The 57,671-nt window shown below is 43.3% G+C and carries 51 protein-coding genes, 1 other RNA gene, 8 pseudogenes and 1 riboswitch (2 of these 61 cut by a window edge); of the genes and pseudogenes, 46 read left to right on the forward strand and 14 right to left on the reverse strand.

The window, feature by feature from the left end; all coding sequences use genetic code 11:
• The 14 genes and pseudogenes from JCM14108_RS01200 to JCM14108_RS01260 all read left to right on the forward strand — a co-directional run.
• Window positions 1–957: the 3' portion of a CCA tRNA nucleotidyltransferase gene (locus tag JCM14108_RS01200; RefSeq protein ID WP_035177640.1), read on the forward strand. The gene continues 261 nt to the left of window position 1, outside the view; the window shows 957 of its 1,218 coding nt (coding positions 262–1,218); its start codon lies off the left edge, out of view; it ends in the stop codon at window positions 955–957.
• 7 nt (window positions 958–964) lie between these two features.
• On the forward strand, window positions 965–2,884 hold the full coding sequence (locus tag JCM14108_RS01205) for an ABC-F family ATP-binding cassette domain-containing protein (RefSeq protein WP_035177642.1): 1,920 nt from the start codon (window positions 965–967) through the stop codon (window positions 2,882–2,884).
• Window positions 2,885–2,907: 23 nt separating this feature from the next.
• Window positions 2,908–3,858, forward strand: coding sequence for a thymidylate synthase (locus JCM14108_RS01210; RefSeq protein WP_035177643.1), 951 nt, complete (start codon window positions 2,908–2,910; stop codon window positions 3,856–3,858).
• Window positions 3,859–3,888: 30 nt separating this feature from the next.
• Window positions 3,889–4,377, forward strand: coding sequence for a dihydrofolate reductase (locus JCM14108_RS01215; RefSeq protein ID WP_035177645.1), 489 nt, complete (start codon window positions 3,889–3,891; stop codon window positions 4,375–4,377).
• Window positions 4,378–4,485: 108 nt separating this feature from the next.
• Window positions 4,486–5,334 (forward strand): DegV family protein, encoded by an 849-nt coding sequence (locus JCM14108_RS01220; protein ID WP_035177646.1) that lies wholly within the window; start codon window positions 4,486–4,488, stop codon window positions 5,332–5,334.
• A 91-nt stretch (window positions 5,335–5,425) separates the two neighbouring features.
• Entirely contained in the window at window positions 5,426–6,349 is a 924-nt protein-coding gene (locus tag JCM14108_RS01225) for a GDSL-type esterase/lipase family protein (RefSeq protein ID WP_237745683.1), read from the forward strand.
• A gap of 6 nt (window positions 6,350–6,355) precedes the next feature.
• Window positions 6,356–6,985, forward strand: coding sequence for a YpmS family protein (locus JCM14108_RS01230; protein WP_035177649.1), 630 nt, complete (start codon window positions 6,356–6,358; stop codon window positions 6,983–6,985).
• A 2-nt stretch (window positions 6,986–6,987) separates the two neighbouring features.
• Window positions 6,988–7,206, forward strand: coding sequence for a YozE family protein (locus JCM14108_RS01235; RefSeq protein ID WP_035177651.1), 219 nt, complete (start codon window positions 6,988–6,990; stop codon window positions 7,204–7,206).
• 13 nt (window positions 7,207–7,219) lie between these two features.
• Window positions 7,220–8,092 (forward strand): ribosome biogenesis GTPase YlqF, encoded by an 873-nt coding sequence (ylqF, locus tag JCM14108_RS01240; protein ID WP_035177654.1) that lies wholly within the window; start codon window positions 7,220–7,222, stop codon window positions 8,090–8,092.
• Complete coding sequence (rnhB, locus tag JCM14108_RS01245) at window positions 8,073–8,846, forward strand: ribonuclease HII (RefSeq protein ID WP_035177656.1); 774 nt, start codon at window positions 8,073–8,075, stop codon at window positions 8,844–8,846. The genes ylqF and rnhB overlap by 20 nt, the downstream gene beginning before the upstream one ends.
• A gap of 44 nt (window positions 8,847–8,890) precedes the next feature.
• The gene (dprA, locus tag JCM14108_RS01250; RefSeq protein ID WP_035177658.1) at window positions 8,891–9,763 is read left to right on the forward strand and encodes a DNA-processing protein DprA; all 873 of its coding nucleotides are present in this window, start codon (window positions 8,891–8,893) and stop codon (window positions 9,761–9,763) included.
• Window positions 9,764–9,862: 99 nt separating this feature from the next.
• Window positions 9,863–11,496: pseudogene (topA, locus tag JCM14108_RS01255) on the forward strand (type I DNA topoisomerase); the annotation flags it as partial.
• Window positions 11,497–11,682: 186 nt separating this feature from the next.
• Complete coding sequence (locus tag JCM14108_RS14975; protein ID WP_237745684.1) at window positions 11,683–11,991, forward strand: DNA topoisomerase family protein; 309 nt, start codon at window positions 11,683–11,685, stop codon at window positions 11,989–11,991.
• A gap of 151 nt (window positions 11,992–12,142) precedes the next feature.
• Window positions 12,143–13,564: a C69 family dipeptidase gene (locus JCM14108_RS01260; RefSeq protein WP_035177660.1), complete on the forward strand. Its 1,422-nt coding sequence runs from the start codon at window positions 12,143–12,145 to the stop codon at window positions 13,562–13,564.
• A 77-nt stretch (window positions 13,565–13,641) separates the two neighbouring features.
• Here the strand turns inward: JCM14108_RS01260 and JCM14108_RS01265 are convergent, their stop codons facing one another.
• On the reverse strand, window positions 13,642–15,081 hold the full coding sequence (locus JCM14108_RS01265) for a C69 family dipeptidase (protein WP_035177661.1): 1,440 nt from the start codon (window positions 15,079–15,081) through the stop codon (window positions 13,642–13,644).
• 161 nt (window positions 15,082–15,242) lie between these two features.
• Between JCM14108_RS01265 and thmT the strand changes: the two genes are divergently transcribed.
• Window positions 15,243–15,431: a 2-hydroxymuconate tautomerase gene (gene thmT / locus JCM14108_RS01270; protein ID WP_035177664.1), complete on the forward strand. Its 189-nt coding sequence runs from the start codon at window positions 15,243–15,245 to the stop codon at window positions 15,429–15,431.
• A gap of 235 nt (window positions 15,432–15,666) precedes the next feature.
• Window positions 15,667–17,177 (forward strand): annotated as a pseudogene (gene glpK / locus JCM14108_RS01275) (glycerol kinase GlpK).
• Window positions 17,178–17,381: 204 nt separating this feature from the next.
• Here the strand turns inward: glpK and JCM14108_RS01285 are convergent.
• Window positions 17,382–18,212: a Cof-type HAD-IIB family hydrolase gene (locus tag JCM14108_RS01285; RefSeq protein WP_035177671.1), complete on the reverse strand. Its 831-nt coding sequence runs from the start codon at window positions 18,210–18,212 to the stop codon at window positions 17,382–17,384.
• 168 nt (window positions 18,213–18,380) lie between these two features.
• On the opposite strand from JCM14108_RS01285, the pseudogene JCM14108_RS01290 reads away from it, so the two are divergent.
• Window positions 18,381–19,765, forward strand: a pseudogene (locus JCM14108_RS01290) (RsmB/NOP family class I SAM-dependent RNA methyltransferase).
• A gap of 75 nt (window positions 19,766–19,840) precedes the next feature.
• Here the strand turns inward: JCM14108_RS01290 and yaaA are convergent.
• The 6 genes from yaaA to JCM14108_RS14985 all read right to left on the reverse strand — a co-directional run bounded on the left by yaaA (window position 19,841) and on the right by JCM14108_RS14985 (window position 24,800).
• Window positions 19,841–20,599 (reverse strand): peroxide stress protein YaaA, encoded by a 759-nt coding sequence (gene yaaA, locus JCM14108_RS01295; protein WP_035177853.1) that lies wholly within the window; start codon window positions 20,597–20,599, stop codon window positions 19,841–19,843.
• A gap of 115 nt (window positions 20,600–20,714) precedes the next feature.
• Window positions 20,715–21,746, reverse strand: coding sequence for a type 2 isopentenyl-diphosphate Delta-isomerase (gene fni / locus JCM14108_RS01300; RefSeq protein WP_035177673.1), 1,032 nt, complete (start codon window positions 21,744–21,746; stop codon window positions 20,715–20,717).
• Window positions 21,743–22,837, reverse strand: a complete 1,095-nt coding sequence (locus JCM14108_RS01305; protein WP_035177676.1) for a phosphomevalonate kinase — start codon at window positions 22,835–22,837, stop codon at window positions 21,743–21,745. Before JCM14108_RS01305 ends, fni begins: the two co-directional genes overlap by 4 nt.
• A gap of 20 nt (window positions 22,838–22,857) precedes the next feature.
• A complete protein-coding gene (gene mvaD, locus JCM14108_RS01310; protein WP_035177678.1) occupies window positions 22,858–23,844 on the reverse strand; it encodes a diphosphomevalonate decarboxylase in 987 nt (328 codons plus the stop codon).
• The gene (locus JCM14108_RS14980; RefSeq protein WP_237745672.1) at window positions 23,825–24,166 is read right to left on the reverse strand and encodes a mevalonate kinase family protein; all 342 of its coding nucleotides are present in this window, start codon (window positions 24,164–24,166) and stop codon (window positions 23,825–23,827) included. The genes mvaD and JCM14108_RS14980 overlap by 20 nt, the downstream gene beginning before the upstream one ends.
• A 4-nt stretch (window positions 24,167–24,170) precedes the next feature.
• Window positions 24,171–24,800: a mevalonate kinase family protein gene (locus JCM14108_RS14985; protein WP_237745673.1), complete on the reverse strand. Its 630-nt coding sequence runs from the start codon at window positions 24,798–24,800 to the stop codon at window positions 24,171–24,173.
• Window positions 24,801–25,306: 506 nt separating this feature from the next.
• Here JCM14108_RS14985 and JCM14108_RS14990 point away from each other — a divergent pair.
• The 6 genes from JCM14108_RS14990 (at window position 25,307) to JCM14108_RS01340 (ending at window position 32,113) form a co-directional block, all read left to right on the forward strand.
• Window positions 25,307–26,875 carry an exonuclease domain-containing protein gene (locus JCM14108_RS14990; RefSeq protein ID WP_237745674.1) on the forward strand — a complete coding sequence of 523 codons (1,569 nt, stop codon included), beginning with the start codon at window positions 25,307–25,309 and terminating at the stop codon, window positions 26,873–26,875.
• Complete coding sequence (locus tag JCM14108_RS14995) at window positions 26,829–28,142, forward strand: ATP-dependent DNA helicase (protein WP_237745675.1); 1,314 nt, start codon at window positions 26,829–26,831, stop codon at window positions 28,140–28,142. The genes JCM14108_RS14990 and JCM14108_RS14995 overlap by 47 nt, the downstream gene beginning before the upstream one ends.
• Window positions 28,143–28,271: 129 nt before the next feature.
• On the forward strand, window positions 28,272–28,778 hold the full coding sequence (locus JCM14108_RS01325) for a cell wall elongation regulator TseB-like domain-containing protein (RefSeq protein ID WP_035177681.1): 507 nt from the start codon (window positions 28,272–28,274) through the stop codon (window positions 28,776–28,778).
• Window positions 28,779–28,803: 25 nt separating this feature from the next.
• Entirely contained in the window at window positions 28,804–30,024 is a 1,221-nt protein-coding gene (locus JCM14108_RS01330) for a pyridoxal phosphate-dependent aminotransferase (RefSeq protein ID WP_035177683.1), read from the forward strand.
• 1 nt (window position 30,025) lies between these two features.
• Window positions 30,026–31,306, forward strand: a complete 1,281-nt coding sequence (gene asnS, locus JCM14108_RS01335) for an asparagine--tRNA ligase (protein WP_035177856.1) — start codon at window positions 30,026–30,028, stop codon at window positions 31,304–31,306.
• A gap of 27 nt (window positions 31,307–31,333) precedes the next feature.
• Window positions 31,334–32,113, forward strand: coding sequence for a DnaD domain-containing protein (locus tag JCM14108_RS01340; RefSeq protein WP_051995951.1), 780 nt, complete (start codon window positions 31,334–31,336; stop codon window positions 32,111–32,113).
• Between the two features lie 26 nt (window positions 32,114–32,139).
• On the opposite strand, the pseudogene JCM14108_RS01345 reads toward JCM14108_RS01340, so the two are convergent.
• Together JCM14108_RS01345 and recU are read right to left on the reverse strand one after the other, a co-directional pair.
• Window positions 32,140–34,490, reverse strand: a pseudogene (locus tag JCM14108_RS01345) (PBP1A family penicillin-binding protein).
• 17 nt (window positions 34,491–34,507) lie between these two features.
• Complete coding sequence (gene recU / locus JCM14108_RS01350; protein WP_035177686.1) at window positions 34,508–35,107, reverse strand: Holliday junction resolvase RecU; 600 nt, start codon at window positions 35,105–35,107, stop codon at window positions 34,508–34,510.
• 124 nt (window positions 35,108–35,231) lie between these two features.
• Here recU and JCM14108_RS01355 point away from each other — a divergent pair, with 124 nt between their 5' ends.
• From JCM14108_RS01355 to JCM14108_RS01370, 5 genes and pseudogenes are all read left to right on the forward strand, one after another.
• Window positions 35,232–35,804, forward strand: a complete 573-nt coding sequence (locus tag JCM14108_RS01355; protein ID WP_191978518.1) for an SLOG family protein — start codon at window positions 35,232–35,234, stop codon at window positions 35,802–35,804.
• A 58-nt stretch (window positions 35,805–35,862) separates the two neighbouring features.
• Entirely contained in the window at window positions 35,863–36,249 is a 387-nt protein-coding gene (gene gpsB, locus JCM14108_RS01360) for a cell division regulator GpsB (protein WP_035177693.1), read from the forward strand.
• Between the two features lie 29 nt (window positions 36,250–36,278).
• An RNA gene (gene rnpB / locus JCM14108_RS14210) (RNase P RNA component class B) lies at window positions 36,279–36,655 on the forward strand.
• A 333-nt stretch (window positions 36,656–36,988) separates the two neighbouring features.
• A pseudogene (locus JCM14108_RS01365) lies at window positions 36,989–38,148 on the forward strand (THUMP domain-containing class I SAM-dependent RNA methyltransferase).
• A 50-nt stretch (window positions 38,149–38,198) separates the two neighbouring features.
• Window positions 38,199–39,310 (forward strand): annotated as a pseudogene (locus JCM14108_RS01370) (NAD(P)/FAD-dependent oxidoreductase).
• Here JCM14108_RS01370 and JCM14108_RS01375 read toward each other — a convergent pair.
• The gene (locus tag JCM14108_RS01375; protein ID WP_035177695.1) at window positions 39,303–39,692 is read right to left on the reverse strand and encodes a ribonuclease HI family protein; all 390 of its coding nucleotides are present in this window, start codon (window positions 39,690–39,692) and stop codon (window positions 39,303–39,305) included. The pseudogene JCM14108_RS01370 and the gene JCM14108_RS01375 overlap by 8 nt on opposite strands.
• A gap of 37 nt (window positions 39,693–39,729) precedes the next feature.
• Between JCM14108_RS01375 and JCM14108_RS01380 the strand changes: the two genes are divergently transcribed.
• The 8 genes and pseudogenes from JCM14108_RS01380 (at window position 39,730) to JCM14108_RS01410 (ending at window position 47,438) form a co-directional block, all read left to right on the forward strand.
• On the forward strand, window positions 39,730–40,116 hold the full coding sequence (locus tag JCM14108_RS01380) for an EbsA family protein (RefSeq protein ID WP_035177697.1): 387 nt from the start codon (window positions 39,730–39,732) through the stop codon (window positions 40,114–40,116).
• Between the two features lie 38 nt (window positions 40,117–40,154).
• A pseudogene (locus tag JCM14108_RS01385) lies at window positions 40,155–41,815 on the forward strand (formate--tetrahydrofolate ligase).
• A gap of 14 nt (window positions 41,816–41,829) precedes the next feature.
• Entirely contained in the window at window positions 41,830–42,270 is a 441-nt protein-coding gene (gene lspA, locus JCM14108_RS01390) for a signal peptidase II (protein WP_035177700.1), read from the forward strand.
• 16 nt (window positions 42,271–42,286) lie between these two features.
• Complete coding sequence (locus JCM14108_RS01395; RefSeq protein ID WP_369385509.1) at window positions 42,287–42,883, forward strand: pseudouridine synthase; 597 nt, start codon at window positions 42,287–42,289, stop codon at window positions 42,881–42,883.
• Window positions 42,781–43,197, forward strand: a complete 417-nt coding sequence (locus JCM14108_RS16055; protein ID WP_369385512.1) for an RluA family pseudouridine synthase — start codon at window positions 42,781–42,783, stop codon at window positions 43,195–43,197. The genes JCM14108_RS01395 and JCM14108_RS16055 overlap by 103 nt, the downstream gene beginning before the upstream one ends.
• Before the next feature lie 91 nt (window positions 43,198–43,288).
• Window positions 43,289–43,822: a bifunctional pyr operon transcriptional regulator/uracil phosphoribosyltransferase PyrR gene (pyrR, locus tag JCM14108_RS01400; RefSeq protein WP_035177702.1), complete on the forward strand. Its 534-nt coding sequence runs from the start codon at window positions 43,289–43,291 to the stop codon at window positions 43,820–43,822.
• A 27-nt stretch (window positions 43,823–43,849) separates the two neighbouring features.
• On the forward strand, window positions 43,850–44,941 hold the full coding sequence (locus tag JCM14108_RS01405) for a carbamoyl phosphate synthase small subunit (RefSeq protein ID WP_035177705.1): 1,092 nt from the start codon (window positions 43,850–43,852) through the stop codon (window positions 44,939–44,941).
• Window positions 44,925–47,438, forward strand: coding sequence for a carbamoyl phosphate synthase preATP-grasp domain-containing protein (locus JCM14108_RS01410; RefSeq protein WP_035177706.1), 2,514 nt, complete (start codon window positions 44,925–44,927; stop codon window positions 47,436–47,438). The genes JCM14108_RS01405 and JCM14108_RS01410 overlap by 17 nt, the downstream gene beginning before the upstream one ends.
• A 78-nt stretch (window positions 47,439–47,516) precedes the next feature.
• Here the strand turns inward: JCM14108_RS01410 and JCM14108_RS16060 are convergent, their stop codons facing one another.
• Together JCM14108_RS16060 and JCM14108_RS01415 are read right to left on the reverse strand one after the other, a co-directional pair.
• A complete protein-coding gene (locus JCM14108_RS16060) occupies window positions 47,517–47,966 on the reverse strand; it encodes an NFACT RNA binding domain-containing protein (protein WP_369385513.1) in 450 nt (149 codons plus the stop codon).
• Window positions 47,967–47,969: 3 nt separating this feature from the next.
• A pseudogene (locus tag JCM14108_RS01415) lies at window positions 47,970–49,234 on the reverse strand (NFACT family protein); the annotation flags it as partial.
• A gap of 195 nt (window positions 49,235–49,429) precedes the next feature.
• Between JCM14108_RS01415 and JCM14108_RS01420 the strand changes: the two are divergent.
• The 10 genes from JCM14108_RS01420 (at window position 49,430) to JCM14108_RS01465 (ending at window position 57,299) form a co-directional block, all read left to right on the forward strand.
• Window positions 49,430–49,843 (forward strand): MarR family winged helix-turn-helix transcriptional regulator, encoded by a 414-nt coding sequence (locus JCM14108_RS01420; protein ID WP_035177708.1) that lies wholly within the window; start codon window positions 49,430–49,432, stop codon window positions 49,841–49,843.
• 17 nt (window positions 49,844–49,860) lie between these two features.
• On the forward strand, window positions 49,861–50,733 hold the full coding sequence (locus tag JCM14108_RS01425) for a DegV family protein (protein ID WP_035177711.1): 873 nt from the start codon (window positions 49,861–49,863) through the stop codon (window positions 50,731–50,733).
• Between the two features lie 113 nt (window positions 50,734–50,846).
• A riboswitch (THF riboswitch) is annotated at window positions 50,847–50,961 on the forward strand.
• 58 nt (window positions 50,962–51,019) lie between these two features.
• Window positions 51,020–51,550 carry a folate family ECF transporter S component gene (locus tag JCM14108_RS01430; protein ID WP_035177714.1) on the forward strand — a complete coding sequence of 177 codons (531 nt, stop codon included), beginning with the start codon at window positions 51,020–51,022 and terminating at the stop codon, window positions 51,548–51,550.
• 79 nt (window positions 51,551–51,629) lie between these two features.
• Window positions 51,630–51,980 carry a dihydroneopterin aldolase gene (folB, locus tag JCM14108_RS01435; RefSeq protein ID WP_035177717.1) on the forward strand — a complete coding sequence of 117 codons (351 nt, stop codon included), beginning with the start codon at window positions 51,630–51,632 and terminating at the stop codon, window positions 51,978–51,980.
• Window positions 51,977–53,050, forward strand: a complete 1,074-nt coding sequence (gene folE, locus JCM14108_RS01440; RefSeq protein ID WP_035177719.1) for a GTP cyclohydrolase I FolE — start codon at window positions 51,977–51,979, stop codon at window positions 53,048–53,050. Before folB ends, folE begins: the two co-directional genes overlap by 4 nt.
• Window positions 53,034–54,371 (forward strand): bifunctional folylpolyglutamate synthase/dihydrofolate synthase, encoded by a 1,338-nt coding sequence (locus tag JCM14108_RS01445; protein WP_035177722.1) that lies wholly within the window; start codon window positions 53,034–53,036, stop codon window positions 54,369–54,371. The genes folE and JCM14108_RS01445 overlap by 17 nt, the downstream gene beginning before the upstream one ends.
• A complete protein-coding gene (gene folP / locus JCM14108_RS01450) occupies window positions 54,361–55,452 on the forward strand; it encodes a dihydropteroate synthase (RefSeq protein ID WP_035177724.1) in 1,092 nt (363 codons plus the stop codon). The genes JCM14108_RS01445 and folP overlap by 11 nt, the downstream gene beginning before the upstream one ends.
• Window positions 55,453–55,463: 11 nt before the next feature.
• Window positions 55,464–56,000, forward strand: a complete 537-nt coding sequence (locus tag JCM14108_RS01455) for an NUDIX domain-containing protein (RefSeq protein WP_003622249.1) — start codon at window positions 55,464–55,466, stop codon at window positions 55,998–56,000.
• A 3-nt stretch (window positions 56,001–56,003) separates the two neighbouring features.
• Window positions 56,004–56,807 (forward strand): N-formylglutamate amidohydrolase, encoded by an 804-nt coding sequence (locus JCM14108_RS01460; protein ID WP_035177726.1) that lies wholly within the window; start codon window positions 56,004–56,006, stop codon window positions 56,805–56,807.
• A 42-nt stretch (window positions 56,808–56,849) separates the two neighbouring features.
• The gene (locus tag JCM14108_RS01465; RefSeq protein WP_035177862.1) at window positions 56,850–57,299 is read left to right on the forward strand and encodes a GNAT family N-acetyltransferase; all 450 of its coding nucleotides are present in this window, start codon (window positions 56,850–56,852) and stop codon (window positions 57,297–57,299) included.
• 278 nt (window positions 57,300–57,577) lie between these two features.
• On the opposite strand, the gene JCM14108_RS01470 is transcribed toward JCM14108_RS01465, so the two are convergent.
• On the reverse strand, window positions 57,578–57,671 hold the final stretch of the coding sequence (locus tag JCM14108_RS01470) for a LicD family protein (protein ID WP_035177729.1). The gene runs 773 nt beyond the window's last position; only the last 94 of its 867 coding nucleotides appear in the window; the start codon falls outside the window, past its right edge — the gene reads right to left on this strand; the stop codon is at window positions 57,578–57,580.

Consider the following 57,671-nt stretch of genomic DNA (forward strand, 5'->3'; position numbering starts at 1 on the left):
TATGAAGTGACGACTTTTCGAACGGAATCCGGGTACCAGGATTATCGGCGGCCGGATAAAGTAACGTTTGTCCGCTCCTTAAGGGAAGATTTAAAACGCCGTGATTTTACGATTAATGCACTGGCACTCAGTGAAAATGGCCAGGTAACCGATCTGTTTGGCGGCTTGGTTGATATGAAGGCCCGGGTTATTCGTGCCGTCGGTGATCCCGAAGAGCGTTTTAATGAAGATGCCTTAAGGATGATGCGGGCTGTCCGCTTTGCCAGCCAATTGGATTTTCGAATTGACGATCAAACACTAAAAGGAATTTATGATCATAGTAATCTTTTAAAAAAAATTGCAGTCGAACGGATCCACACTGAATTTATTAAAATGATGATGGGTCAGGATGCCGGAAACGGCTTATCATTAATGCTTAAAACTCGGCTTTACCGGTATATTCCGGAGTTTGGGGATCATTTTGAGACGCTGGTGGAACTTGTAAAAACACCAATCAGGTTAATCAATGAAGTCCAAGTTTGGTCGCTGTTTGCGGCCAGCTTCCAGTTTCAACGGTCCCAAATTGAAACTTTTTTAAAAAAGTGGAAGACTGCCAATAAAATAATTAATGATGTTATACTTACAACTGATTTGATTTTTCGAATTCAGGCTCAAACGGTCAACAACCTGGATTTATACCATGCCGGGCGGCAGAACGTTCAAAATGCCGTGGCGGTTGCCGAAAATTACCTGAATGAATCGCTTCCCGACTTAATTAAGGCTTATGACAACCTGCCGATTACCAGCAGGAAACAGCTTGAAATAACTGGCGGTGAACTGATTAAGCAGGGGATTTTAAAGCCGGGTCCGCAACTTGGCAAAACGCTGACCGATTTGGAAAAAGCTGTGGTAATTGGAAAAGTAAGGAATCGGCGTTCGGAATTAATGACCGAAGCAATTTCACTAAATAAGGAATGATGAATGAATGGAAACAATGCGGGTTGAAGGATTAACGAAGACTTATGGTGAAAAAACGCTCTTTGATCATCTTAACTTCCTAATCAACGAACAGGATCGAATTGGGTTGATCGGTACGAATGGAACCGGAAAGACATCGTTGTTGAATGCCGTTTCAGAGAGGGACCATGATGCCACCGGTAATATCGTGACGTCAAAGTCTTATACAATCGGCTACCTGACCCAAGATCCTAAACTGGATGATCAGTTGTCCATTATGGACGCAGTTTTCTCAGGCTCCCAAAAAGTCTATCAAACTATTCGCAATTATGAAGCCGCTTTGGACCAATATTCAAAGCATCCTGAGGATCAAGCAGCGTTAAACAGGTTTACCAAAGCCGAAGCCAAAATGAATGAAGATGATGCTTGGAATGCCCAAAGTGATGTTGAAACAATTCTAAGCCAGTTAAAAATTACGGATTATCAGCAAAAAATAGCTGAATTATCCGGCGGTCAGCGTCGTCGGGTTGGTTTGGCTCAGGTCCTGATTCAATCGCCGGATCTATTATTGTTGGATGAACCAACCAATCATTTGGACTTCGAGTCAATTGAATGGCTGGAAAAATACTTGGCAGCGTATAAGGGTGCCCTGATTGTCGTTACGCATGACCGCTATTTTCTTGATCGGGTCGCCAACAAAATTTGGGAGCTGTCGTTCGGTAAACTGTATCAATACGAAGGCAACTATCAAGACTATGTTGCTCAAAAAGCAACCCGGGTTCAAAGTGCAATTGAATCGCAGCATAAAACCCAACAGTTGTACAAGTCGGAATTGGCTTGGATGAAAGCCGGTGCGAAAGCCCGTTCAACCAAGCAGCAGGCCCGAATCAACCGATTTAATGACTTGAAGAAGCACGTTAATACGCTTCAAGTGGATCAAGACGTTGACATTTCGTTGGGGCAGTCCCGACTTGGCAAGGAAGTTATCAACATAAAGGATGCCAATTTGGCAATTGATGGGCAACCCATTTTAAAAGACTTTAATTTACTGGTTCAGCCAAATGAACGGATCGGTATTAGTGGCGAAAACGGTGCCGGCAAGACAACCCTGTTAAACGTCATTGCCGGTCGAAAGAAGCTGGATTCGGGCATTATTAAAATTGGTGAAACCGTTAAATTGGGGTACTATACGCAGCTAACCGAGCCGATTCCCGAAGATAAACGGATGATTAATTATTTGAGTGAGATTGGTCAGCAGGTTACAGATAAGAATGGCCAAAAGATCAGCGTGGCTGAACTGTTGGAACAATTTCTTTTTCCAAGGTTTATGCACGGTACGCTGATTCGAAAATTGTCCGGTGGTGAAAAACGGCGGCTGTATTTGCTGAAATTGTTAATGCAGCAGCCGAATGTTTTACTGTTGGATGAGCCGACCAATGATTTGGATATTGCGACCTTAACGGTTTTGGAAGATTATATTTCAAAATTCAAGGGAACAGTCATAACCGTCTCTCATGACCGCTATTTTCTGGACAAAGTGGCTGATCGGCTGTTGATTTTTAAAGGTGCCGGGGTCATTGAAGAACATCGGGGCCGCTTTACCGATTATTTAAAAGCTGCCGAAAAACAGTCGGCTGATGCAGCCAGTGAAAAGAAGCAAGCTGCCGGCAGAAAATTAGCCGAACCAAAGCGGTCAACCGAATCAGCAAAATCGGCTGAAAAGCCAAAAAAGAAGAAATTAACGTATGCTGAAGAGATTGAATACGCGCATTTGGAAGATGACATTGATCAGCTGGAATCACAGAAGGCATCGATTAATGACCAAATGCAACATAACGGGGATGACTATGATAAATTAGCAGACCTGCAACAGAAAAAGGATGAGTTGGATTCCCAAATTGATCAAAAGATGAAGCGGTGGGAGTACTTGAGTGAATATGCTGACTAACAGCATAAAGGAGGAATTGGGTTATGTTGGAAGATGCCTACCTGAATTTGGAAAAATACGTATTGGAAAATGGTCACCAAAAACCGGACCGCACACACACCGGGACAATCAGCACGTTTGGCTATCAAATGCGGTTTGATTTATCGAAAGGCTTTCCCTTACTGACAACCAAAAAGGTGCCGTTTGGCCTGATTAAAAGTGAATTACTGTGGTTCTTACGCGGTGATACCAATATTCAATTTTTATTGAAACATAAAAATCATATCTGGGACGAATGGGCTTTTGAAAAGTATGTCAAATCCGATGACTATAAAGGTCCGGATATGACTGATTTTTCGCATCGATCTCAGACTGACGCAGCGTTTAATAAGGTTTATCAAGCACAGAAAAAGCAATTCTGTCAAATGGTTCTCGATGATGATGAATTTGCTAAAAAATATGGCGATCTTGGTTTGGTTTATGGCAGTCAGTGGCGGGCTTGGAAAACTTCGACCGGCGAGACGATCGATCAAATTAAAAACGTGATCGAAACCATTAAAACCCACCCGGATTCCCGGCGCATGATTGTTTCTGCCTGGAATCCAGAAGATATTCCAACAATGGCACTGCCACCCTGCCACACAATGTTTCAGTTTTATGTTAACGACGGAAAGTTGAGCTGTCAGCTGTATCAACGCTCCGGTGATATCTTCCTTGGGGTGCCGTTTAACATTGCCAGTTATTCACTGTTAACATCCCTGATCGCCCGAGAGTGTGGTTTAAAGCCGGGTGAATTTGTTCATACACTTGGCGATGCCCACATTTATTTAAACCACGTTGATCAGGTTAAAGAACAGCTTTCCCGGACACCGCGTCCGGCTCCCAAACTGTGGTTGAATCCGGAGAAAACACAGTTAAGTGATTTTGAAATGGGCGATATTAAAGTTAAGGACTATGATCCTTACCCGGCCATCAAGGCGCCGGTTGCTGTTTAAACAAAGGACTCAAACAAGTGGAGGAAAATCATGATTTCTTATATTTGGGCAGAAGATGAGCACGGCTTAATTGGTGCCTCAGGGAAACTTCCTTGGCATTTGCCTGACGATATGGCTTTTTTTAAAAAGACGACGATGGGCCATCCAATTATTTCCGGGGCCCGGACATTTCGCAGTTATAATCGACCATTACCGGGACGACAAAATATTGTTCTATCCCGTCACGGTAATTTTCCCGACGGGGTATTGGTGGTTTCATCAATTGAACAACTTTGTGAATTAGTGGCTGATAACCCGCAAAAAAATTATTTTGTAACGGGTGGTGCCAATTTATTCAGTCAATTGCTGGATAAAGTTGACCGACTTTATCGGACTAAAATTCACGCACAATTTACGGGTGATACTTATATGCCGAAAATTGATTATTCGCAATTCAAACAGGTAAAAAAACACCCTGGCCTAGTAGATGAAAAGAATCATTATGCCCATACGTTTGAAGTCTTTGATCGAATCGGGTAACCTTTATATTTGTTTAAAGGATATGTTTGTTTTAAATGAACTTTGATATAATTAAAACTGGTTATTTTAAAAGCTTTAAATCATTATTTGAAGAAACGAGTGGCGCTAATGGCAAATGTGAAAATTGTAACAGATTCATCTGCCCAATTAACAGATGAAGAGATCAGCAAATATGGGATTACGGTTATTCCGTTAACGGTTATGATTGACAGTACGGTTTACGTTGAACGGGAAACCATTACAAATGACACCTTTGTCCCCAAAATGCTGGCAGCAAAAGACCTTCCTAAAACCAGTCAGCCACCGGTGGGAAAATTTGTTGCCGCTTTTAATAAGCTGGGAGAGGACGGTAGTAAAGTTCTTTGCCTGGATATGCTGGCGGCAATCAGCGGTACCGTTCATGCCGCTGAGCAGGCAGCAACAATTAGTACAAGTGATGTCACGGTTGTTGACAGCCAAACCACTGATCGGGGATTGGCTTTTCAAGTCCTTGAAGCAGCTAAATTGGCACAGCAGGGTGCGACAGTCGAAGCGATTCTTACCAGAATTAATCAGGTTCGGGAAAACACGAGACTGTATTTATGCGTTATGACATTGGATAATATTGTTAAAGGAGGCCGACTGCACCCGGTAGCCGGTGCCATTACCAATTTTTTAAATATTAAACTGGGATTACAGGTTACCGGTGGTAAGTTAAAGATCATTTCCAAAGGGCGTGGCGACAAATCCCTGCGTAAATTTTTTGGCCGAATTATCGATGACATGAAGCAGACACCGACACTGAAAGAAATTGGCATTTCTTATGTGACCGAGACAAAAGTGTTAAAAGAGACGGTTAACAAGCTTCGGGAAACTTTTCCCGAAGTACCGCTGTTATACCGGATTACGTCGCCAATTATCTCAACGCATACCGGTGAAGGCGCCTTTGCATTAGTTTACTATAGTGATCCTGATTAAAATCAAGTTGTTGAAGGGCTGGGGCAAAGCCGGGGGCTGTTTTGTCGGCAACCCTTTTTGTATTAGCGGAATAAGTGTATAAATATTGTCAGTGGGTGATTGGTTGAAACATCAAAAGAAACAGCCGAAGAGAAAGTGGTTTATTTGGGGTGTCTTAATCGGCATTATCCTGATTGTCAGTGGTCTCTGGGTTATTAATCAAAAGCAGCCCCAATCAACCGGTAAGCCTAAAAATATCCGGTTAACGGCGGTCGGGGATTCACTGACTTATGGGGTGGGGGATCCTTCCGGAAAGGGCGGTTATACCCACCTTATTTCAAAGAAGGTTAATCGACAAAACCCAACTGTTAAAATGACAACGGCTAATTTTGGGGTTTCCGGTCAAACAACGGCTCAAATTGATCATCGGGTAATGACTGCCAAAAAGTTGCGAGCTAGTCTTAAACGAGCAGACGTTATCACGGTGACGACCGGCGGCAATGATTTGCTGCAGTTTTTGGAAACCAAGTTGATGACCCAAAGCAACGCGCAGTTGACCGGTCAGTTAAAGACCTATTGCCAATCTTATCAGAAGCGGGCAGGTCAATTATTAACCCATCTTCGCCAATTGAATCCCCGAGCACCAATTTTCGTATTTGGTATTTATAATCCAATGTACGTATATTTCCCACAGGTCTCGTTTATTAGCCGGGCCGTTTTTCAAAATAATCAAATGACCCAAAAAGTCATTTCAACCCGGTCAAATGTCTACTTTGTCTCAATTAATCAAAAACTTTCAGACGGCCAATATCAAACGGCTGCTGCCAGAGCCAAACTAAAAAAGCAGGCAACAGATGCCGGTACTGATCATGACGATCCGGCTGAATTAAAGAAAACATTGGGTCAAAATACAGGTGAAGTTAATCATTATTTGTCTACTAAGGACCATTTCCATCCGAATAAAACGGGTTATAAAATTATGACGAATTTATTGTATCAAAAAATGAGCCAGGTCTTAGGCTGGCTAAAGGAGTGACCTTTTATTAATACTAAACGAACAGTCAAACGGCAGTCCGGCAGAAATTTATGGAAAGCAGCCTTTTTAACTTTGATCGGTTTAATCGTGCTTAGTGTGGCCGGATTACTCATTGCCATCCGTTTATCCGGCAGCGAATCGGTTTCTTCAAGCCGGCCGACGTCCAGCGCGGATCAGTCGGTTTCAATCTCAATGAATAAGGCGCAGTTAAATAATTTATCCAGTTACTATTTAAATAAAGTCCAGACACAAAATAACGGTCAGGCTAAATATCACTTTGAGGTAGCCGATCAGGGAGTTGTTTACGGCTCGATCAAATTACTTGGGAGCAATGTTGATTACGCGATGTTTTTCTCACCCAAGGTTTTGGCAAACGGCAACGTTGAACTGCACGCAACCAAAATGTCACTGGGGAGATTCCCGGTGCCAATTAGTTTTGTCCTTTTTAACGTTAAACATGCATATAAGCTGCCAAAATGGGTGAAGCTTGATCCGCAAAAGAAAACGATCTCGTTGGACATTGTTCACATGAATCAGCATGGCTTGAATTATCGAGCCCGTCAGATTAATTTGAACGGCAAAGGTAAGTTTGTTTTTGATATTATTTTACCGAAAGAATCGCAGGGTGACTCATAACCATGTTAAAAACCTTTTACCAATTTTTAATGACTAAACGCAATCCGGGCAGTAGTGATCCAATTGCGGAATTTGCCAATAATGCTTTTTACGATCAGTCGTTTCCAAAGCAGTTGACGGATTTTGACGAGCTTTCAAAATACCTTGAAGAAAACGCGGATTATCTACCGACAATGACGATTTTTGATGAAGTTTGGAAACAGTACCAAGAGGATATGTAAAGGACGTGACAATATGGCTGTAACAATCCAGTGGTTTCCGGGACACATGGCAAAAGCCATTCGCCAATTTGAAGAAAACATCAGGTTGGTCGATGTGGTCTTTGAAATTATTGACGCGAGAATTCCCGCTTCTTCGCAAAACCCCGAAGTTGCCAGAATTACCGGTGATAAGCCGCACCTGTTTATTTTAACCAAAAAAGATTTGGCTGATCCACGGTTAACCCAGAGCTGGCTAAACTATTTCAAACAGCACCAGCAGCCCGCGATTGCGATTGACGCGAAAAGCAATTTTAATCTTGGAGATATCCTTTCGGTTATTTCACCATTGCTAAAGGATAAATTGGCCCGAGAAGAACAAAAAGGAATGAAGAAGCGGCCAATCAGGGCAATCAGCGTCGGTGTCCCCAACGTGGGTAAATCGACCGTCCTAAATCGATTGGTTAACCGTCGGGCGGCTCAGGTCGGCAATCGCCCTGGGGTAACGAAAGGCCAGCAATGGCTTAAGGCCGGTAAGTCGCTTGAATTACTCGATACGCCGGGGATTCTCTGGCCCAAATTTGAAAATCAGTTGATTGCTGACAAGCTGGCGTTAACCGGCGCGATTAAAGACAGTGTGTTTGCCAGTGACGACATTGCCCTGTTTGGATTGAACCGGTTTCGAGCTGACCACGTTGAAGCGTTACGTGATCGGTATCATCTTTCAGCGGCCGATCTTAATCAGTCGGATGTTGAGCTATTATTGACCATTACGCAAAAAATGGGCATGCGAGATGACTATGAGCGGGCTTCCAACCGACTGATTCAGGATATCCGGGGAAATAAATTGGGTCGATTTACACTAGATGTTCCAAGAGAGGCAACAAGTGATGATGAAACTGACAGTTAAACAGGTCAAAGCTTGCTTGGACCAGGTTATTACGTTGGATGATCCAATTTTAAAGCAACTTGGCGATGATTCAAGAAAAGGTGTCCAGCACCTGATCGCGATAACTAAAAACCGGCTTCAAAAAGAGCAGTTGGCGTTAAACCAATTTCACCGGCGTTTCAAGTATGAAGAAAACTTTTGGCACCATGGTGTCAGATATATTGCCGGTGTTGATGAGGTTGGACGGGGTCCGCTGGCCGGTCCGGTGGTTTCAGCCGCCGTGATTTTGCCACGGGATTTTGACTTGATTCGAGTCACTGATTCCAAACAACTTAAACCGGCAGTTCGGGCCCAGTTGGTACCGCAAATCAAACGGGAGGCACTTAGTATTGGGATTGGGCTGGTTGATAATTCAGGAATTGACCGCTTAAATATTTATGAGGCGACCCGGGTGGCTATGAAACAAGCTGTTGAGCAGTTGCGTCCTCAGCCGGATGAAATTATTGTCGATGCCATGACAATTGATGTACCGATTCACCAAACGCGTTTGATTAAGGGGGATGCAAAAAGTATTAGTGTTTCGGCTGCCAGTATTGTCGCCAAAGTCTATCGGGATACCCTGATGGATCAATACGCCAGAAAATATCCGGAATATGATTTTAATCATAATGCGGGCTATGGCACGGCCAATCACTTAGCCGCGTTAAAAAAATATGGTGCCACGCCAATTCATCGAAAAACATTTGCGCCGGTTAAAAATTTGTTGCATAAATAATTAATCGTTTTACGTAATTACTCTTAAAAGGGATGGAGACAAAAATGCTTTTAAGAGACTTTTTACTGAGAATTCATTTGTGCAGCGGTATTGGGATAGTTGGTAAATCAAAACTTTACAGCTGGCTTCAATTACAAGCGGCCGGGCGGTTCAAGCTGCCTACCGTTGATACACTAATTAAAATTGCCAATATTCGTGGGGAAAACGTGACGCGATTTTCATCGTCTTACATACAATTAATGACCTATCCGGAGCAGGTGAATGAACGGGTGGCAGGCGAGAAATGGCTGTGTATTTGTGATCAGGCATATCCAATCCAGTTGCGGGAAGCTTATGCACCGCCATTGGTTATTTTCTACCGGGGAGAATTGCCACTGTTGAACCAGCCGATGCTTGGCGTTGTTGGCGCTCGGGAAGCCACTAATTATTCTACCGCCGTTTTACGGCAGCTGCTGGTTGGACCGGTTATCAATAAATTAACAATCGTTTCCGGCTTGGCGAAGGGAGTCGATACGTTGGCTCATCAGTGTGCCATCGCCAATCACGGGCGAACAATCGCGGTTATTGGTACCGGTTTGGATCTTTCGTATCCCAGAGTAAATGATGCGCTGCAAACCGAAATTGGTCAGTCACATTTATTACTAAGCGAATATCCCAACGGCAGCCACGGATACCGAAGCCACTTCCCGGAAAGAAATCGGATTATTGCCGGCTTAGTGGCGAGTGTTTTGGTGACGGAAGCCAAGCATCACTCCGGCAGTTTGATTACCGCCAACCTGGCATTGCAAAATAATCGAAATGTTTTAGCGGTTCCCGGTCAGATTAATCAGCCGCTATCTGTTGGCACCAATGAATTAGTTGCTGCCGGCGCCAAGCCGATTTTGACTCCGGAAGATATCCTCGAAGAATATATTTAGTTGACACCGGAAAATACATGCAATATGATGTGGTAGATTTGAAATGGAAATTAATAACAAAAAAAGCTACTATATTTATCCAAAAAGAAAGGAGAAAAAATGGCTACTTCAACTAAAACAAAACCAAAAGAAAAACCAAAAAGAACCCGTGCCAAACGCAAGGCACCCAAAAAGAATCTGGTGATTGTCGAGTCGCCGGCTAAGGCCCGAACAATTGAGAAATATTTGGGCCGTTCTTATAAGGTAGTTGCCAGCAAGGGCCACGTTCGTGACTTACCAAAAAGTACCATGGGCGTTGACATTGACAATGACTATGAACCCCATTATATTTCGATTCGGGGTAAGGGCGACACCATCAAGGAGCTGCGGTCAGCAGCTAAAAAAGCCAAAAAGGTTTATTTGGCTGCCGATCCGGATCGTGAGGGGGAATCAATTGCCTGGCATCTGTCGCATATTCTGGATCTGGATCCCAAGGCGGATAACCGGGTAGTCTTTAACGAAATTACCAAGGATGCAGTTAAAGAGTCGTTTAAACACCCCCGAAATATTGATATGGATTTGGTTGATGCCCAACAGGCCCGTCGGATTCTTGACCGGCTGGTTGGTTACTCAATTTCGCCGCTTCTCTGGCAAAAAGTTAAGAAGGGCTTAAGTGCCGGCCGGGTCCAATCAATTGCCCTGTGGTTGATTATTCAGCGGGAAAAAGAAATTCAAAACTTTAAACCCAAGGAATACTGGTCAATTGATTCGGAATTCAAAAAGGGTCGAAGTAAATTTAAAGCTGCTTTTTATGGTTTGGCAGGTAAGAAAAAAGAATTGCCAAATAACGAAGCTGTTCAAAAAATCTTAAAACAGATTGATCCAAAAGCAGATTTTAATATTACCAAGGTAGTTCGGCGGGAACGAAAGCGTCAGCCACAACAACCGTTTACAACCAGTACCTTACAGCAGGAAGCCAACCGGAAACTGAATTTTCGGACCAGAAAGACCATGATGCTGCTCAGCAGATGTATGAAGGCATCAATATCGGTAAGGAAGGCAGTCAGGGACTGATTACCTATATGCGAACCGACTCAACTCGAATTGCCACAATTGCCAAACATGAGGCTTCAACCTTTCTGCATGAAAAGTATGGCGCCGAGTACGCCGCTACCAAGCCAATCAAGGGAAAGCTTCCTGAAGGTGCTCAAGATGCCCACGAAGCAATTCGACCAACTTCGGTTTTCCGAACACCGCAAAGTTTGAAACAACATTTGACAAAGGATCAGTTCCGATTGTATCAGTTGATTTGGTCACGGTTTGTTGCCAGCCAAATGACCCCGGCCATTATGGATACGATGGCAGTAACAATCGAGCAGAACGGTGTCACTTACAAAGCCAATGGTTCCAAGATGAAATTTGACGGGTTTCTGAAAGTTTACGGTGATGGCAAGGAGAAGGATAATTTGTTGCCGGACTTAGAGGCAGGAGATAAAGTGCAACTCATTGCCAATAATCCGGATCAACATTTTACCCAGCCGCCTGCTCGTTACAGTGAAGCGACCCTGATTAAAGCATTGGAAGAAAACGGGGTTGGCCGGCCGTCAACGTACTCGCCGACTTTGGAAACCATCCAACGTCGTTATTATGTTAAATTGGTCGGTCGCCGATTTGAACCAACCGAACTTGGCGAAATTGTCAATAAGATTATCGTTGAGTATTTCCCGGACATTGTAAACGTCGACTTTACTGCCAATTTAGAAGATAAACTGGATGACGTTGAAGAGGGAAAGGAAAACTGGATCCGACTTGTCGATTCATTCTATAAACCATTTTCCAACGAGGTTGAGTCAGCAACCGAAAATATGGAAAAAGTACAGATTAAGGATGAACCGGCCGGCTTTAACTGTGATATTTGCGGTGCACCGATGTTAATTAAAATGGGCCGTTATGGTAAGTTTTATGCCTGCTCCCGTTTCCCGGATTGTCGAAACACCAAAGCGATCGTTAAAAAAATCGGCGTAACCTGTCCAAAATGTCACGTTGGCGAAGTTATTGAACGTAAGTCAAAGAAAAATCGCGTTTTCTATGGCTGTTCCCGTTTCCCAGATTGTGATTTTGTCTCGTGGGATAAGCCAATCGGGCGGGACTGCCCCAAAGATGGCCACTTCCTGGTTGAGAAGAAAGTTAAGGGTGGTACGCAAGTCGTTTGTCCGAATGGCGATTACGAAGAGCCACCACAAAAGTAACCAGATAAGTTTTGCTTAGAAACAAAGGTTTGAAACAACGTTCATCATGCGTTTGTTTCGAACCTTTGTTAGGTTGGCGGGTATTTTAAAAGATCGATTTTGGCTGGTATCGAAATCTGATGTAAAATCAAAATAAAAGAGGAGGATGATCATGAAGCATACAAATCATAGTACGTGTACCACCATCTTAGTTGGTAAAGATGCCAGCTACGATGGCTCCACCATTATCGCCAGAAATGAAGATGCCGGGGTTGCCGTTAATCCTAAAAAATTTATTGCGGTTCAACCAGCTGATCAACCACGTGATTACCAAGCTAAATTAAGTAAATTTTCAATTAAGCTTCCGGCTCATCCGGTTCGTTATACGGCAGTTCCGGACGCGACAGATGAACAGGGCATTTGGGGTGAGGCCGGCGTAAACGTTTATAATGTTGCCATGAGTGCCACTGAAACCATTACGACCAACCCCCGAGTCCTTGGCGCTGATCCGTTGGTTAAAAAGGGTCTGGGAGAAGAAGATTTACTGACCATTACCCTGCCATACATTAAGTCGGCTCGACAAGGTGTTGAGCGAGTCGGCAAACTACTTGAAAAGTATGGGACCTATGAATCAAACGGAATTATTTTTTCGGATGTCAATGAAATTTGGTATCTGGAAACGGCCGGTGGTCATCATTGGGTGGCTGAGCGGATTCCCGACAACGCGTATGTGATTGCACCTAATCAAACGGGTATTCAGGAAGTTGACTTTGCCGACCCGGATCATTTTATGTACGCACCTGATTTAAAGGCGTTTGTTGATCGGCATCATCTAAACCTGTCGGCTAACTTTAATTTCCGAAAAATTTTTGGCTCGGATACCCAGTTGGATCATCATTATAATTCACCGCGGGCATGGTATGGCCAACGTTACTTTAATCCGGAAGCAGTTCGTGACTTGTCGCCAATGAGTGCCGAGCTGCCGTTTATTTGCCATGCCAATCGGAAAATTACGTTGGAAGATATCAAATTTGTGTTGAGCTCTCATTATCAGGACACCCCATATGACCCGTTTACGCCGGGCAATGAAGCTAAGAAAATGCCATTTCGACCGATTGGGTTCAACCGTAATCAGGAATTATCAGTAATCCAGTTGCGGCCGTATGTGCCTTCCGAGTTTGCGGCTATTCACTGGTTAGCGTTTGCGGCCAATCCGTCAAATGCTTTGGTTCCGTTTTTTGCGAACGTTAACGATACGCCGGATTGCTACAAAGATACGACTAAACTGGTTGACAGCCAAAACGCCTACTGGGTCAATCGGCTGATCTCACTGATTGCGGCTGATCACTACCATGACGTTATGGCGGATATTGAAGCCTATCAGGATCAACTAATGGGTTACGGTCATCGCCGGGTTGCTCACATTGATAAAAGAGTTGGCGGACTTTCAGGCGACCAATTAATATCAGCACTGATGACTGCTAATCAAAAGACGGCGACCCACGCGTTAAAGGCGACCCGCCAATTATTAACAACGCTGTTGGCTAAAACCAGCAATGGGGTTCGGGGAGCGTTTGACCGCACCAACTATTAATAGAATGAAAAAGATGATGCCATGGCTGTTGCCGAAAGCATCATCTTTTATTTTAAAAGCTAAGTTTAATTGGTTGGTTATAAGTTAACATCCTGTTTAAAGTTGAGTGGCGAAAAGTCGGTTGAGGCGGTAACTAATTCACTGATCAGCTGTTGATAGGCTTTTAAGCCGGCAGCCGCATTTTCAAAGTTGACTTTGGTCAAATAGGCGGCCAGTTCCGGACCGTTTAATTGCGCCTTTAACGCAGTCCGGTCAGCCTTACTAAGTGCCTGCTGTAATTGAATTCGTAATTTGGCCCGCGTATCGTTTAACTTGGGGCTCAGAGAAACGTAGTGTGGATCAACCAAGACGCCGGCCAGCTTATAAGTCCAGTAAGCTTCCTTAGGTGTATAGGAACCGTGAGCATTTTGGTAAGCGGCGGGCGTTTCGGTCGCACCGGCATAAAACGGCACGAAGGTACTTTGAGCTGCCACACCCATTGCCAGCCACTGGACGCCGAGTAGATCAGTCGGCATAGAAGGCCGTATTTGCAGGATATGGGCCTCCTGCGTCTTAGCTAGACTAATTGGTCGAAAGCGGTGTTTATCGGCCTCAGAACCCTCACCAACGGGGTCATAGGGGGTTCCCTGGTAATGGCTGCTTAAAAAGTTTTGGACATCCAAAATACTGAGCTTTCGATTGGCCTGATTGATAAACGGCATTTCCTGGCTGGTTGGTTCAAAGGACAGGTCCGGTGAAAACATTTTTAAGCCATACCAGACCCGGGGGGTGTTGTAATACGTGTCTGAAAGATCAGCGGTACCAAAAATCCGCCGAAAATTGAAGGTTTTACCGGTTGAATCCGGATTGAGATGATTGTCGGCCACAAACTGCTGTATTTGCGGTGACCACATAAAATGATCCGGATCGGTAAAATCGATTTCCTGAATGGCGCTTTGATTGGCAATTACCGCATAGCTGTCATCAGGAATTCGTTGCGCAACCCATCTGTGTCCGCCGCCGGTTTCCATATACCACGCTTCGTTGCGATCGGCAAACAAAATCCCGTTTGATTCCGATGTCCCATAACGCTCGATAATGCGGCCCAACCGGGCAATTCCCTGCCGGGCAGTCTTAACATATGGCAGCACGACGGTGATCATGGCTTCTTCACCAATCCCGTCTTTATTTAGCGGGTCGGCCCCCAGAGCCAATTCATTGGTGTAGGTACTTTCCGTGGCACTCATAGCGACACCGTATTCATTAAAGCCGTTTTCTTCAAACACCCCGAATTTATCGGTCCATTCGGGCGTAGCGGTATACTTGGCCCGCGTCAATGGCAGCGGCATGGAAAAACCGTTGTCCTTTGAAGAAAATTGCTGTGGGCTTGAAAATGTTCGACGGGGATGGATGACGTAGTTCTTCGGCCAGGCAGCTTTACTGTCTTCATTTCTGGCAATCATAATCGACCCGTCGATACTGGCTTTTTTACCAACAATCATGCTGGTGCAGGCACTGTAATTTTTAGTTGGTATCATGGTTATTTCTCCAATCGTGGTTATTTTGACTTTGTTTATTGTAACATTTTTTAAGCGAATGGTTCTTGAAACGAGTCGGCTGTCAATCCACAATTTTCGTTGCAGGCGGGCTTAAATTACGGTATACTTTTTTCAATTGAGAAAACTGGAGGAATTTAACTATGCCAATTGTAAATATTCAGTTGATTGCCGGCCGTTCACAGGAACAGTTAAAAGCACTGGTTGCCGATGTTACCGCTGCCGTGGTTAAGGATACCGGTGCACCGGCCGAACACGTTCACGTGATTTTGGACGAAATGCAAAAAAATCGTTACAGTGTCGGCGGTGTTTTGAAGAGTGACGAAAAGTAAATAACGGATTGATTCCAATAAAATCAATCGTGGATGACAACATGTCGCCTGGGTTAACCATCTTTTACCCAGGCGGTTGTTTTTTCAAAACAGGTAATTCTTTTGAGTGGGGTGCATAATTACTGATCATCAATCCTGCTTACCAAATTCTAATTGGTTTGTTGATCGGGATTATTGTATACTGGAAAAGAAGAATTCGAATAAATGCATTAATATCAAGAATGGAGACGTTTACATGAACGATCAGCAATACATAATGGCAATTGACGAAGGCACCACCAGTACCCGGGCGATCCTTTTCAATAGTAATGGTGAGATTGTTGGTAAAGCGCAGCGGGAATTTCATCAATATTTTCCCAAATCGGGCTGGGTCGAACACGATGCCAACGAGATTTGGAACGCGGTGCAATCCGTAATTTCAGAGGCTTTGATTAATGCTGATGTACCGCCGTACAAGGTCCGGGGCATCGGCGTTACCAACCAGCGGGAAACCACTGTGATTTGGGATAAAAATACCGGTGAACCAATTTATCACGCGATTGTCTGGCAATCCAAGCAGACCGCCGATCTGGCCGATCAATTGAAGGCGGGCGGTTACAATGAGATGATTCATGAAAAAACCGGTTTGATTATTGATTCTTACTTTTCGGCTACAAAAATCAAGTGGCTTTTGGATCATGTCGAAGGCGCTCGACAGAAAGCGGCAGCTGGTGATTTGCTGTTTGGCACAATTGATACCTGGTTGTTATGGAAGTTAACCGGGGGAAAAGTTCATGCAACGGATTACACCAATGCCAGTCGAACGATGTTGTTTAACATTCATACTTTAAAGTGGGATCAGGATATTCTGAAACTTTTGGACATTCCCGAAAGTATGTTACCGGAAGTGCGTTCATCGTCCGAAATTTATGGCTATACAGCCGGCTATACTTTCTCCGGTGTTCAAGTACCGATTGCCGGGATTGCCGGTGATCAGCAGGCTGCGTTATTTGGTCAGATGGCCTATCAACGCGGGATGATTAAAAATACGTATGGGACCGGCGCGTTTATTGTCATGAATACCGGCGATCAGCCGACCCTTTCCAAACGGGGGCTGCTAACGACGATTGCTTACGGGATTAATGGCAAAGTCACCTACGCGTTGGAAGGTAGTATCTTTGTCGCCGGCTCGGCCATTCAATGGCTGCGCGACGGCATGAAGATGGTTACCAATTCACCCGAGTCCGAACAAATGGCTGTGGCTGCCAAAAGCACTGACGGTGTTTACGTTGTCCCGGCCTTTACCGGACTGGGTGCGCCATACTGGGACCAGGAAGCTCGGGGAGCTGTCTTTGGCCTGACCCGGGGAACCACCAGAGAACAATTTGTTCGGGCAACACTGGAATCATTGGCATACCAAAGCCGGGATGTGATTGATACCATGGTTGCGGAAACCGGTTTGGACTTAAAAACACTGGCCGTAGACGGCGGCGCAGCAATAACAACTATTTAATGCAGTTTCAAGCCGATATTCTGGGAACGCCGATTCGCAGGGCGGCCATTTCAGAAACCACGGCACTTGGGGCTGCCTACTTGGCAGGTTTGGCCGTTGGCTTTTGGAATTCCTTGGCTGAAATTAAAAAAACGGCCAAGGCCCGGGATGCTTTCAATCCACAAATGGACGCGGCAGTTCGTGCCGACCTGTATGCCGGGTGGCAGCGGGCAGTTCACGCGACTATTCAATTTCATCCCAACGAGAATAATTAAACTTATCAATCGTTTAAAAAACCTGAAATGTTAAGAGCGGGACGAAGTTACCTTTCGGTGCACGTTCCCACTCAATAATAATTGCGACTAAAAAAGCGGGACTGAACAAAAGTAATTTTGTTTCAGTCCCGTTCTAAGTTCATTTAATGGATACTAATTTATTGGATCTATCGGTTCGAAAGGTAATGTCACGGCGTCAGTCGACTAATTGGCTACGGCCAGGTTAAGATAATCTTCCAGATAACGGGCAACACCATCCTGATCATTGGTGTAGGGGGTTACGTCATCAGCGGCCTGTTTAATTGGCGCAATGGCGTTTTTCATTGCGACGCCCGTTCCGGCAAAAGTCATCATTGTCGTATCGTTGGCTTCGTCACCAAAGGCAATAATATCTTTTTGCAGGATACCGTAGTAATCGGCCAAAAACTTTAAGCCGGTTGCCTTGTGAATACCCTTTGTGGCGATTTCAACGATCGGATGAGGACCACCCCATGGCGAAACTTCTACTTGATCACCAAAATTTTCTAAAATATAGGTCATTAAAGCTGCCCGCTGTTCCGGTTTTTCAACCTGAACGGTGATACTGATCGGATTATCTTTAAGGCTTTTTTGATTGAGAATTTGGTTTGACTGTAATGTACTTGGGAAAAAGCCAAAGCCGCTGCTAATGCCACGGTTAGCCAGAAACAGGTTTCGGCCTTCCACGGCAATAAGATTCAAGCCCAGCTTTTTTCGATTCGCCAGCAATTCCATGACGATTTCTTTATCGATGGTGTACTGATATTCGCGCACCCAGTTTTTATGTGGTAAAATGCCTAAGTTACCATTGAAGTTAATCATTGGCGTAGTAAGATTTAACTCATCGTAAAAATTCTCGGAAAGCCGGTTGGGCCGACCAGTTACGATACTGACGATGCAGCCTGCTTTGACCGCCTGTGAAATAGCTGCCCGCGTCCTGGAGCTTAGTTTGGCGTCGTCGTTGAGCGTTGTGCCATCAAGATCCAACGCAATTAATTTTTTAGAAATAGTTATCACTCCTTAACCAGCGTATTTACTTATACTATCGAAAAACCAGCCGGCCGTCAATTGATTAGCGACAGTCCGATTTTATCTGGATGAGAACGGTCAAATTTGAAATAACAAAGCCGGAAAGCCAGTGCTTCAAAGTATCTTAAAAGCAACGTATTACAGAAAGGATTCATGATGCAGTTACCAGATGATTTTAAAGCAAAATATACCCGCTTGTTGGGGCCAAAGGAAGCCGCAGCATTTTTAGCGGCTTTTTCAGAACCGGTTCATCACGGCTTTCGAATTAATCCCTTAAAGCAAAACCAACCCAAAGAACTTGATCTAACCAAGCCGCTGTCCCACTGCCAATTTGGCTATGCTGGCGAAGTCAGCGGTAAAACTGTTGCGCATCAAAGTGGTGCGGTTTACAGCCAGGAGCCAGTGCCATGTATGTTGGTGAGGTGGCCGCACCAAGGCTTAATGAAAAGGTCTTGGACCTCTGCGCGGCACCAGGCGGCAAGACAACCCATATTGGCAGTTATCTGGCTAACTCGGGTTTGTTGGTAGCAAACGAAATTGATCATAAGCGCGCAAAAGTTTTGATGGAGAACGTCGAGCGCTTTGGCTTAACCAATACAATTGTTACCAACAGTACGCCTGCGATAATTGCCAGCCAATTACCCGACTTTTTTGACCGAATTTTGGTCGATGCGCCGTGTTCGGGCGAGGGGATGTTTCGAAAAGATCCTGATGCCACTTCTTATTGGCATTTGGATTATCCGGCTGAATGTGCAGCTCGACAGCGCCAGATTCTGAGTGAGGCGGTTAAAACACTTAAGCCGGGCGGTGAGCTGATTTATTCGACATGCACCTTCGCGCCGGAGGAAGATGAACAAATCATCGCGTGGTTGGTAAACCAATTTGATTTTGAAATTTTACCGATTAAAAAGTTTGCGGGAATGGATGATGGTCGACCGGCGTGGGCTGGTGGTAATCCGGAACTTGCCAACTGTGTTCGGCTGTTTCCACATCATTTCAATGGAGAAGGTCATTTCATTGCCAAATTACGAAAACCGGCTGCGACCGGTAAATCAGCTCAAAAAGCGAAACCGGTTCGCAATAAAAAGCAGCGGCGGGGCTCTTCAACAACAGCGTCACTGACCAATGAACAACGTCAATTGTGGGAAGCATTTTCTAAAGCGATGTTTCAAGAACTACCGATTGGCCAGCTGAGAACCTTTCAGGAGACGCTTTATTCAGTCCCGAACATGGCCCCGGACTTTGGAAAAATTAAACTTGTCAGGGCCGGCCTGCAGTTGGGGACCTTTAAGAAAAATCGGTTTGAACCCAGTTACGCGCTGGCGTTGGCTGTTCGACCGGAAAATGTTAAGCAAAAACTAACAATTTCTCCGGCTGATTGGCGACAATACGTTCACGGTGATACATTCAGGGTTGCCCCGGAACTAAAGAAGGGCTGGTATTTGCTGGTCTGTGAAGGCCAATCAGTTGGCTTTGCCAAAGTTGTCAATGGGACAGCTAAGAACTTCTTTCCTAAAGGGTTGCGGTTCCAAGTGAATTAATCGATTTTTAAATGGATTTATTTTATAAGCCCGGCAACCTATCGTGATTGCCGGGCTTTAGACTACATACCTAATTTATTTTTTTAAATTGCGATCAATAAATACCAACTTTTTCTTTGTCGATAAGTCCTCGTCAAAAGTATAATTAGGTGAATCAAAGTCTTTGATGTCGTCAACGTTGGTTAATTGATGTTCGGCAATAAAACGAACCATCTCACCACGGGCCATTTTAGCTCGCGTAGCCCGGGTTTTTAATTTGCCGGCAGATACATGGCCAAAAACAACATCGATCCAATCATCATCTGCTTGCAGGTACGGTGTCACAGCTTTGGCATATTCCTTAGAGGCGAGGTTGATAATGGGGCCGTCGCCTGCTTGGCGGAGTGTTCGATAAAGTCGATCGCCCCAGAAGTCATAGAGGTTATGGCTTCCGTTAACCGCCAAGGGTGCCTGCATTTCCAGCCGATAGGGTTCAATCCCGTCAAATGGTCTGAGAATGCCATAGAAACCGGATAGAATCCACAGATGATTTTGAAGGTATTCCAAGGCAGAGGCGGTTAAAACACCTGGCGCCATGGATTGATACTGGATTCCGGTGTAACTAAGAATTGCCGGAGTTAAACGACTGGTTAAGTCAATTCTTTGAAGCTGATGGCAGTTTTGTTCAGTCAGCTTGTCACTGGTTCGCCATAACGCCTGCAGTTCGTCATAAGAGTAGTTTTTCAGGGCTGTCAGTAATTGCTTGGTTTTGGATAAATAAAGCGGTTTTTCCCGGACATCGAAGTCATTTAAATCAGTGACCATCTTTTTTGCCGGCGAGATAATGAGTTTCATTAAAAACGTCCTTTCGGTTTGTTTGATTGGCGTCATTTCCAAATTACTTTTTGGAGATGACGTCAATTCTTACGGTAGACAAAAAGCCAAGTTGGCGCGCTTGGCTTTGAGGTAGTTAATAGGTTAAATGACGCTGGTTTAAGTAAGCTAACAGATCAGTAGATAAAATTAATTTCCGCTGCCGAAGTTCTAACAGATTTTGGGAGTTGGTCATCATCATAATGGTTTTTAGACCATACTGCCACTGCTGAACGGTCTGAATAATTGTCTCAATATCTTGATGGATCGCCAGATGCAGAAACTCACCGGCAATCCCGACAGCTTTTGCGCCCAATGCCAAACACTTGGCGATATCAAGAGGTGACTTAACGCCACCGGATGCCAACACCGTCAGCCGGTCTTGAAACGAACGGCTTTCCAATAAGGATTCGGGCGTTGTCAATCCCCAATCTTTCAGATAGTCCATGGCTTTATCCCGTCGGCGAAAATTTTCAATTTCAGCAAAATTAGTGCCACCATGGCCACTGACATTAATGTAGGCGACACCCAAATCGATTAACTGCTGAATTGTTTCCCGACTCATACCAAAGCCAACTTCCTTGACAATAACCGGCACGGAAAGTTGGGCAGTCATTTGGCTGATATTTTCAAGAAATTGAAATTGACGGTCACCCTCCGGCATAATTAATTCCTGGGTTGGATTTACGTGGACTTCCAAGGCGTCGGCACCAATCATTTCAATTGCCTGCTGAGCGGCGGTCAATGATTGATTGGCACCGATATTTGCAAAGATTAAGCCGTTTGGATTGACTTGACGAACAATTTTAAAGCTGGGAGCCAACGTCGGATCACTCAAAGCAACACTCTGGGAGCCGACTGCCATGGCTAAGCCGGTTTGTTTTGCGATCATAGCCAGCTTTTGGTTAATCTGAGCTGTTTTGGGGCTGCCACCAGAAATTGCCTCGATATAAAAGGGCAACTTCATCGTTAACGGGCCAATTGCTGTCGTCAAATCAATGTCGGCTAAATTGTATTTAGGAACACTTTGATGAACAAACCGGAGCCCGTCAAAGGCCCCGGTCTGCCGATAGAATTTTTCGGCTAATGAAAGATGTTCGTCTTTTCGATGTGAATGTTTCGAAATCATTTTATCTGCTCCTTGGCAAGATCGATAACGGGATGAACCCGCAGCGATAACCTGGTAATGCCATTTTCTTTCCATCGATCAATCATTGCCTGAATGTCTTGGGCTTTATCGATTACGACAATCCCACAATCACCGCCGCCGGCACCTGAAGACTTGGCCGCGGCTGAATGAGCAACAGCAATATCACACATCTTTTTTAGCGTTGGCGTTTCAATCTGAACTTTTGAAAACTCGGCTAAATGGCGTAAAATTTCCCGGTTTTTTTGAATTCCGGCTTGAATTGCTGCCAAACTACCGGCTTTAAAACCTTCAATCAGTTCGTTTAGACATTTTTTGCTCTCTTTTAGGAATTGATTGTAGGTCTCGAGTTGCCGGCTTTTTGAAATCGCCACCCTGTCAACCAGGTGGGAAGTAGAAGCCGGTGACCCCGTCCAGCCAATAATCAACCGGAGATTCTCCGGCGGTGTCAGCTGGGTAATGGTTAAGTCCGGCCAAGCCTGGTCAACCAATTCAGTCAATGGCTGCTGCCGACGAGCTGCCTGCAGCCAATCACGGTCAAAAGATTGATATGCAATCCAACCACCGTAAACGCTGGCTGCAATATCGCCCAGTGAACCGTTCCCTTGGACGTGTAAGTGGGCGATTGCCGATAATTTAAATAGTTTACTTTTGGTTAATGGGATTTTGTAAAATTCGCAAAGCGCTTTGACAGTAGCGACGGTTACCGCTGCTGATGAGCCCAAACCGTACTTCTTGCCGTTGGGACTATCCAAGTCACTATTGACCCGCAGATCATAAAGTGCCATTGGTCGACCAAGCGTCTGTGCGTATTCTTCCGTTAGTTGAATCGCTGAGATAATGTAATTAAACGTATTGTCCCGATTATCGAGAATCATTTGATCCCCTTGACGCCGCCAGAAAACCGAATCTTCACGGTATTGTTTGGAGACAATGCTTCCAAAGGACTTGCTCCGAGAAATTTCTACTGTCACAAATTGATCCAACGCAACAATAATGGACGGGTAACCGGTCTCAACGACTGCATATTCACCCGCAATATATAATTTTCCTGGAGCCTTTGCGGTTATCAAATGATCATTTCCTTTCAAAATTATAAGTATTGAACGCCCGGTCCTGGTTTGGTGACAATCACGTTTTTTTCACCAAGGACCTTGGAAAAGGTTGCGGCGATTTTGGCAACTGCTGATTGTTGACAAAGAACTTTAACGTTTGGTCCGGCGTCAATCGTGTAGTAACATGCAACGCCATTGTGCCGAAGCTGTTTAACTAAATTCATAATTGTCAATGTTTGACTGTTAAAATACGTGAAGTCCGGATCAGCGCTGAGTGTTAGGGCGTGCATGCGCATCGCGTTTAATTCGCTGATTCTGCCAAATTGCGAAAAATCGTTTTGATCAATGGCAACTTTCAAGCGTTCAAGATCAGCCTGACAGGTTTTAACCCATGCCGGATAGTAAGGGGAAGTGTCAACTGACAGTTTCATACCTTGACGACTGGAAATTGATTTGGGGCCGCGCGCTACTGTTAGGGCAATGACGCGAATGTCTGTCAGTTTTTCTTGAAAAAGTGGTCGTGCATAGGAAGACAAATCATCTTCTCCGCGCTGCCACTCCGCAAAACCACCAAAAATTGACCGACACGCGGAACCCGAACCCCGTCTGGCCAGTCTGGAAAGCGCCGTGGGGCTTAGTTGAAGTCCGGCTGCTTTGCTGCCGGCTGCTGCCAGCGCCGCAAAAGCCGACGCCGAAGAAGCCAATCCTGCCGCTGTTGGAACGTGATTTACCGATTGAACAACGGCCGGCATCTCAAAACCGGCTTGTTTACGAATTAGGCCCAGGAATTGATGAACCCGCTGAAAACTTTTCTCGGTTGGTTGCTGACCGTCAATTAAAATCTGATCCTCACTCAGGTTTGACTTAAATTGGACAGTTGTATCGGTATAAAAGTGATCAAGGGTTAGCGATAAGCTGCTGGTGTAGGGAATAATTAGTTCTTCATCCCGCTTGCCCCAATACTTGATCAGGGCGATATTGGTATGTGCCCGTGCACTGACGGGGTTAGTTGACAAGGTTGCCATTACTATCTCCAATTGAAAATTTGTAGTTTTTAAAAGACTGGATCCAAGTTTGGGTGGCGCCGGCTTGTCGCAAAGCCGTGGCCACCTTTTGGGCATCAATTTGATTTTCAACAATTGAAATCATACAGCCGCCCAAGCCGCTGCCGGTTAATTTTGCGCCCAACGCACCGTGTTGAACGGCGATTTTGCAAAATAAATCCAGTGTTTTGGTGCTGACGCCTAATTGCGCCAAATTGGATTGGGATTGGGTCATGAGTTTGCCCAATAAAGCTTCATCTGAAGAACGTAAAGCCAGCCGAGCTTTGTCGGCAATCTGTCCCAACTGGTCAATTAAAGCGTTGCCAATTCCGGCTGGTCAACCAATCGATCGTGGACCATTGAAACGGCTTCACCGGTTTTGCCTTAATGCCGCTGTCAGCAATAACCAATGACGGTCGTGGTAAATTAATTGCGATTTGGTGGTTAACCCTGTTTCGAATAAACCAAACCGGCGTCTCTGAACTGGCCGTCGCGGTATCCAAGCCACTGGGATTGCCATGGGTGATTTTTTCTTCGATGTCAGCCAGTTTCAACAATCGATCGCGACTCAGTGGAACATCAAACAGGTTAAAGAAGACCCGGACAATTGCGACTGCGGTGGCGGCAGAAGAGCCCATGCCTCTTTCAGAGGGAATTTTACTCTCAATTTTTAAATGAAAGTTTAAATCCAGTGCGTTAAAAATTGTCAGTAATTCATGAATCAGCACGCGGATCCCTTTTAAATTGTCGGTCATTTCGTTAACCGGGCCATCAAAATATCGACATTCGATGGTTTGACCGTTGGTGTTCGTCGTGATGCTGGTATGAACGTCAACGTTGTAGAGCGGCAGCGCAATTGCCGGCTTTTCGTAAACCACGCTGTGCTCGCCAAACCAAATAATTTTTGCGTAACTTTTAGCTTTTGCTTTTTCTTTCAATCTTTATCCGCTCACTTTCAAACAGTCCAATTTTATCATAATTTAAGCGTGGAAAGAATTGTTACTGATTTTTTAAAATATTCATAAAGAATAGCGTGTGCGAAGCAAAACGGTTAGCACCCGGAATATAAGACGTCGATTTGGAAAATCCTGGTTTTGGATTTTTTAAGTCGATCTCTTATATGAAGCGGTGTTGTTTTGAGTAGCAGTCCTAAAAACAGTGTGCGAAGCTAACCCGGGATAAGCCGGAATGTAAGGCGTTTATTTCGGGAACCCCGGGTTTGGGTTCTTGAAATAAATCCCTTACAAGCAGGCTTATGGGTTAGCGGAGCAGTCCTAGGAAAGCGTGTGAAGCAAAACAATTAATCCCCAGACTACAAGGCATGGCATTGTTCTGCAGGATCCTTATTTTTAGTAGCCTAACATATCTTGACTGTAGTACCATAGTAAATAGTAAATTCTTTAAGAAACGTATTTAAAAATTAAACGATTTTGGTGAAACAACTATGAACTCAAAAACAACTTATGCGGTTGTCGATATTGAAACCACCGGAACAGATATGGCTGTCGACAATCGAATTATTCAATTCAGCTGCGCGCTGGTTTCGCAGGGCCGGATAGTTGATACCTACGTTAGTGATATCAACCCACAGCGCGAGGTTCCTGAACGAATCGTGCAGCTAACGGGGATTACCCCACAGCGACTGGAAACGGCGCCGACCTTCGACCAGGTATCCGCCAAGCTTTATAAACTTTTAAGCGGAACAGTGTTTGTTGCTCACAACGTGAACTTTGATTTCCCATTTCTAAACCGTGAATTTCAACGAGTCGGCTATCCGGAATTGGATATTGAAGCGATCGATACGGTAACTTTAAGCCAGATTTTGCTGCCGACGCTTTCCAGTTACCGGCTGCAGGATCTGAGCGCCTATTTTAACATTGTTCACGATCATCCCCATACAGCTGATAGTGACGCCCTGGCAACTGCCAAACTGCTTCTGGTTTTATTTCGGCAGATTCGATCCCTGCCCAGGCGCACGCTGGAACAGATTATCACAATTAACCCGTCATTGCCGCAGGACACCATGAAGGTATTTATTCAAGCCAATGATGAGAATCGATCCCAACAGTTAGCTGAAAAACTGCCGGTTCACCTGAAGCTTTCATCCGGACTGGTACTTCGAAAACGTGAACCAATATTTAGTGACGTCCGTGACAAACCGACTGCCGCTAAATTTCCCAAAACCAGGGCTGCCAAATCAAAAATTTTACCAGACCATTTAGAATCCCGGGTTGAGCAAAATAAGATGATGAACATGATTTACAACAATTACGCAGATCCCAAGCATCATCAGGCCAAGCCTTTGGTCATCGAAGCCCCGACGGGAATTGGTAAAAGTTTGGGCTATTGCCTGCCATTTAGTTATTTAGCCAGCGCTCACAAGCCGGTTGTCATCAGCACAGCAACCACTTATCTGCAGTTTCAGCTCCAGCAGCAGACAATTCCACTGTTGAATCAAAGCCTGCCATTTCAGGTTAACAGCGTTATTTTGAAGGGGGCGAGTCATTATATTGACCTCAACAAGTTTCGTCATTTGCTGTTTGTGGCCGATAATTCTGTTCAAACCGCCTTCATCAAAGCGCAGATTTTGGTTTGGCTGACGATGACAACTACCGGTGATTTGGACGAACTGCATTTAAACGTTGAACAAACCCCATTTGTTTGGAAGATTCAACACGCCGGCGTGAAATGGCTGAATCCCGACTCGGCGTTCTATGATGAGGATTTTTTAAGATATAATCTGGCTAAAGCCCAACAAGCCGATTTTATTATTGTTAACCATGCCTATCTGTTGAAAAATTGGCAGTTTTTCCATGACTTCCCGGTAAAACCGTATCTACTGGTTGATGAAACCCAGCAGTTCGCCGAAACAGCTATTCGAAGCAACCAGCAGCGGATTAATCCACTGGCGGTTATTTCAGCGGTAAATCGAGTCCGCGGTGATATTCAGGAAAATCATCACGGTAGTGCGGGATGCCTTTGCCGACAATGCGCTGCTAAATCGACTGGCTGATCGGTTGGACGACTTTTTGGAACAAATTCGAAAATTATTAGCACAATTAACCCAAACGCTCTTTGACCAAACTGTCAATAATAAGCAGTTGCACAAACAGGCAGACTTCTTTACCCGGCTGATTCCAAGAGATGAACTCAAGAAAATAGCGACTGCCAACCGATCGCTGTTTAACAATCTCGAACATTGCCAAACCGAAGTTGAAGCAATTCTGATTCAGCTGAACACTGAAGTTGATAGAAACGCTGATGCCTTTACAAATCACGATTACCTTGGTATCTATGATTTATACGAGGACTTCGAGGATTTCATGACCAAGCTTTCATTTTTAACAGCGATTGTAAATATGGATCAAACGGTAATTGATCAAAAAGTCGTTTGGATAACGATTAATCATGTTAAAGATATCAACAGTTTTTCAATTAATCAGGGAATTTTAAAAACCAGGGATTATTTAAATCAGCGGCTTTATTCGGCATTTGAGCCGCCAGCTTTTACCGGTGCGACAATTTTTTCATCACGGCGATCTCAATTCATTTTTAGCCTGTTGGGAATTGACCGAAAGGCTGCAGCGGTTAGAAGACTCCAAAGTGACTTTGATCCGCAAAATCAAGCCCGCCTTTTTCTGGTCGATGCACCGACACAAACTCATTTTGCACCCAATTCAGCTGAACATTTCCAGCTGATTGCCCATGCAATTGAGCAGATTTATCAAAATGCGCCTCGACAAACCCTGGTCCTGTTTAATTCATTACAAGCCATTGAGCAGACTCACCAAATACTTGCCGAAGATGGATTTACGGCGACCCATCTGGTTTTGGCTCAGGGTGTAAATGGAACAGCCACCCGGTTAAGCAGACAGTTTATTCATAATGAACCTGCCATTTTACTCGGGGCCAATGTTTTTTGGGAGGGCGTAGACTTTCCGGCCCACCTGCTGGAGAACTTGATTATTGCCCAGTTGCCCTTTGACACGCCGGAAGACCCGTATAATCATGCGTTATATGCAATTGAACGCGGTAAGGGGAAAAATCCATTTTACAGTTTGGCGCTGCCAAAAGCAATTCTGCGGCTGCGTCAGGGGATGGGGCGGCTCCTGCGGACCAAAACCGACTATGGCACTATTTTCGTTCTGGATCCACGACTGACTACCAAACGTTATGGCCAAACTATTTTGACTAATTTAAAAAACGAAATTCCAATGAAGACCGGCAGCCTTGCCGATTGCATTAAAGACATGGTTAAATTTTTTGAAAGCAGGCGCTAGGTGCGTTCCGTAAACTTAAATATTTGCTATAATAAACGATGTATGTGAAAAATTGCTGAAAAATTTGGTGGCTCTTTTCACTGAATATCAGTTATGGACAACGTAAATCTAATTCGGAAGGAAAATGTCATGCAGCGAGAACGGCGAGTCAAGCGCGAACCCAAAGTTAAATTGCGGTGGTTGATTATGCTTGCCATCCTAATTTTAGGCTTTGCAACCTTTATTATCATCCATCAAGCTGAAAAGCCAATGGCGACTGCCAGAAGCCAAACAGTTTCGATTGCTAAAAAATACGCCGGGGTCAAGTCAGTAACCAATTTTTACTCAGCCAATCTGGGACGAACCTACTATTCAGTAGCCGGTAAAACTGCCAAAAAACGGGCAGTTTACGTTATTGTTGCCAAAAAGGGCGGTGCGGTGACGGTGATTAATCAAAATTCCGGATTGCGTGAGTCCGCAATTCGAAGCCGACTTCAGGAGTTAAAGAATCCCCGGAAGATCAATAACGTTGGTTTAACGCTGATTGGCGGCAAACCATACTGGGAAATCAGTTACGTTAACCGCAATCGTAATTTATGTTTTGCAACCCTTAGTTTTAAAACGGGTGCCGTGAAAAAGTTGATTGAAAATATCTAGACAAAAGTTATGAAGGGACAAAATAATGAAATTCTCAAATCGGGCAATGAATGTAAAGCCTTCCGCAACTGTTGGTGTTTCAAATCGCGCTAAAGCAATGATCAGAGACGGAATCGACGTTGTTAACCTGGGAATCGGAGAACCTGATTTTACGACTCCCAAAGTCATTTCTCAGGCAGCCATTTCAGCCATTCAGCACGGAAAAACCAGTTTTTATACACCGGCCAGCGGGTTACCTGAATTAAAACAGGCAATTGCCGACAGAATTGCTGCCGATTACGGTGTAACCTACGCACCGGAGCAAATCAGCGTTGCCAATGGTGCCAAAATGGCACTTTACGTCATTATGCAGGCCCTGGTAGACGATGGTGATGAGGTCCTAATGCCCAAGCCAAGCTGGGTTAGTTACAGCCAACAAGTTTCATTGGCGGGTGGCCGACCGGTTCTGGTTGATACCAACGCCGAGTTTAAGATTACCCTTCGCAGCTTGGACGCGGCCTACAGTGACCGCACGAAGCTGCTGGTAGTTAATTCGCCGCAAAACCCAACCGGAACCGTCTACAGCAAATCTGAACTGCAGGCAATCGGTCAATGGGCCGTTGATCATCACATTCTACTGATTGCAGATGATATTTACGGCAAACTGGTTTACAATCAGACCGAATTCTATTCACTTATTCAATGTGGCCAAGAAATTGCCGACGCAACCATTCTGGTTAACGGGGTTTCCAAGGCATATTCAATGACGGGGTGGCGGATCGGTTACGTTGCCGCGGTTCCTGAAATTATCGGCAAAATAAACGCAATCTTATCGCATTCAACGGGAAATCCGGCAACGGTTAGCCAGTATGCAGCAATTGCGGCTTTTCAATCGGACCAAACGGATGTTGAAAAAATGCGACGGGCCTTTGAACAGCGGTTGAATACAATTTATCCGCTGCTGCAGCAGGTCCCCGGCTTTAAGCTTGATCAGAAACCGGCGGGGGCTTTCTATCTTTTTCCAAATGTAGCGGAAGCCATTCAGATTGTCGGTGTACAAACGTCTTCGCAACTGGTAGAACTATTGTTAAACGAAGCCCACGTGGCCGTTGTTGACGGTGGGGCATTTGGAATGCCCGGCTACTTGCGGCTTAGTTACGCTGCCGGTTTGGAGGACTTAAAACTTGCGGTTAGCCGGATCAATACTTTTATGACCCGGTATTTAAAGAAAAAAGTATCTGGAGGAATTTCCATTGAGACAAATTAACATGATTGACGCCCCAAAATACGTCAACGAAAAGGTAAAAATCGGCGTTTGGCTGACAAATAAACGCTCAAGCGGGAAGATTGCCTTTCTGCAGCTACGGGATGGTACCGCTTATTTCCAAGGAGTCGTTGTTAAAAACAACGTTTCCGCAGAGACGTTTGAGCTTGCCAAAGAGGTTAAGCAGGAAACCAGTATGTGGATTACGGGAATTGTTCACGAAGACAGTCGCTCCCATTTCGGTTATGAAATTGAAGTGGAAACCATTGAAGTTGTCAGTGAATCACACGATTATCCAATTACGCCCAAGGAACACGGTATTGATTTCTTGATGGATCACCGTCACTTATGGTTACGCTCAAGTCGGCCCCATGCCGTAATGCGCATTCGAAATGAAGTTATTAAGGCAACTTATGACTTTTTCATTGATGAAGGATTTATTAAGATCGACGCCCCAATTCTAACCGGCAGTGCCCCCGAAGGAACAACCGATCTTTTTCATACAACGTATTTTGACCGGGATGCTTATCTTTCTCAAAGTGGTCAACTGTACGAAGAGGCTGGTGCGGAAGCTTTTGGTAAAGTTTTCTCATTTGGGCCGACTTTCCGGGCAGAAAAATCCAAAACCCGGCGTCATTTAATTGAGTTTTGGATGATTGAGCCTGAAATGGCCTTTATGCATCAGGAAGAAAGTCTGGATATTCAGGAACGCTATATTGCTTATTTGGTTCAACGGGTACTTGATAACTGTTCGATGGAATTAAAGACCCTTGGCCGGGATGTTGAAACGTTGAAAAAATATACGATCGTACCGTATCCACGAATCAGTTACGACGAAGCAATTGAACTGTTAAAGAAAAACGGTTTTAAGTTGGACTGGGGCGTTGATTTTGGATCGCCGGAAGAAACTTTTCTTGCCGATCAATTTGATCAGCCCGTCTTTGTCTTGAATTATCCAAAGGCCATTAAACCTTTTTACATGAAGCCACACCCGACCAGAGACGATGTCGTGATCTGTGCCGACTTGCTGGCACCAGAAGGCTATGGTGAGATTATCGGCGGTTCTGAAAGGGCCGTTGACTATGATTACCTGTACGAGCAAATTGTCAAAGCCGGCTTGGATCCAAAGGAATACTCCTGGTACCTGGATCTTCGCAAATATGGTAGTGTCCCGCATTCAGGATTCGGACTGGGCTTGGAAAGAGCTTTAACCTGGATTACAGGTGAGGACCATGTCCGTGAGGCAATTCCATTCCCACGGCTGCTGAATCGAATTTACCCATAATTTTTTGGGATAAGGAGGCAGTATTAGTTGGACAGTTATACGCATGACATACTTGCGGGCGGTCAAACAACCGTTGCTAATTTTTTGCTGAGTAATTATCGTAAGATTGGGATGTCTAATGACGAACTACTGCTTTATATCTTAATTAAGCAAGGGAACACTTTAGTAGTCCCAATGCCGGAAGTTGGTAGCCTTGCAGACCTGACCGGATACAGTAAACAACAGCTTTTTGAAATTTTTCATCAAATGATTCAAAAAAAGTTAGCTAAAATTACGCAAATCCGGGTTGATCGGCAACAGGTTGATGCCTACGATTTTAATCCGTTGTATGAGAAACTATCACTACTTGAACAAACTGAACATTCAGATGAAGAAAGCCAAGAAGAAGCCGGCTTTCAGGTATCGAAGGCTCCAGTAGTGAGTGAGCAGCAGCGTCAGTCGGTTTTTTCAACTATTGAAAAGGAATTCGGCCGAACTTTATCGCCGATGGAAATGGAGTCAATCAGTCAATGGATTGATTTAGACCATTATTCTCCTAAAATAATTGAATTGGCTTTAAAAGAAGCGGTTTTAAGTCAGGTCTACAATTTGAAATACATGGATCGCATTTTAAGGAATTGGGAAAAGCGTCACTTAAAAACGGTTCAGCAAATTGAAGATTATAATCGACGGCGGGTTCAATCCAGTACAATGGATGAGGAGACCCAGTATCATGGTCCCAAAATCCCATTCGTTGATTTAAGAAAATCGACTATTAAAGAAAAAAACGGATCATTAATTTGTAAAAAAAGCGTTCCAAACCAATAATGGTTTGGAACGCTTTTTAAGCAGTTTTACTGATCGTTAACATCGTTATTCCCTGTATCTGGCGAATTAGTGTTTTGATTATTCGATGAATCGGAAGGATTACCGCCAGTTGATGAACTTTCTGTCGAAGAAGCATCTGATGATGCCGAGCTAGCTGAACTTGAGGTGTTGTCACCACTGGATGAACCGTCTCCCGATGACGAACCGCTGCCGCCGGGTTGTTGGGTAGTTGAAGCAGATTGTGACGATTCGTTAGTCCGTGATTCCTCGTTACTTCTTGGAGAGGTTGCCACCGTACCGTTATTTGAACTTGAACTGCTTTCAATTGAATAACTGCCGGCTGCCGTTGTTGTGTTATCAGTTACCGTTCCCGGATAACCGGCAACATAATATTCGGTTGTACCACCACGATTTGTAGCAACAACGTCATTAGGCTGCGTCCAATCGGAGTTCGGCTTATTTTGAGAAACGTAGCTCATTACCGATTTATAAATCTGTTGTGAGATTTCGGTTTCTGGTTGGGTAATGTAGGAGTTGGCTTTGAATTGATGGTCATAGCCAGTCCAAATTGCCAGTGAATAATTCTTGGTATAACCAGAGAACCAAGCGTCCATTGATGAATTCGCCGGTACCTTATTTAAATAATCGTCCGGGTATTGCGTCGTTCCAGTTTTACCTGCCTCATACAGACCGGAGATCTTTGCGGCTGTCCCAGAGCCGTTAGCATCCGTCATAACGCCCTTTAGCATGTTGGTAATCATAAAGGCGGTTGCCGGTGTCATTGCCCGCTTGCCGGTCGCATGGAACCGTTTGGTGACACCATTGGCCTGAACAATTTTTTTGATTGTGTAAGGCTTATAGTAGGTTCCACCATTCGAAAAAGCAGCGTACGCAGCTGCCAGCTGTTCGGAAGAAATATAAAGACCGATACCATTTTGAAGGCTGAGTGTTTTCTTAAACGGCATTCCCAGTTTCTTTAAGAAAGAGGTTGCTTTTGAAATGCCAACATTTTCAAGTGTCCTGATCGCCGGAATATTTCTGGATTCGACCAGGGCTTTTCTCATGGTGATGGTGCCCTGATATTTATCATCAAAGTCCATTACGTTTTTATCCGTCCCGGGATAGACATAGGGCGTATCTTTTACGGCTGATAGGTTGGGTATTTGAGATACTCAATTGCCGGACCGTAGTCCATAATCGGTTTTGCGGTTGACCCGGAGGAACGGCCGGTTTGGACGGCCCGGTTAAGGCCAAATGAAACCTTGGTTTTCCGACTGCCCTGCATAGCCATTACTTGGCCATTATTGACATTTACCAGCGTCGCGCCGACTTGGAACCGTTTATTCGGGTAGGCGATGCTTGGATCATTGTTTGCAACATTGTAAAGCTTTTTTTGGGCCTTCATATTCAAATTTGTATAAACTTTTAACCCACTGTTGGCTTTATAACCCTTGGCTTTTAACTCTTCCAGAGTCTGTTTCAAATAAGAGTCAACATAACGCGAAGTTTTAGCTGAGCCACTTGTTTTGGTGTGGTTTTTAGTCAAACCACTTTTAACGCTGGTATTTTTAGCCCGCTGTGCCTGGGCCGATGTAATGGTCTTATTCTTAACCATAGCGTTTAGAACCTGATTACGTCTTTCGGTTGCGTATTTAGGATAAAGATACGGGTTATAGTACTTTGGCGATTGTGGCATCCCGGCAAGCAAAGCCAACTGCGGCAGCGTAAGTTGATTTAACGTTTTGTTGTAATAAAATTCCGCGCCCGTTTGCATACCATAAACACCGTTTCCCATGTAAACTTTGTTGATATAAAATTCCAAAATTTGGGCTTTGGAGTAATGGTTTTCTACCTGAATGGCCAACCAGGCTTCCTGAGCCTTTCGTTTCAATGTTCGATCGCTGGCTGCTGTTGAGAACACGGATAGTTTGACCAGCTGCTGGGTCAGTGTGCTGCCACCCTGCATGCCTAATGAAGATCCGGTTAAATTGGAAAGGGCAGCGCCAACGATTCGAATCGGGTCGACACCATGGTGTTTGTAAAAGCGACGGTCTTCGATTGAAACCACCGCCTGTTTCAACGTGGCGGGAATTTTGTTTGACTTAACATAGTCTCGATTCTGGCTGCCGAGCCTTGAAATAACTTTTCCGCCAGCATCATAAATCTTGGTTGAATTATCACTGGAAAGTGCTGTCCGGGTAATTTTGGGTGCGCTTGATGCGTAATAGGCGAACAAACCAGCTCCGAATAAAAATAAAAGTACCAATAAACTAAGTACAATCTTGATAAAGCGTTTAAACGGGCCCTTTTTCTTTTTGGCAAATTGCCGGCCGCGTCTGATATCCGCTCTTGATTTCTTAGGATTATTCTGTGACATAGATTTCTCCTTCGTAATTACTCAATGATCGAATCGACCGCCCGTAAATAGGGAAGAAGTGGATTGATTTGATAAGGGACAGCAACCCCGATTTTTTCAATTGTTTTTCGCGGAATCGACTTCCGCCCACCGATTTGCTGCTGATCCCAGTAATCGATAAGATCCGTTGCCTTAAGCAGGAAAACGGATTGATCATTGACAAATTTGATGATGGCAAAACAGATTCCTTGTTGCTTTAAGCATTCTCTCATATGCTCTACTTGATGTTTATGAAAATTTTTTAAAGGAAAAGATGTTTTGTTTTTGGTTTCCTTGGCATCAAAATCGATGTAACGGCCCTTATAAACACCGTTGTAATCGGTCGTTGATGCCTTTCGAAAATAAGCCTCCTTAATTCTTGCAGCACTTCTTTTAGGATAGTCCACCGACACAATCTGAATTGGGGTGGGCTTCTTATGAATGACCGCAATTTCTTTGTTCAAATAATACTTGTTGCTCTCGTTTAGCTCAGCTTCCAGCGTCATACCACGGTTCGAAAAGTTTATTGTATCATTATGGGGACGCTCAAAGCCAGACTGTCGATGAAATTGATGACCGTCCGGGTATCTAATTGTCATAAAACCGACTCCCTTTTAACATCAATATGTACATTGTACTGCAATTTCAGTTAAAATAGTTTTAATAATGATATTATAGCAATTGAGATTGTGAATGAAAAATGTTTTATGAATGGGTGATATCTTGAGTCGGTTATGGATAACAGGTTACCGCAGTTACGAACTGGGAATCTTTAAAGATGATGATCCAAAACGTAAGGTCATTGATTACGTGTTGACAAATGAACTGAGACAGGCGATCATTAACGGGACGGACTGGATTATTTCAGGTGGTCAACTTGGTGTGGAACAATGGGCGCTAGCGGCTGCTGAGAAATTAAAAGCGGATTATCCGGGAGAATTTCAAACTTCAATGATGCTGCCATTTGCGGATTTTGGCGGCAACTGGAATGAAAATAACCAGCTAAAGCTGACCAAACTAAAACAGAACGTTGATTTCTCAGCTTCGGTCAGCCGGCAGCCTTATCAGTCACCACAACAATTAAGAAATTATCAAGAATTTATGTTAACTCATACGGATCAGGTAATTATGATATATGATTTAGATAATCCGGGAAAATCACAATACGATTTTGACAAAATTAAAAAATTTGCGGATAATCATCCATACCCTTATCGCTTGATCACGTTCGATGATCTGCAAAATGCTGCGGATGAATATCAAGAAAACCTAAATAATAGTTCCCAAGATGACTAATATATGGTATTATCTTAAATGGTTTGTTGCAAATTAAGACGAGGTGTAACCAATAAATATGGAAAACATTAACTATACTCCAAAAGATATCCTCCAAAAAGAATTCAAGCAAAAAATGCGTGGGTATGATCCAAATGATGTCGATAGCTTTTTAGACAATATTATTAAAGATTACGAAACCTTTAACAAGCAATTGCAAGAGTTAAGCGATGAGAATGAACGTTTAAAGGTCCAGGTTGATGAATTAAATAAACAATTGGCGGTTGCCGGCAGTCAGCAAATGCCAACCGCCGGTGCCGGTATGCCGACCGCCAGTCGGACGGCTGCCAGTCAATCAATGTCCAGCGCAACGAATATGGACATCCTTAAGCGTTTGTCTAATTTGGAGAGGCGAGTCTTCGGATCACAATTGGATAGTGGTTCAAACGAATCGCACCGGTTATAAAGTTTAGTTAACTTATTGGATTCAGTGCAAATTCTGAGTAATTGCGGTCGTCTTTAAGGCGGCTGAGGAAAGTCCATTCTCGCACAGGCTGCGATGCCTGTAGTGTTCGTGCTCGGTGAAAAAATAAGCCGGGGGACTCTGAATAAGAGTTACGGCGGATTCCAAGCTAAGGCCAATGGCTATGCGGCAGAATCCCTAAGGTGCCACAGTGACGAATGTCGGAAGAAATTTCGGCAGTGGAACGCGGTAAACCCCTCGAGCGGGAAACCCAAACTTTTGGTAGGGGAGCTTCACACACGGTAAATGAACCAAGTGTGGGGGAGAAATATTTTATTTCTCAGATAGATGATTACTACTTACTGGTTTGTTCCTGGAAATCAGTGAGCACAAAACATGGCTTATAGGAATTTGCACAAAGCAGGATAGGGGCTGAGACAAAAGTAATTTTGTCCAGCCCTTTTTACATAATCAAGATTATTACCGAGCAAAAACGGGTGCCAAAAGGCAACTTCCTGCTTCGTAACCGAATTACCCAAATATTCCAGTCTAAAATATTTAGGTAATCCGCTTGCGCTCTGGAAGTTAACGGCCTCTTGGGACGTTCTCTTTTTTAATATCTCATAAAAATTCCCAATTTAGCCGTGTTTCCGGCTAAAATACGGTATGATTAAAGAAACAGATAAAAACGGTAAAAAAGCCGTGGCATGATGACTCTAAAAGTAAGTGAGCGTGAGATTGATTGAAATTTAAATTAATTGCAACTTGTGCTGCAGGAATTGAAGCACTCGTAGGTAAAGAACTTCGTGATTTGGGATATGAAACCCAGGTTGAAAATGGCCGGGTTCGGTTTGTCGGTGATGAACAGGACATTATCAAAACAAATTTATGGCTGAGAACTGCGACCGCATTAAGATCGTCGTAGATGAATTTAAGGCCCAGACTTTTGATGAATTGTTTGAAAAAACAGCCAGTAATCAGTGGGACCGATTGCTGCCAATGGATGCCGAATTTCCAGTTGAAGGCCGGTCACGGAATTCAAAGCTGCATAGCGTACCGGATGTTCAGGCAATCGTTAAAAAGGCAATTGTGAATTCATTGAGTACTGCTTACCACCGGCATACCAGATTACCTGAAACCGGGGCCAAATTTCCACTCGAGATTGCCCTTAATAAGGACCAGGCCATGCTGACGCTGGACACAACCGGCCCCAGCTTGTTTAAACGCGGGTATCGAATCGAAAAGGGACCGGCACCATTGAAAGAAAATATGGCGGCTGCACTTATTTTGCTAACTAGTTGGTACCCGGATATGCCGTTTATTGATCCAATGTGTGGCTCCGGGACAATTCCCATTGAGGCAGCTTTGATCGGCCGCAACATTGCGCCCGGCTTTAATCGTGATTTCCTTTGTGAAAATTGGCCCTGGATTAACGCGGAAATGGTCCGCCGGGTTCGTGACGAAGCGGACTCTAAAGCGGATTATGATCGGCAATTGGATATTTCGGCCAGTGATATTAACGAAAATATGGTCGAAATTGCCAAAAAGAATGCCGAAGAGGTTGGTCTGCTGGCTGACATTCAATTTAAGCAGCTGGCAGTCGCTGATTTCAAAACGGATAAGGTAAACGGTGTAATCGTTGCTAATCCACCGTATGGTGAGCGAATGAGTGAAAAAAAGCAGGTTCATGAATTGTATCGTCAGATGGGCAGGGCTTTTAAACCGTTAACCAGTTGGTCCAAATACTTCTTAACTTCGGATCTTGAATTTGAAAACTTTTATGGTCAAAAGGCCACCAAACGGCGGAAATTATATAACGGCGCCCTAAGAACGGATTATTTTCAATATTGGGGTAAAAAAGTTCGCAATATGAGCAGTCTATCGAATTATTCAGCCGATTAAAACGGCTTTTTATGTTAAAATAGGAACTATTGGCAGAAAGAAGTGAGCAGATGCAAAAGCGAGTTGCCGTAATTGGTGGCGGGATCATTGGTGCAACAGCTGCTTTTTACCTAAGTTATTTGGATCAATCACAATCATTATCCGTAACGTTGTTTGATGATGATTTGGGCCAAGCAACCAAGGCGGCCTCGGGAATTATTTCCCCCTGGCTGTCAAAACGACGGAACAAACGCTGGTACGCTTTAGCTAAACAGGGGGCTGCTTTTTATCCAAAGTTAATCGCGGACGCAAAGCTTGGACCAAATGTTTACCAGCAAACGGGGACCATTGTGACTCGAAAGCAGCCTGATGACCTTGAAAGTCTATACCAAGAGGCCATGATTAAGCTGCAGCATACGCCGGCCATGCAGGACGTCGAGTTGCTTTCTGCCCGTGAGGTTGGCCGAAGACTCCCATTTTTAACCAATCCGCCGGCAGGGATCTTTGTGAAAGGCGGTGCCAAAATTGATGGTCGCTGTTTTATTGAAGAGCTCCTAAAGCAGGCACAAAAGCAGCGGCTGATCGTCCGCCGACAACGGGTCTTTTTCGATAAAAGTGGTCAAATTAGAACATCTATGGGATTGGAAAAATTTGATACCATTATCGTTGCGACTGGTGCGTGGATGAAAGGAACTTTAAAACCACTTAATTATTTAGTTAAAATTCGACCGCAAAAGGGCCAATTGATTGATCTAGCTGTTAATCCGCTTCGATATCGGAGCCGACTGCCGGTTTTAATGCCGGAAGGCAGTTCAGATATTATCCCATTCAGCCAACGGAAGTTAGTGGTTGGTGCGACCCATGAAAATGATGGTGGCTTCGATCTTAAAGCGACAGCGAAAGCCCAAACGCTGCTCCTGAAAAACGCCCAAGTCTTTGACAACCGGCTAAAAGCAGGGCAGATTATGCAAACCAGAGTCGCACCCGGGCTTATACGGATGACTTCGCACCGTTTTTTGGTCGGCTGCCGAGTAACCCCAATATTTTGCTAGGTGGTGGTTTAGGATCATCAGGATTGACTACCGGGCCGATAATTGGTTATTTACTGGCCAAAGCGATTGTGGATGAACAATGGGGGCACTGGGAAGCATTTACCAGGCCATTAAGCAACTACATCATTTAGCATGCAGGGCCTGAGTAGCCAGATAATGGGCGCCGTGATTTTGACTGTCAGGGATCCAAGTATTAATAACGGTCGAAAAATGCTGCTGCAGGGTTAGTAATTGTTCGGTTTGATTTTCGAAATGTTTGGCATAGGCCTTATTAAGGCTATCAATGACAATTTTGCTGTCGGTGTAATAAAAAACAAACCCGGTGGGGTCGGCTTTTAAATCGATTAGTTTTTGAAAGCCGATAATGGCGGCTGTAAATTCAGCCTCGTGGTTGTTCATTGGTTGAATTTTTTGACTTAGTTGTATTTGATGGCCGTTTTGAATTATTAAGATTCCGATAGCCGCTTGGCAGGTTCGCTGGTTAACGGCTGCATCTGTATATAGTTTAATCATTTTGGCACCACTTTCTTTGATTTAAGGAGCTTGTTTAATGATAACGCAAAAACGACACTTTTTTTACCAGCCAAATCCATTAAGCAGCATTATCTGCTGGAGTTGGACGCTGCTGATCTTTTTTATTGGCGTAATCATCTGGTTGGAAATTACGCATTTTCAATGGATAACCTTGTTTTTCTTCGTCCTATTTGCCTTTTTAACGTGGGCGGAAATTCATTTTCGAAGTATTCAGGTATACGAAAACAAGTTGATTGTCAGCCGAATCACTAATCCACATTGGCTGGTTGTTGATTTTGACCAGATTTCTCACGTAACGACATCAAAATATCAACTTGGATTTGTTGCGAATACCCGAATTTATAGTTTTATCCTGCCTGCCAACTCTGTGATTGAAATCAGTGAAATGATTTCTAAAAAATAAATTTTAATCCAATATTGAAATCAAGGAGGATTTTTATTATGAAAAGCGATGTTGAAATTTCCCAGGAAGCTAAGATGGCTCCTATTACAACAGTGACAAATCAACTTGGAATCGATCCGGATGATCTTGAACAATATGGTAAGTTTAAAACAAAGGTCAACTTTGACCCGACAGCCAGTCATCAAGACGGCAAATTAATTTTAGTTACCTCAATTAATCCGACTGCCGCCGGTGAAGGAAAAACGACGGTTACTATTGGTCTGGGTGACGCGTTTAAGGAATTACATAAAAACGTTGTGCTTGCCTTACGGGAACCTTCGTTAGGCCCCGTAATGGGTATGAAAGGCGGTGCAACCGGTGGTGGGTACGCCCAGGTCGTGCCAATGGAAGATATTAACCTTCACTTCACAGGTGACTTTGACGCTTTGACCGAGGCCCACAATACTTTGGCTGCATTAATTGATAACCATATTCAGCATGGGAATCAGTTAAATATTGATCCACGTCAAATCGTTTGGAAGCGGGTATTGGATGTCAATGATCGTGAACTTCGCCAAGTTGTAATCGGTCTTGGCGGCAGAACCTCAGGGGTTCCCCGTCAGGACGGCTTTGATATCACAGTTGCCAGCGAGCTGATGGCAATCCTGTGTCTGGCAACCAGTCTGCAGGATTTGAAAAAGCGAATCAGCAAAATCCTGATTGGTTATACGTATGACCGTCAGCCGGTTTACGTTAGCGATCTTCACGTTGAAGGTGCTTTAACACTGCTGCTTAAAGACGCGGTTAAACCAAATTTGGTTCAAACACTTGAGCAGACACCTGCATTTATTCATGGCGGTCCCTTTGCAAACATCGCGCATGGCTGCAACAGTATTTTAGCTACCAAAGCGGCCTTGGCATATGGCGATTACGCGATTACCGAGCTGGCTTCGGCTCTGACTTGGGTGCCGAGAAGTTTATGGATATTGTAACGCCGAGATTAAACAAAACACCTGACTGTGTCGTGGTTGTTGCAACAGTTCGCGCTTTAAAGCTCAACGGCGGTGCCGATAAAAAAGAATTGAATGTTGAAAATCTGGCAGCCTTAAAAAAGGGCGTTGTCAATTTGAAGCGCCACGTAGAAGGTATGCAGCAGTACGGCAAGCCGGTAATTGTGGCAATCAACAAATTTGCCACTGATTCCGATGATGAATTAAGCTACTTATCAAACTATGTTAAAAACACACTCAAAGTAACCGGCGAAATTATCAATAGTTGGGCTCAGGGTGGCCAAGGCGGTCTTGACTTGGCTAAAAAAGTAATTGCGGCATGCGACACGCCAGCTGACTTTCATCGGCTTTATGATGAAAATGCCGGTGTTTTAGAGAAAATGCAGGCAATTGTAACCCGGATTTATGGTGGTGCCAACGTAGAACTATCCAGAAAAGCCAAGAATCAGTTGAAACGAATCGAAAAAATGGGTTACGATCACTTGCCTGTTTGCATGGCGAAAACTCAGTACTCTTTTACTGATAATGCTAAACAATTAGGCGCCCCGGAAAATTTCACGATTCACGTTTCCGACCTGCAGCTTAAATTAGGGGCTGGCTTTATTGTGGCGCTTACTGGTAAAATATTAACAATGCCCGGTTTGCCAAGTCATCCGGCAGCTTTGGACATGGATATTGATGAAAACGGTCGAATTACCGGCCTATTCTAAAAGGGGATTTTTAGTTGCCAGTTATAGTTATTATCGGCATTCTGTTACTAATCGGGCTCGATCAGCTTGTGAAGCATTGGGTCGTTGGAACATTGGCGCTTGGACAATCGTTTTCGGTGGTTCCAGGCGTTTTGTCGATTACTCGGATAAATAATACCGGTGCTGCCTGGAGCATTTTATCAGGCCACCAATTTATTTTTGTACTCATTGCGATTGTAGCCGCTATCTTGATTGGTTATTTTTTAATTCATTATTGGTCGAATTTGTGGTATCGATTTGGATTAAGCCTGCTTTTTGCCGGAACAATCGGGAATGTGATCGATCGAATCTTCAGCAATCATGTTGTTGACATGTTTCAACTGGATTTTATCAATTTTCCAATTTTTAATTGCGCCGATATGTATTTAACCATTGGGATCTTAATTATTGGATTTGCGATTATCCGTGAAAAGTAGAGCGAGGGAAGCCAGATTGTCTAAAAAATTTGAAATTACCGATGAATTGGGACGTTTAGATAAAATTGTGAGCGAATTGGATTCCCAAATAAGTCGGTCGAAAGCAAAAAAAATGATTGAAGACGGCACGATTACCGTCAATGATGAAAAAAAGAAGCCCAAGTATGAAACCAAGCCGGCCGACATTATTTTGGTTCAAGACCTTCAGCCGAAGTCTGTTCAAATTGAGCCGGAAAACATCCCGCTTGATATTGTTTATGAAGATGATGATGTCATCGTGGTCAATAAGCCGCAAGGAATGGTTGTCCATCCTTCCGCGGGTCATCCCAACCATACGTTGGTGAACGCGCTGCTGTTTCACAGCCCGCTTTCTACCATTAACGGTCAGTATCGTCCGGGAATCGTCCATCGTATTGATAAGGATACTTCCGGCCTCTTGATGGTTGCCAAAAACGATGATGCCCATAGAGCGTTATCCGAACAGCTAAAGGCTAAAAAGAACCTGCGAAAATACGTTGCCTTGGTTCACGGAAGAATCAAAGAGAATACCGGTGTGATCAACGCACCGATTGGTCGTTCACCGAAGGATCGAAAAAACAGGCAGTCGTTTTAAATGGCCGACCGGCGATTACCCATTTTAAAGTGCTGGAGCGGTTTGCGGATTATACCTTGGTATCCTGTCGATTGGAAACCGGCCGGACCCACCAAATCAGGGTGCATATGCAGTATATTGGGCATCCATTGGTTGGCGACCCACTGTACGGTCCTAAAAAAACCATTCACGGTAACGGCCAATTCCTGCATGCACAGGAATTGGGGTTTGAACATCCACGAACCCATGAATTAATGATTTTTTCAGCACCGCTTCCTGAAGTTTTTGAGAAAACCCTGCGGACCTTGCGGGTAAATCAATCACTTGAATCTTGACAACTTGGCAGGACTCCCATATTCTGGAATGGATAAGCAATCGTAATATAAAAATGAATGTGTGTAAAAATGATCTAAGGAGAATTTAGTAATGGGCAAAATAATTTTGGATAAAATGGCCATGCAACGGGCATTAACGCGAATCACTTATGAAATTGTCGAAAAAAACAAAGGGGTAGAAGACCTGGTTTTGATTGGAATTAAGACCAGGGGCATTTTTCTGGCCAATCGAATTGCCGACCGGCTTCAGCAATTGGAAAATGTGACCATCCCGGTTGGAGAACTCGATATTACCAACTATCGTGATGATATCGAACACGATTCACTCAGCACGGATGTCAAAATGTCCAATAACAAAATCGACTTTTCAGTTGAAGGAAAGCGGGTCATTCTGGTGGATGATGTTTTATACACGGGCAGAACCGTCAGAGCTGCATTATCAGCTGTCATGGATTTAGGTCGGCCAAAGAGTATTAATTTGGCGGTTTTGGTTGACCGCGGTCATCGTGAATTACCAATTCGAGCTGATTTTGTCGGCAAGAATATTCCAAGTTCCCAAAAAGAAAAGATCAAGGTATATGTATCAGAAATTGATGACAAGGACGCAGTTGAACTCATCAAATGATCCTTATCCTGGTAGTGAGGAGTCAACATGACGCAAAGATATTTGATATTAGAAGATGGTTCCGCGTATGCGGGAAAAGCTTTTGGATCACTCGCCACGACTACGGGTGAACTAGTGGCCAACTCGACAATGAACGGTTATCAGGAAATTATTTCCAACCAGATTTACCATAACCAAATCATTGTTTTCACTCAAACCTCAATTGGTAATACAGGGCTCGCGCAAAACGCGTATGAGTCCGTTTTGCCGTCAGCAAAAGGGGTCATTGTCCGGGAGTATGAAAACTTGGCGACAGACCATTTTAAGCGGATCTCTTTAGATCGATATTTAAAACGACATAAGATTCCCGGCATATATGATGTGGATACCCGCCAAATTAGACGTCATTTACAGCAAAAAGGTAACATGATGGCCAGCATTGTTGATGTTGCTGATGAACACGCTTTTGATCAATTACACGCCACGGTTTTAACCAATCAACAGGTAGCGCAGGTAGCAACCCCGAAACCTTATCCCAACCCGGACGAGGGGGCCAACGTGATTGTCGTTGACTTCGGCTTGAAGAGCGGGATTCTTCGGGAATTATCCAAGCGGGACTGTAATGTGACAGTTGTGCCGTGGAGTGCTACCAGTGAGGCAATTTTGGATTTGGATCCTGATGGGGTTGTACTGTCCACAGGTCCGGGAGCCCCTGGGAATTTACCTGAATCGGTTTTACAAATGATTCGAGAAGTTCAAACGCAGGTTCCGTTATTGGGGATTGGTCTTGGTCATGAATTATTCGCGATGGCCAATGGTGCGAAAGTTGACCAGCTTCGAGTTGAACATCATGGCAGTAACCATCCGATTAGAGAGATTATTACCAACGAAATCTTTTTCTCCGGCCAAGAACAGGGCTATGCCGTCGATTCAAAGTCAATTGATCACGCAAAATTATTTATTACCCATATTGATTTGGTAAATGGGACGGTTCAGGGGCTTAGACACCGGGATTATCCGGCTTTTTCGGTTCAATTTTCTCCAGATGGTGCCCCCGGTCCCAAAGACAGTGTTGGTTTGTTTGACGACTTTACGGAATTTATGGCAAGAAGAAGGGATAATAATGACGACGAATATTAAAAAGCTGCTCCTACTCGGTGGCGGGCCAACCAATATCGGTCATGAAAACGAGTTGGACGCGGCTGCGTATGAGCGGCTGACGGCAATTAAAAAGACCGGCACGCAGGTCATTTATGTGGATGACAATCCCTTTTCATTTGCAAGTGAGGAAGTTCAGCCAGCTGATGTTTACGTCCAGGCAGTTAACTTTCAAAACGTCGTGAAGATCATTGAGAAAGAAAAGCCGGACGCAATTATGCCCAAAATTGGCGGTTTAAATGCAATGCAAGTTGCTTGGCAGTTGGAAGAAAGCGATGTTTTAGCCAGTCATAATATTCAATTACTCGGAATTCGACCCATTGATTTGCGAAAAGTACTCGATAACCAGCAGCTTCGAGAGATGTTGACTGAAACGGGTGAACCGATTATTGCGTCCAAAATTGTGGCTGATGATGATGAGGCAATGGACTTTGTTCGTGATGTTGGTTTTCCGGTAATCGTTAAACCACTATCAGCCAGTCATGATACCAGTCGATTTATCTGCAATAATACCGATGAATTGGAAGATGCGTTGGAAATCAGTTTCAAGCGAACTTATATCAAACGGGTTTCCATTGAACAGAGTATTGTTGGTTACAAAGAAATTGAAATGGTCGCTATTCGTGATGAGAACGGCAACAAACTTTTGATTTCCGGTTTGGAGGATATGGACCCGATTGGCATTCATTCCGGCGATTCAATTATTTTCGCACCGACACAAACATTGATTAACCAAGAGTATCAGGCGTTAAGAACAGCTACTTTTAGAATTATGGATGAGATTAATGTGACGGGAACTTGTCATATACAATTTGCCCAAAGCAGAACCAATGCCAACTATTATGTAACCAAAGTCAGCCCGTTTTTTACCCGAAACGCACTCTTAGCTGCCAAAGTAACCGGGTATCCTTTATCTTACGTTTCCACACTTTTAGAAATGGGATACGCACTGCCGGAGATTAAATTACCGGAGAAATACAGTAAATATCTGCCGTTTATGGAACCAACAATGGACCATGTGGTTGTTAGAATTCCGTTATGGCCGTTTAGAGATATTCCGGATGTGGATCAGCATTTAAATACACTCATGAAATCAGTCGGTTCAACAATTGGTGTTGGCCGAACAGTTGAAGAAGCAATTATGAAAGCCATGCACAGTTCGCAGTTTTCACCTCGAGACATTTTACCAAGTGTCTCCAAAGTGAATGATGATGACGTGATTAATCAATTGATTCATCCACTTGCCAGTCGTATCCTGATTTTGATGGAAGCCCTTCGGCGAGGTTTCTCCATTGATGAACTTTCCGAGCTGACTAAAATTGATCGATTTTATTTTTATAAAATGAATCAGCTACTACGGGCGCAGGATTTTGTGATTAATAACCCACTTTCACCAACAGCTGTTGAAGTTGGGCACAAATACGGTTTTGGTGATGGTATGTTGGCTGAATTATGGCATGTCAATATTTCAACCATTGAACGGATGAATCGAAATGCCAAACAAAAAGTAACCTTTAAAGAAGTTGAACCCAGTGCGGGCGAATTCATGGAAGCAACCAATGTTTTCTACAGCAGTTATGAATTGGAAAATGAAAGTCGGGCCTGTCCTGGTAAAACAGCACTGGTAATTGGGCGAGGCGGCAATCAGCTGGGGCCGAATGCGGCAGCAGACTACTACACCGCTCAGATTTTAAATACAACTCGTAAAGCGGGCTACCAGACGATTATTATGAATACCAATCCCAATGCTATCTCATTGGCACCGGCGCTTAGTGATAAGCAGTACATTGAGCCGATTCAATTGGGTAATATTTTAAACATCGTAAATCTGGAAAAACCGGACATTATTTTCCTGCCGGGAAATCGACATTACTTATCGAATAAATTGCGTGAGTTTGCGGATTTAAATATGGTTGTCCTACCTCCTGACCAAAAGGTTGCTAAATACAAACAAAAACAAGCAACGGACGCGGTTGATCTCTTTATCGATCAGGATCGAATATTGCCTATTACAACTATCTCGTTTTACACAAAAAGTCATCGAACGGAATTGCGGTATATCAATGATTACCAACAACCGATGGCGCATTGGCAGCGTGAGGAAAACGATTTAATTACTGAAGCAATTTCCAAAATCGATACCAGTCAGTGGCAGGGATTGGTTCAAGTTTTATTTTATAAAGACGCGGCAGCAACTTACCAATTTGCCGGAATTCGACCGATCCGAATTACCGAATCTGCTTTTTTAAATAAAACCACTGGGGTTAATTGGATTGACGCACTGGTGAAAAAATATTTGGGGATTCTGGATATTGACCAATTGGCATCATATTATCAACCAGGGATTCACAAGCGATATGCGATGATGGAGGCGGTTTTTCCTTTTAAGGAACTCCAATCAAATCGAACGGACGGTACATCTACGCAGGAAGTTGGTTCTTCGTTATCGTTTAGAAAAATTGACTCGTCAACTATTTAAAATCACGTTATTGGTAAAATACCGATTAAAAAGGCGTTACCTTTTCCAATCTGGATAATGGTAACGCTTTTTAAATCATTATTTTTTAGCATTTTCAGATAACTGGTTAACCAGCTTTTCATCCGGATCAACCAAGACTGTCTGCTGACTATCGTAAATAACGTAACCCGGTTTAGTTCCGTTTGGTTTACGAACATTTTTGACGCGTGTATAATCAACCGGCACTTTTGTTGATTGCTGGGCCTTTGAAAAATAAGCGGCCAACGCAGCTGCTTCGTCAATTGTTTCCTGAGAAGGATCAAAACTTCTAATAATTACGTGAGAACCGGGAATATTCTTGGTATGAAGCCACGTCTCCCGTTTATCAGCGGTATGCATGGTCAGCCGCTCATTTTGAAGGTTATTTTTCCCAACTAATATCTCTGTGCCGTCACTTGAAACAAACTTTTCCGGTTTATTAATTTTTCGGCGTTTATTTTTCTTCTTTTTGTGTTGTTCATGATCTTTAAGGTAATGACCCTGTTCCAATTCGTAACGGATATCAACCAGATCTTCAGGTTTTGCCAATTCGATTTGTGATTGAATGCTTTCGAAATAATCGATTTCCTGTTGGGTCAAATGAATCTGCTCATTTAAATATTTAACGGCACTTTTTAATTTTTGATACCGTTTAAAATATTTTTGTGCATTTTCGGACGGCGATTGCTGGTTTGAAAGCTTGATTTTAATTGGCGCGTTGTTTTCGTAATAGTTGGGCAATTCAATGGTCGTCATCCCGCGTTGAATTTTATTGAGGTACGTAGTTAGAATTTCGCCCTTTACCCGATACTCGTCTGCATTTTCGGTTTCTTTAAGATCTTTTTTAAGCCGCTTTAACTTGGTCCGATTCTTCTTAAGCTGTTTTTTAACAACCTGAATTAAGACGGCACCTTGCTCGCGAACCCGGTCTCGCTGGGCCCGTGTTGCAAAATAAGCATCTAATAAATCACTTAAAGTAGGGTAGAATTCATTTTTATCTGTATCTGGATAAGGAAATGCGGTAAAATTAATCTTGTTATTACCAATATGGCTCAAGGTTGGCTTTGGTGAATTGAATTGTTCAAAGAACGCTTTAAAATTTTCTTCAACATGGGTGTCTTTATGCAAAGCCTGAGCCAGTGCTTTGGCAGTATCTTTTCCCAAACCCTGAATTGTTTTTTGAAGCGCACCTGCCAACACGTCAACATTTGGATAATCCTTAATCAATTGTGTAATATCATTAAACGAGGTCTTGGCAAAGGGATTCTGCAAGTCCTGTTAGGTGGATTAATATAGGTGGCACCTGGTAATAATAGCCGATAGCGATTAACATCTGATCCGACGTGTTTAATCGCATCGATAATCCGATTATCCGATCGGCTGATCAAAATGATGTTGCTATGGCGGGCCATTATTTCCACAATAAGATTAAGCTTGGTTTGGTCACCCAATTCGTTTCGACCGGTGAATCCCAATTGAAGGACCCGATCATTATCCAACTGGTGAACTTCGGTAAGAATGGCACCATTTAAATGCTTTCGCATAATCATTGCGAAGTTGGTTGGCACAGCAGGGTTGACATAGGGAATCTTGGTAACTTGAATTCTTGCATAAGTCGGATTAGCCGACAAGAGCAGTTGATGATTTTTTCCATGGGCTCTAATTGTTAAAATTAATTCATTTGGATAAGGCTGGTTGATTCGGCTAACTCGGCCAGTTTGGAGAAGCGCCGTCAATTCCTGCTTCATAGAATGAATAAAAGATCCGTCGAATGACATTGTATCACTCACTTTCGTATATATAGCAATTACTAGTATACCGCACTTTATCAACTGATGCGAAGGGTAACCCGGAGATTAAAACTGATTTTAAGTCCGGCCGGCTGCTGAGTTTGAGATTTGAATAAACCTTTGCGCTTTTTTTGTAACTCATTATCAAATAGCGTATACTATTTTTTCGGAGGTCTTTTCAGGATGAAAGATATTCTTGCTGCTTTAAATGCTGCGGCTAAAAGCCACAGCGCCAGATTAATGAAAATTACCAAGGAGCAAAACCTGACTGTTTCAGAGTGGAAACTGCTTAATCACGTAATTGCGGGCAACACCACTCAAGAGACCTTGGCTGAGGTTACCAAGCTGGACATTTCAACTTTATCAAGACAGCTAAAGCGGCTGGTCGTTAAAGAAATGTTAGCCAAAACGGCCGTTGGTAAAGACAAACGGCAACTTATCTACAGTGTGACAGCCAAAGGAACCCAGTCCAGCCAAAATGTTGCGCAAAGCGTAAAAGACCTTCAAAATCAGGTTTTTAGCCACTGGACGAATGAAGAAAAGAACCTTTTAAAGATTTTGATTAATCGTTTAGAACAAAGTCTTGATAGAATTTAATTGAGCAGGTGAAATAAATGAAGATTGCGATTGTCACTGACAGCACAGCTTATCTGACTAAAGCAGAAGCGGAAAAGTATCATATTACGGTAGTTCCAATGCCGGTTATCATCGACGGCCACGAGTATCGGGAAGGTGTCGATCTCAGTACGGAAGAATTTTACGACAAATTGAAGAATGCAAATTCATTTCCAAGCACTTCACAAGCACCAATGGGCGAAATGATGAATGTTTATAATGAACTTGCTGATCAAGGCTATGACACTGTCATCAGTATTCACCTGGCAAGTACCATTTCAGGCTTTTATCAATCCATCGAAAATTTAGCCCCCCAAATCGATCGAATCAAGGTCATTCCCTATGATTCCAAAATAACTGTTAAATTGATGGGATACTTAGCAATACAAGCCAGCAAAATGGCTCGGTTGGGACGTGATCCAAAAACGATTATTCAATACTTAGACGGCTTGCGAGCTACCATTGATGAGCTTTTTGTTGTTGATGATTTACAAAATCTGGTGCGTGGCGGCAGACTGTCCAATGCCTCGGCATTTATTGGCGGTATTTTAAAAATTAAACCGTTATTGACTTTTGATGATAAAAGCAATGAAATTGTCGCTTTTGATAAAGTTCGTTCACGAAAGAAAGCCCTCAAACGGGTTGAAGAGCTGTTTGCCCAGGCAAAGCAAAAAGCCGATTATCCGCTAAGAGCCTTGGTTATTAACGGCCACGATCCGAAAGCCGGCGAAGAATGGACCGAAAAAATTCACGGATTATATCCGGATATGCCAATTGAGCAAAGCTATTTTGGACCGGTAATCGGGACTCATTTGGGTGATAAAGCTTTGGCCTTGGCTTGGCTGCGTGACTTTGAGAAAGATCAGCTGTAAAGTAAAACGTAAAACTTAACAATATTCAAAACAATCACTACATCGTTCGGAAAAATCCCGACGAAGTGATTGTTTTTTTACTTGATATGGTACACTTTAATAGTTACAAAAAATATGGGGTAGGAAGTAATGCGTCAAGTGCCGAAGGGACGGAATGTGAACTTCGGACGAAAATAACTTGGTTTTGGCTTGCCAAATTGTTGCGGTGTTACTTTCGCATTCGCCATTTTATTTAGTTCGTTTTTTTCTAAATATTGGTGAGCTCCTTTTAGGAGATGTCATTATTATGAAGTCATTGTCATTAGGGTTTCACAAGCTGCGGACATTGGATGTTGCAGTTTTATCGTTGTTGTTGGCATTGAGTCTGATCATTGACCGGTTTACAGTAGGGACAAAGTCCATTCAGATTGGTTTTGGCTTTGTCATTATGGCGCTGGCCAGTTACTTGTATGGCCCGGTTTGGTCGTCAGCAATTGCCGCACTTTCAGATATTATCGGCACGCTGATTTCCGGTGGCGTTTATAACCCTGGTTTCACGATTTCGGCTATTTTAGGTGCAACGATTTACGGTCTCTTTTTATATCAACAGAAGATTACGTGGACCCGAGTGATCGTTTCGCAACTAATTATTGCAGTGTTTGTTAACACAGTTTTAAACACGCTTTGGTTGAGTCTAATGTATAAGACACCATTTATTGGCTACTTACCTGTTCGGTTGCCAAAAGAAGTGATTGTAACCCCACTTCAAATCTTAATTATTTATTTTGGGCTCAACTCAACGCAATTTGAACGCATTAAAAATAAATTACTGGGTTAATTTTTAGCGGTGCGTCTGGCAATAATCGGTTGCTGCGAACCGCTTTTTGTTGTATTTAGAAATACGAGGAGTTTTTGTTATGTATACGATCAGAGTTCAAAATATGCAGTTTCATGGGCACATTGGCGTCCTGCCGGAAGAAAAGAAGGTTGGCCAAACGCTTCAAGTTGATTTGGAAGCGGTCATTAATGCAGTGCCGGTTGACGATCAATTAGCAAGCACGGTCAGTTATGGAGACTTCTATCCGATTGTTGAAAAAATTATTGATGAAAGTCACGTCAATCTGGTTGAAACACTGGCTCAGAAAATTTTGACTGCTATCAAGCAATTGGATAGTCGGATTCAAACGGTCACTGTTCGAATCCGTAAATTAAACTTACCGGTTGACGGCGTCTTTAATAATGTGGAAATCGAGATGAAACAATCATGATGGAAAATGTCATTTTAAGTTTAGGTAGTAATATCGGTAATCGTGAAGCCTATATTAACAAAGCCGTTGCGCTATTGGGAAACGACCCGGCTATTTTGATTGATAAAGTTTCCAGTTTTTATGAAACTTCACCGGTTGGTAATGTGAACCAGCGGGCCTTTATAAATATTGCGCTTAAAATCGCAACAACTGATTCACCGGAAGACTTGTTAACCAAAATCCACCAAATCGAATTGCATTTGCACCGGACCCGTGATGTGCATTGGGGACCGCGGACATTGGATGTTGATATTATTTTTTGGGGTGATCAAAAGATTAAGACTGAGTCGCTGATTATTCCGCATCCGGAAGCGTTCAACCGTTTATTTGTGCTGGTACCAACACTGGAAATTGTGACACCTGAATTTCCATTTTATAATCAAATTAAGGCTCAAATTCAAAAACTTCAAAAAGCAGATCAAACAATTCAACTTGTACAAAAGCAGACGCAATCTAAACAAGTCGTTGAAAGCGCAATTCGTCAAATCCTGAATGCGATCGGAGATGATCCAGATCGACCAGGACTGGTGGAGACACCGGATCGCGTCGCCCGGATGTATAATGAAATTTTTTCGTCTGAGGGGTTGGATAATTTTGAAGACTATAAATTGTTTAATACCAAAGAGACTGATAATTCAAAAATGGTGATGGTGAAAAACATTCCGTTTTATTCAATGTGTGAGCACCACATGATGCCGTTTTGGGGGAAAGCCCACATTGCTTACGTACCTGATCACGGGAAAATTATTGGCTTAAGTAAAATCCCGAGACTGGTTGATTTTGTATCACACAAGTTGGGCCTTCAAGAGAAGCTGACTGATGATATTGTTGCCCAAATGAACCGAATTCTGGCACCCAAGGGAGTGGCGGTCATTGTTGACGCCCGGCACATGTGTGTTGAAATGCGGGGCGTTAAAAAGGCTGATTCATCAACTCGGACGATTCGTTTTTCTGGTGTTTTTGACACGGACCAGGCGTTAAGAATGGCATTTTTAAACTCGATAGGTGATGTTAATGGGAAAACAATCTGAACTTAATGCTGCCGAGTTTCCAACGTTTCTGTATGATCAGGGCGATCGGATTGGTTTGCTCAAACGGATTTTAAAAGCACTTGGCAGTCCCGATCAGAAATTTAAAATTATTCATATTTGCGGTACTAACGGAAAAGGATCTACGGCAATGATGATTACCGCAATTCTTAAACAAATGGGTCACCGGGTTGGGCTATTTACCAGTCCCTATATTGATGAAATTTACAATGGCATTCAAATTGACTTTAAAAATATTCCCAGTCGAATCTTCGAAGAAAAGATCTCGGTGATTGAAAAATTGCTGAGAACAGCAGCTTTTGCAAACGTTAAAGTTTCCGAATTTGAAGCGCAATTTTTAATTTCAATGTTGTATTTTGCCGAACAGCGGGTTGATTACGTTGTTTTGGAATGTGGCCTTGGTGGTGAACTTGATGCAACAAATGCCGTGGCCACAACAATGTACTCAATTTTTACCAAGATTAGTTTGGATCATGTTGGTATTTTGGGAAATAATATTACAGAAATTGCGACTACTAAATCTAAAATTATCAGGCACCATAACGTTACGATTACGGCTCAGAATCAGTCGCTTGAAGCGTTGAAGGTATTAGAAAATGAAGCCGTGTCAAAACAGGCTGTCTTTTTGAACGCTGATCGGGTCACAATAACTACCTCGCAACAATCAAAGCGTGGCAAACAGGTTCATTATCGAGCTTTGCTCGGGCACAGTGAGCAAAGCGGTACTTTTCGCTTTGGCTTGGCCGGGACCTATCAGCTTGAAAACTTGGCAACGGTATTGACTTGGTTTTTCGATTTTGTGAAACGAACGTCATTTCAACAACGACTGGATGGTATCTTGGATCATTCCTTGGCTGAATTGGTTGTACCGGGACGCTTTGAAACGGTTCAGCAAAAGCCAAAAATCATTTTGGACGGTGGCCATAATCCTGACGGCATCAGCGCATTTGTTGAGACGGTTCAGAAACTGTATCCAAATGCTCCTAAGCTGATTATTAATGGTTTTTTAAAGGATAAATCTTATGAAATAGCGGTTCAAAAACTGCTTACTCTCAAAAACAGCTCGTTTATTATCACAGAGCCGGAAAATCAGCAGCGCGAACTTTCACCGGTTAAATTGGCGGATGTTTATCAAAAATATACCAACCGGCAATTTCCAGAATTTACTTCTCCGGTTAAAGCAATTAAGCAAGCTATTATGACGGCTTCACCAACTACTGTTATCTTAGTTGTTGGTTCATTTTATCTATTAAATCCGATTCGAACATATCTACTATCTAGGAGTGAGCGTAATGGAAATTAAAAAAATAAACAATCGTCAACAAACATTCAGCGGCAACGTCACCATTTCTTTTAATGCGAATACAGAAGAATTACCCAAATTAATTAATCTGTTAGCTGACCAGACTGCCAATCTTTCGATTTCATCATCGTTAATCATCGCGACATTTACGCAGGCGGAATTGGCAGCTGTAATTAAAAGTTGGCCAGAAGTGTTTGGCGCTGAAAACGGTACGCTGCAGCAAATTCAGGCAGCTTCTCGAATCCACTTTAAGGGTCGGGGATTTGACTTTGATATTACAACCAAACCAATTATTTATTCGATTTTAAACTTGACGCCGGATTCATTTTACGATGGTGGGAGAAACGCTTCAATCGATGGGGTTCTAAAACGAATTGAAGCAGAACTGGCAGCCGGAACTGCCATCTTTGAAGTCGGTGGCAAATCTTCCAAGCCGCACTTTGATGATATTAGTGCTGAAGAGGAGTGGGGGCGAATTAAACCGTTTTTGGACGCTATTCACAAGCGTTTTCCGAATATTGTTTTGGCAATTGATTCCAACACAAACGCGGTTATTGAAGAAGCGCTGAAAAATGGTATTCAAATTATTAACGACATCGATGGCTTTAATTCTCAAGCGAAACTGAATTTAGTTGCTAAATACAAACCTGCTGTTGTAACGATGTTTAATGGTCGGAACTTCAATGAGCAAACGGAAACCTTATCAAAAACAATGATGGTTTTCTTTACACATACAATTAGCGATTTAACAGGCGTTGGGCTTGAAAAAGAAAACATTGTGATTGACCCGGGCGTTGGCTTTTCTGATCATAATACGTTAGCTTTTGATCTGATTAAGATGAAATTAACGAAATTAATGGCAGAATTTCAAACACCGATTATGATTGCAATTTCGCGAAAAAGTTTTGCTAAACGGCTGTTTAATTTGGACTCAGCGGATGATCGATTGATTCCAACGCTGCTATTTGAAGCATTTATGACGGTTCTTGGCGGTCGGGTTATTCGGGTACATGATGCAAAAGAAACTCGTCAGTTAATCGATACTTTTGAGTTGCTAAAAGATCAGCTATTGCTAAAGTAAAGGTGATAAAAATGCCTCAAGATCCTTATTTGTCAGTGCTTATTAAGGCGATCGACCAACTTGCTGAGTTGCCGGTTTCATGGTTACCAGATAAAAAGTTGGTTCAAATTAAAGGAATTTTGACCGATCAGCAACCGGCTGAGCTTCGAAATCGAAAATCCAAGGTCCACTTGTCTGCCAGTGCGATGGTCTTTTCAAAAAATGCCGGCTTTTTTATTCGTCATCCGTATCTACGAACAACACTGCTGCCGGCCGGCCACGTTGAACCGGGTGAGCTGCCGATTAACTGCGCAGTTAGGGAATTTCATGAAGAAACCGGCTATCAGGTGAAGCCTGAAAGTGGTCAGCTGATTGATGTTAACCTGATTGCAATTCCAGCTAATCCGGTTAAGGGTGAGAGTGCGCATCAACACGTCGACTTTCGCTTTCACTTTTTAATTGAACCTGGTACTCGAAGCAATCCCGAATTACCGGTTTCTTTATTAACGCAAGCCCAAGCACCGACAGAGTTTGCAAAGTATTTTGCACTTATCAAATCAGGTGATTAAGTTATGTCAAATTACCAAGTTTATAATGCCGAATTGAATCGTTTCCCAGTTGTATTTGATTTGCCGCACAGTGGGACAACGATTACTGCCGAAATGGCTGATGCACTATTACCAACGGCTGTTTTAGCTAATACCGACTGGTTTTTAAGAGAATTGTATGATTTTTTGCCAGGGCTTGGGTTTACAGTTTTAGAAAATAACTTGAACCGGTATTTAATTGATCCCAATCGTGATCCGAATGAGGGACTAACTGGTGATTACTACCATCTTGTATATGCCAAGAATACGTTTGGCCATGCGTTGTATCAAACGCCACCGTCAAGTTGGGAAATTAATCGACGACGCGACCAATTCTATCAGCCGTATCATCAGCAGCTGCAAAAATTGCTTTCGATAAAGAAAGATACTTTCGGCAAGGTACTGTTGATTGATTTGCACAGTTTTGCCGAATATACACATCCATTTAACGGACCAACTGCTGATGTCGTTTTAGGAAATAATTATAACCAAACTGCCACCCAGGAAACGTTTGATTATTTCCAACAACATTTTCAATCAGTCGGTTACACGATTGGTGACAACTTTCCGTTTCGGGGTGGTTTTATTACTCGGCACTATGGCAGTAATCCCGGGATTCGTTCAATGCAAATTGAATTGCGTTATAATCGGTATATTGAGGACCGTTATTTTAGTGAAGAGATTTTGGAAAATTGGCAGCCACAAACATTCAATATGGCAAAGCAACGCTTACAACGAATTTTTCAACAATTGGCAGCTGATTTGGCAGCCAATCGATTCTCGTTTTAGCGGTTTTTAAATAACCGAAATAAAAGGGGTAGTATGACAAAAATGACCGAAGATGATCGTAATACTGACCAATTGGTAGGTATTCGAAAAATGATTGCTGAAGATTACGCTGATGCTTATGCACTCTGGAAAAAGACGCCTGATATGTCATTACAGGAACAGAATGACAGCTTCGAAGCAATTAGTCGATTAATTCAGTTTAATCCTGATTTTTGTTTTGTTGCTGAAAAAAATGGCCAGCTGGTTGGCACAATCTTAGGCGCTACTGACGGTCGGAATGGTACAATTTATCATCTGGTGGTTGCTAAAGAAGTTCAACGTCAAGGAATTGCTACCAAGTTGGTTAATTTAGTTGTAAAACAGTTACGTGAAGTTGGTATTAAAAAAATTTCCGTGATGATAACAAAACGTCAGTTAACCGGAGTGGCTTTTTTACAGCATCTAAAATTCACGAAACGCTTGGATATTGAAACCTATAGCAAAATTATTTGATTTTGGTTCATCATTTTTTAGGTTGAATCGTGATTTTTTAAATTTAATAGTGTTTGAAGTAGTTCCAACGAAAGATTACTTGTATATTTTAGGTAATCTTTCGTTTCGGTTTTATGGGAAGCGTGGGGAGTGGTGTGATTTTTGGTATTTAAATGCTACTTTACATAATATACATTATGCGAAGTAAGTACTTAAACGAAAAGAAACGTCAAAATAGTCCAAAACTATCTGACGTTTTTTTATTTAAGTCGTTTTAATTAATGATTTAAATTATACACTTAACCAGCTTGTGCTTCAAATCCATTTGTTTGAATATCCGACTGATTATTTGCTGCTTCTTCAGATAAAACTTGTGGATTGTCAACCGATGCT

The sequence above is a fragment of the Lentilactobacillus farraginis DSM 18382 = JCM 14108 genome, assembly GCF_000583655.1.
In the GTDB taxonomy this organism is placed as follows: Bacteria; Bacillota; Bacilli; order Lactobacillales; family Lactobacillaceae; genus Lentilactobacillus; species Lentilactobacillus farraginis.

Excerpts from the sequence above, each read along its gene's own strand:
- JCM14108_RS01205 (WP_035177642.1), top strand. The coding sequence starts at position 965 with ATGGAAACAATGCGGGTTGAAGGATTAACGAAGACTTATGGTGAAAAA.
- JCM14108_RS01210 (WP_035177643.1), top strand. The coding sequence starts at position 2,908 with ATGTTGGAAGATGCCTACCTGAATTTGGAAAAATACGTATTGGAAAAT.
- JCM14108_RS01215 (WP_035177645.1), top strand. The coding sequence starts at position 3,889 with ATGATTTCTTATATTTGGGCAGAAGATGAGCACGGCTTAATTGGTGCC.
- JCM14108_RS01220 (WP_035177646.1), top strand. The coding sequence starts at position 4,486 with ATGGCAAATGTGAAAATTGTAACAGATTCATCTGCCCAATTAACAGAT.
- JCM14108_RS01235 (WP_035177651.1), top strand. The coding sequence starts at position 6,988 with ATGTTAAAAACCTTTTACCAATTTTTAATGACTAAACGCAATCCGGGC.
- ylqF (WP_035177654.1), top strand. The coding sequence starts at position 7,220 with ATGGCTGTAACAATCCAGTGGTTTCCGGGACACATGGCAAAAGCCATT.
- rnhB (WP_035177656.1), top strand. The coding sequence starts at position 8,073 with ATGATGAAACTGACAGTTAAACAGGTCAAAGCTTGCTTGGACCAGGTT.
- dprA (WP_035177658.1), top strand. The coding sequence starts at position 8,891 with ATGCTTTTAAGAGACTTTTTACTGAGAATTCATTTGTGCAGCGGTATT.
- JCM14108_RS14975 (WP_237745684.1), top strand. The coding sequence starts at position 11,683 with ATGGGCCGTTATGGTAAGTTTTATGCCTGCTCCCGTTTCCCGGATTGT.
- JCM14108_RS01260 (WP_035177660.1), top strand. The coding sequence starts at position 12,143 with ATGAAGCATACAAATCATAGTACGTGTACCACCATCTTAGTTGGTAAA.
- JCM14108_RS01265 (WP_035177661.1), bottom strand. The coding sequence starts at position 15,081 with ATGATACCAACTAAAAATTACAGTGCCTGCACCAGCATGATTGTTGGT.
- thmT (WP_035177664.1), top strand. The coding sequence starts at position 15,243 with ATGCCAATTGTAAATATTCAGTTGATTGCCGGCCGTTCACAGGAACAG.
- yaaA (WP_035177853.1), bottom strand. The coding sequence starts at position 20,599 with ATGAAACTCATTATCTCGCCGGCAAAAAAGATGGTCACTGATTTAAAT.
- fni (WP_035177673.1), bottom strand. The coding sequence starts at position 21,746 with ATGATTTCGAAACATTCACATCGAAAAGACGAACATCTTTCATTAGCC.
- mvaD (WP_035177678.1), bottom strand. The coding sequence starts at position 23,844 with ATGGCAACCTTGTCAACTAACCCCGTCAGTGCACGGGCACATACCAAT.
- JCM14108_RS14990 (WP_237745674.1), top strand. The coding sequence starts at position 25,307 with ATGAACTCAAAAACAACTTATGCGGTTGTCGATATTGAAACCACCGGA.
- JCM14108_RS01325 (WP_035177681.1), top strand. The coding sequence starts at position 28,272 with ATGCAGCGAGAACGGCGAGTCAAGCGCGAACCCAAAGTTAAATTGCGG.
- JCM14108_RS01330 (WP_035177683.1), top strand. The coding sequence starts at position 28,804 with ATGAAATTCTCAAATCGGGCAATGAATGTAAAGCCTTCCGCAACTGTT.
- asnS (WP_035177856.1), top strand. The coding sequence starts at position 30,026 with ATGATTGACGCCCCAAAATACGTCAACGAAAAGGTAAAAATCGGCGTT.
- recU (WP_035177686.1), bottom strand. The coding sequence starts at position 35,107 with ATGACAATTAGATACCCGGACGGTCATCAATTTCATCGACAGTCTGGC.
- gpsB (WP_035177693.1), top strand. The coding sequence starts at position 35,863 with ATGGAAAACATTAACTATACTCCAAAAGATATCCTCCAAAAAGAATTC.
- JCM14108_RS01375 (WP_035177695.1), bottom strand. The coding sequence starts at position 39,692 with ATGATTAAACTATATACAGATGCAGCCGTTAACCAGCGAACCTGCCAA.
- JCM14108_RS01380 (WP_035177697.1), top strand. The coding sequence starts at position 39,730 with ATGATAACGCAAAAACGACACTTTTTTTACCAGCCAAATCCATTAAGC.
- pyrR (WP_035177702.1), top strand. The coding sequence starts at position 43,289 with ATGGGCAAAATAATTTTGGATAAAATGGCCATGCAACGGGCATTAACG.
- JCM14108_RS01405 (WP_035177705.1), top strand. The coding sequence starts at position 43,850 with ATGACGCAAAGATATTTGATATTAGAAGATGGTTCCGCGTATGCGGGA.
- JCM14108_RS01410 (WP_035177706.1), top strand. The coding sequence starts at position 44,925 with ATGACGACGAATATTAAAAAGCTGCTCCTACTCGGTGGCGGGCCAACC.
- JCM14108_RS01420 (WP_035177708.1), top strand. The coding sequence starts at position 49,430 with ATGAAAGATATTCTTGCTGCTTTAAATGCTGCGGCTAAAAGCCACAGC.
- JCM14108_RS01425 (WP_035177711.1), top strand. The coding sequence starts at position 49,861 with ATGAAGATTGCGATTGTCACTGACAGCACAGCTTATCTGACTAAAGCA.
- JCM14108_RS01430 (WP_035177714.1), top strand. The coding sequence starts at position 51,020 with ATGAAGTCATTGTCATTAGGGTTTCACAAGCTGCGGACATTGGATGTT.
- folB (WP_035177717.1), top strand. The coding sequence starts at position 51,630 with ATGTATACGATCAGAGTTCAAAATATGCAGTTTCATGGGCACATTGGC.
- folE (WP_035177719.1), top strand. The coding sequence starts at position 51,977 with ATGATGGAAAATGTCATTTTAAGTTTAGGTAGTAATATCGGTAATCGT.
- JCM14108_RS01445 (WP_035177722.1), top strand. The coding sequence starts at position 53,034 with ATGGGAAAACAATCTGAACTTAATGCTGCCGAGTTTCCAACGTTTCTG.
- folP (WP_035177724.1), top strand. The coding sequence starts at position 54,361 with ATGGAAATTAAAAAAATAAACAATCGTCAACAAACATTCAGCGGCAAC.
- JCM14108_RS01455 (WP_003622249.1), top strand. The coding sequence starts at position 55,464 with ATGCCTCAAGATCCTTATTTGTCAGTGCTTATTAAGGCGATCGACCAA.
- JCM14108_RS01460 (WP_035177726.1), top strand. The coding sequence starts at position 56,004 with ATGTCAAATTACCAAGTTTATAATGCCGAATTGAATCGTTTCCCAGTT.
- JCM14108_RS01465 (WP_035177862.1), top strand. The coding sequence starts at position 56,850 with ATGACCGAAGATGATCGTAATACTGACCAATTGGTAGGTATTCGAAAA.